At 46.5% G+C, this 57,671-nt stretch carries 55 protein-coding genes, 1 other RNA gene and 1 pseudogene (1 of these 57 running past the window's edge); 42 read left to right on the top strand and 15 right to left on the bottom strand.

The features are described from left to right. The 6 genes from cysI to Q384_RS01125 form a co-directional block, all read left to right on the top strand. Window positions 1–494, top strand: the final stretch of a protein-coding gene (gene cysI / locus Q384_RS01150) for an assimilatory sulfite reductase (NADPH) hemoprotein subunit (protein ID WP_037585423.1). 1,273 nt of this gene lie to the left of the window's left edge; the window shows 494 of its 1,767 coding nt (coding positions 1,274–1,767); the start codon falls outside the window, past its left edge; the stop codon is at window positions 492–494. Between the two features lie 455 nt (window positions 495–949). Beyond that, window positions 950–1,516, top strand: a complete 567-nt coding sequence (gene ssuE, locus Q384_RS01145) for an NADPH-dependent FMN reductase (protein ID WP_037585422.1) — start codon at window positions 950–952, stop codon at window positions 1,514–1,516. Between the two features lie 34 nt (window positions 1,517–1,550). Next, entirely contained in the window at window positions 1,551–2,537 is a 987-nt protein-coding gene (locus tag Q384_RS01140) for an aliphatic sulfonate ABC transporter substrate-binding protein (protein WP_051940229.1), read from the top strand. Window positions 2,538–2,603: 66 nt separating this feature from the next. Continuing rightward, window positions 2,604–3,719, top strand: a complete 1,116-nt coding sequence (gene ssuD / locus Q384_RS01135; protein ID WP_037585420.1) for an FMNH2-dependent alkanesulfonate monooxygenase — start codon at window positions 2,604–2,606, stop codon at window positions 3,717–3,719. A 95-nt stretch (window positions 3,720–3,814) separates the two neighbouring features. Further along, window positions 3,815–4,708, top strand: a complete 894-nt coding sequence (locus Q384_RS01130) for an ABC transporter permease subunit (RefSeq protein WP_084224347.1) — start codon at window positions 3,815–3,817, stop codon at window positions 4,706–4,708. Further along, window positions 4,705–5,454 carry an ATP-binding cassette domain-containing protein gene (locus Q384_RS01125; protein WP_037585419.1) on the top strand — a complete coding sequence of 250 codons (750 nt, stop codon included), beginning with the start codon at window positions 4,705–4,707 and terminating at the stop codon, window positions 5,452–5,454. The genes Q384_RS01130 and Q384_RS01125 overlap by 4 nt, the downstream gene beginning before the upstream one ends. Window positions 5,455–5,699: 245 nt before the next feature. Here the strand turns inward: Q384_RS01125 and Q384_RS01120 are convergent, their stop codons facing one another. The 6 genes from Q384_RS01120 to rph all read right to left on the bottom strand — a co-directional run bounded on the left by Q384_RS01120 (window position 5,700) and on the right by rph (window position 13,731). After that, window positions 5,700–6,338, bottom strand: coding sequence for a hypothetical protein (locus tag Q384_RS01120; protein WP_037585417.1), 639 nt, complete (start codon window positions 6,336–6,338; stop codon window positions 5,700–5,702). 231 nt (window positions 6,339–6,569) lie between these two features. After that, window positions 6,570–7,634, bottom strand: a complete 1,065-nt coding sequence (locus tag Q384_RS01115; RefSeq protein ID WP_037585416.1) for a sulfate ABC transporter substrate-binding protein — start codon at window positions 7,632–7,634, stop codon at window positions 6,570–6,572. A 389-nt stretch (window positions 7,635–8,023) separates the two neighbouring features. Then, window positions 8,024–8,677 carry a formate dehydrogenase subunit gamma gene (locus Q384_RS01110; protein WP_037585415.1) on the bottom strand — a complete coding sequence of 218 codons (654 nt, stop codon included), beginning with the start codon at window positions 8,675–8,677 and terminating at the stop codon, window positions 8,024–8,026. Beyond that, a complete protein-coding gene (gene fdxH / locus Q384_RS01105; protein ID WP_037585414.1) occupies window positions 8,677–9,591 on the bottom strand; it encodes a formate dehydrogenase subunit beta in 915 nt (304 codons plus the stop codon). Before fdxH ends, Q384_RS01110 begins: the two co-directional genes overlap by 1 nt. A 12-nt stretch (window positions 9,592–9,603) precedes the next feature. Further along, entirely contained in the window at window positions 9,604–12,678 is a 3,075-nt protein-coding gene (fdnG, locus tag Q384_RS01100) for a formate dehydrogenase-N subunit alpha (RefSeq protein ID WP_084224346.1), read from the bottom strand. Between the two features lie 321 nt (window positions 12,679–12,999). Further along, window positions 13,000–13,731 carry a ribonuclease PH gene (gene rph / locus Q384_RS01095; protein WP_037585413.1) on the bottom strand — a complete coding sequence of 244 codons (732 nt, stop codon included), beginning with the start codon at window positions 13,729–13,731 and terminating at the stop codon, window positions 13,000–13,002. A gap of 341 nt (window positions 13,732–14,072) precedes the next feature. Here rph and mraZ point away from each other — a divergent pair, with 341 nt between their 5' ends. From mraZ to hfq, 7 genes are all read left to right on the top strand, one after another. Next, window positions 14,073–14,528 (top strand): division/cell wall cluster transcriptional repressor MraZ, encoded by a 456-nt coding sequence (gene mraZ / locus Q384_RS01090; RefSeq protein ID WP_037585412.1) that lies wholly within the window; start codon window positions 14,073–14,075, stop codon window positions 14,526–14,528. After that, on the top strand, window positions 14,525–15,484 hold the full coding sequence (gene rsmH / locus Q384_RS01085) for a 16S rRNA (cytosine(1402)-N(4))-methyltransferase RsmH (protein WP_037585411.1): 960 nt from the start codon (window positions 14,525–14,527) through the stop codon (window positions 15,482–15,484). Before mraZ ends, rsmH begins: the two co-directional genes overlap by 4 nt. Beyond that, window positions 15,477–15,746: a cell division protein FtsL gene (gene ftsL / locus Q384_RS01080; RefSeq protein ID WP_037585410.1), complete on the top strand. Its 270-nt coding sequence runs from the start codon at window positions 15,477–15,479 to the stop codon at window positions 15,744–15,746. Before rsmH ends, ftsL begins: the two co-directional genes overlap by 8 nt. Before the next feature lie 100 nt (window positions 15,747–15,846). Then, window positions 15,847–17,592 carry a peptidoglycan D,D-transpeptidase FtsI family protein gene (locus Q384_RS01075; RefSeq protein WP_037585409.1) on the top strand — a complete coding sequence of 582 codons (1,746 nt, stop codon included), beginning with the start codon at window positions 15,847–15,849 and terminating at the stop codon, window positions 17,590–17,592. Between the two features lie 290 nt (window positions 17,593–17,882). After that, window positions 17,883–19,367, top strand: coding sequence for a UDP-N-acetylmuramoyl-L-alanyl-D-glutamate--2,6-diaminopimelate ligase (locus tag Q384_RS01070; RefSeq protein WP_037585408.1), 1,485 nt, complete (start codon window positions 17,883–17,885; stop codon window positions 19,365–19,367). Between the two features lie 52 nt (window positions 19,368–19,419). After that, on the top strand, window positions 19,420–20,874 hold the full coding sequence (gene der / locus Q384_RS01065) for a ribosome biogenesis GTPase Der (RefSeq protein WP_037585406.1): 1,455 nt from the start codon (window positions 19,420–19,422) through the stop codon (window positions 20,872–20,874). A gap of 85 nt (window positions 20,875–20,959) precedes the next feature. Then, entirely contained in the window at window positions 20,960–21,217 is a 258-nt protein-coding gene (gene hfq, locus Q384_RS01060) for an RNA chaperone Hfq (protein ID WP_037585405.1), read from the top strand. Window positions 21,218–21,390: 173 nt separating this feature from the next. Here the strand turns inward: hfq and rho are convergent, their stop codons facing one another. Further along, window positions 21,391–22,650, bottom strand: a complete 1,260-nt coding sequence (gene rho / locus Q384_RS01055; protein WP_037585404.1) for a transcription termination factor Rho — start codon at window positions 22,648–22,650, stop codon at window positions 21,391–21,393. 304 nt (window positions 22,651–22,954) lie between these two features. Here rho and Q384_RS01050 point away from each other — a divergent pair, with 304 nt between their 5' ends. From Q384_RS01050 to trxA, 5 genes are all read left to right on the top strand, one after another. Then, on the top strand, window positions 22,955–23,170 hold the full coding sequence (locus Q384_RS01050) for a DUF2788 domain-containing protein (RefSeq protein WP_037585403.1): 216 nt from the start codon (window positions 22,955–22,957) through the stop codon (window positions 23,168–23,170). 13 nt (window positions 23,171–23,183) lie between these two features. Further along, on the top strand, window positions 23,184–24,233 hold the full coding sequence (locus Q384_RS01045; RefSeq protein ID WP_037585402.1) for an ABC transporter permease subunit: 1,050 nt from the start codon (window positions 23,184–23,186) through the stop codon (window positions 24,231–24,233). Next, the gene (locus tag Q384_RS01040) at window positions 24,230–25,267 is read left to right on the top strand and encodes an ABC transporter permease (protein ID WP_245608486.1); all 1,038 of its coding nucleotides are present in this window, start codon (window positions 24,230–24,232) and stop codon (window positions 25,265–25,267) included. Before Q384_RS01045 ends, Q384_RS01040 begins: the two co-directional genes overlap by 4 nt. Beyond that, a complete protein-coding gene (locus tag Q384_RS01035) occupies window positions 25,264–26,826 on the top strand; it encodes an ABC transporter ATP-binding protein (RefSeq protein ID WP_037585400.1) in 1,563 nt (520 codons plus the stop codon). The genes Q384_RS01040 and Q384_RS01035 overlap by 4 nt, the downstream gene beginning before the upstream one ends. Window positions 26,827–26,916: 90 nt before the next feature. Continuing rightward, entirely contained in the window at window positions 26,917–27,243 is a 327-nt protein-coding gene (gene trxA / locus Q384_RS01030) for a thioredoxin TrxA (protein ID WP_037585399.1), read from the top strand. Between the two features lie 167 nt (window positions 27,244–27,410). On the opposite strand, the gene Q384_RS01025 is transcribed toward trxA, so the two are convergent. From Q384_RS01025 to rsmI, 3 genes are all read right to left on the bottom strand, one after another. Further along, on the bottom strand, window positions 27,411–28,049 hold the full coding sequence (locus Q384_RS01025; protein ID WP_037585398.1) for a phosphoribosylanthranilate isomerase: 639 nt from the start codon (window positions 28,047–28,049) through the stop codon (window positions 27,411–27,413). Window positions 28,050–28,118: 69 nt separating this feature from the next. Next, window positions 28,119–29,639, bottom strand: a complete 1,521-nt coding sequence (locus Q384_RS01020) for a tryptophan 7-halogenase (protein ID WP_037585396.1) — start codon at window positions 29,637–29,639, stop codon at window positions 28,119–28,121. 18 nt (window positions 29,640–29,657) lie between these two features. Beyond that, on the bottom strand, window positions 29,658–30,539 hold the full coding sequence (gene rsmI, locus Q384_RS01015; protein WP_037585395.1) for a 16S rRNA (cytidine(1402)-2'-O)-methyltransferase: 882 nt from the start codon (window positions 30,537–30,539) through the stop codon (window positions 29,658–29,660). 42 nt (window positions 30,540–30,581) lie between these two features. Here rsmI and Q384_RS01010 point away from each other — a divergent pair, with 42 nt between their 5' ends. The 20 genes from Q384_RS01010 (at window position 30,582) to mutY (ending at window position 49,171) form a co-directional block, all read left to right on the top strand. Next, window positions 30,582–30,926 carry a YraN family protein gene (locus Q384_RS01010; RefSeq protein ID WP_037585394.1) on the top strand — a complete coding sequence of 115 codons (345 nt, stop codon included), beginning with the start codon at window positions 30,582–30,584 and terminating at the stop codon, window positions 30,924–30,926. Window position 30,927: 1 nt separating this feature from the next. Further along, window positions 30,928–31,500 (top strand): SIS domain-containing protein, encoded by a 573-nt coding sequence (locus tag Q384_RS01005; protein ID WP_037585393.1) that lies wholly within the window; start codon window positions 30,928–30,930, stop codon window positions 31,498–31,500. Window positions 31,501–31,608: 108 nt separating this feature from the next. Further along, on the top strand, window positions 31,609–32,316 hold the full coding sequence (locus Q384_RS01000) for a BON domain-containing protein (protein ID WP_245608485.1): 708 nt from the start codon (window positions 31,609–31,611) through the stop codon (window positions 32,314–32,316). Window positions 32,317–32,334: 18 nt separating this feature from the next. Further along, window positions 32,335–33,237, top strand: coding sequence for a 50S ribosomal protein L3 N(5)-glutamine methyltransferase (gene prmB / locus Q384_RS00995; protein WP_037585392.1), 903 nt, complete (start codon window positions 32,335–32,337; stop codon window positions 33,235–33,237). Between the two features lie 185 nt (window positions 33,238–33,422). Next, complete coding sequence (locus Q384_RS00990) at window positions 33,423–34,598, top strand: alpha/beta hydrolase (RefSeq protein ID WP_211251062.1); 1,176 nt, start codon at window positions 33,423–33,425, stop codon at window positions 34,596–34,598. 481 nt (window positions 34,599–35,079) lie between these two features. Next, a complete protein-coding gene (locus Q384_RS00980; RefSeq protein ID WP_084224344.1) occupies window positions 35,080–36,867 on the top strand; it encodes an extracellular solute-binding protein in 1,788 nt (595 codons plus the stop codon). A gap of 383 nt (window positions 36,868–37,250) precedes the next feature. Then, the gene (locus tag Q384_RS00975) at window positions 37,251–38,033 is read left to right on the top strand and encodes a transferrin-binding protein-like solute binding protein (RefSeq protein WP_037585390.1); all 783 of its coding nucleotides are present in this window, start codon (window positions 37,251–37,253) and stop codon (window positions 38,031–38,033) included. A 59-nt stretch (window positions 38,034–38,092) separates the two neighbouring features. Further along, window positions 38,093–38,863: a transferrin-binding protein-like solute binding protein gene (locus Q384_RS00965; RefSeq protein ID WP_084224343.1), complete on the top strand. Its 771-nt coding sequence runs from the start codon at window positions 38,093–38,095 to the stop codon at window positions 38,861–38,863. Between the two features lie 80 nt (window positions 38,864–38,943). Then, entirely contained in the window at window positions 38,944–40,365 is a 1,422-nt protein-coding gene (locus Q384_RS00960; RefSeq protein WP_051940228.1) for a porin family protein, read from the top strand. A 289-nt stretch (window positions 40,366–40,654) separates the two neighbouring features. After that, window positions 40,655–41,392 (top strand): methionine ABC transporter ATP-binding protein, encoded by a 738-nt coding sequence (locus Q384_RS00955; RefSeq protein ID WP_037585446.1) that lies wholly within the window; start codon window positions 40,655–40,657, stop codon window positions 41,390–41,392. A gap of 1 nt (window position 41,393) precedes the next feature. After that, window positions 41,394–42,080, top strand: coding sequence for a methionine ABC transporter permease (locus Q384_RS00950; RefSeq protein ID WP_037585387.1), 687 nt, complete (start codon window positions 41,394–41,396; stop codon window positions 42,078–42,080). A 59-nt stretch (window positions 42,081–42,139) separates the two neighbouring features. Further along, window positions 42,140–43,039, top strand: coding sequence for a MetQ/NlpA family ABC transporter substrate-binding protein (locus Q384_RS00945; RefSeq protein WP_037585386.1), 900 nt, complete (start codon window positions 42,140–42,142; stop codon window positions 43,037–43,039). A 139-nt stretch (window positions 43,040–43,178) separates the two neighbouring features. Beyond that, window positions 43,179–44,171 (top strand): NAD(P)H-dependent glycerol-3-phosphate dehydrogenase, encoded by a 993-nt coding sequence (locus tag Q384_RS00940; protein ID WP_037585384.1) that lies wholly within the window; start codon window positions 43,179–43,181, stop codon window positions 44,169–44,171. A 101-nt stretch (window positions 44,172–44,272) separates the two neighbouring features. Beyond that, window positions 44,273–44,644: a hypothetical protein gene (locus tag Q384_RS00935; protein WP_156956379.1), complete on the top strand. Its 372-nt coding sequence runs from the start codon at window positions 44,273–44,275 to the stop codon at window positions 44,642–44,644. After that, on the top strand, window positions 44,645–44,938 hold the full coding sequence (locus Q384_RS00930; RefSeq protein WP_037585382.1) for a cell division protein ZapA: 294 nt from the start codon (window positions 44,645–44,647) through the stop codon (window positions 44,936–44,938). Between the two features lie 6 nt (window positions 44,939–44,944). Beyond that, window positions 44,945–45,128, top strand: a non-coding RNA gene (ssrS, locus tag Q384_RS12840) — 6S RNA. A 121-nt stretch (window positions 45,129–45,249) separates the two neighbouring features. Next, on the top strand, window positions 45,250–46,179 hold the full coding sequence (locus Q384_RS00925) for a tRNA dihydrouridine synthase (RefSeq protein WP_051940239.1): 930 nt from the start codon (window positions 45,250–45,252) through the stop codon (window positions 46,177–46,179). A 181-nt stretch (window positions 46,180–46,360) separates the two neighbouring features. After that, complete coding sequence (gene mscL, locus Q384_RS00920; protein WP_037585381.1) at window positions 46,361–46,810, top strand: large conductance mechanosensitive channel protein MscL; 450 nt, start codon at window positions 46,361–46,363, stop codon at window positions 46,808–46,810. An 80-nt stretch (window positions 46,811–46,890) separates the two neighbouring features. Then, window positions 46,891–48,069 carry an O-succinylhomoserine sulfhydrylase gene (locus Q384_RS00915; RefSeq protein ID WP_037585380.1) on the top strand — a complete coding sequence of 393 codons (1,179 nt, stop codon included), beginning with the start codon at window positions 46,891–46,893 and terminating at the stop codon, window positions 48,067–48,069. A 25-nt stretch (window positions 48,070–48,094) separates the two neighbouring features. Beyond that, entirely contained in the window at window positions 48,095–49,171 is a 1,077-nt protein-coding gene (gene mutY, locus Q384_RS00910) for an A/G-specific adenine glycosylase (protein WP_037585378.1), read from the top strand. A 115-nt stretch (window positions 49,172–49,286) separates the two neighbouring features. Here mutY and Q384_RS00905 read toward each other — a convergent pair whose 3' ends face one another. Continuing rightward, entirely contained in the window at window positions 49,287–50,963 is a 1,677-nt protein-coding gene (locus Q384_RS00905; protein WP_037585377.1) for a SulP family inorganic anion transporter, read from the bottom strand. A gap of 466 nt (window positions 50,964–51,429) precedes the next feature. Between Q384_RS00905 and ftsY the strand changes: the two are divergent. Then, a pseudogene (gene ftsY, locus Q384_RS00900) lies at window positions 51,430–52,344 on the top strand (signal recognition particle-docking protein FtsY); the annotation flags it as partial. Between the two features lie 174 nt (window positions 52,345–52,518). On the opposite strand, the gene Q384_RS13055 reads toward ftsY, so the two are convergent. Then, window positions 52,519–52,932 (bottom strand): hypothetical protein, encoded by a 414-nt coding sequence (locus tag Q384_RS13055; RefSeq protein WP_156956378.1) that lies wholly within the window; start codon window positions 52,930–52,932, stop codon window positions 52,519–52,521. 186 nt (window positions 52,933–53,118) lie between these two features. On the opposite strand from Q384_RS13055, the gene ftsE reads away from it, so the two are divergent. Together ftsE and ftsX are read left to right on the top strand one after the other, a co-directional pair. Then, window positions 53,119–53,772, top strand: coding sequence for a cell division ATP-binding protein FtsE (gene ftsE / locus Q384_RS00890; protein WP_037585444.1), 654 nt, complete (start codon window positions 53,119–53,121; stop codon window positions 53,770–53,772). Continuing rightward, window positions 53,769–54,686, top strand: a complete 918-nt coding sequence (ftsX, locus tag Q384_RS00885; RefSeq protein ID WP_084224342.1) for a permease-like cell division protein FtsX — start codon at window positions 53,769–53,771, stop codon at window positions 54,684–54,686. Before ftsE ends, ftsX begins: the two co-directional genes overlap by 4 nt. Window positions 54,687–54,768: 82 nt before the next feature. Here ftsX and Q384_RS00880 read toward each other — a convergent pair whose 3' ends face one another. Further along, window positions 54,769–55,545 carry a ferredoxin--NADP reductase gene (locus Q384_RS00880; RefSeq protein WP_037585374.1) on the bottom strand — a complete coding sequence of 259 codons (777 nt, stop codon included), beginning with the start codon at window positions 55,543–55,545 and terminating at the stop codon, window positions 54,769–54,771. A gap of 28 nt (window positions 55,546–55,573) precedes the next feature. Beyond that, window positions 55,574–56,320 (bottom strand): inositol monophosphatase family protein, encoded by a 747-nt coding sequence (locus Q384_RS00875; RefSeq protein WP_051940237.1) that lies wholly within the window; start codon window positions 56,318–56,320, stop codon window positions 55,574–55,576. Between the two features lie 122 nt (window positions 56,321–56,442). On the opposite strand from Q384_RS00875, the gene Q384_RS00870 reads away from it, so the two are divergent. Beyond that, window positions 56,443–57,165: a 16S rRNA (uracil(1498)-N(3))-methyltransferase gene (locus tag Q384_RS00870; RefSeq protein WP_037585441.1), complete on the top strand. Its 723-nt coding sequence runs from the start codon at window positions 56,443–56,445 to the stop codon at window positions 57,163–57,165. 200 nt (window positions 57,166–57,365) lie between these two features. On the opposite strand, the gene Q384_RS00865 is transcribed toward Q384_RS00870, so the two are convergent. Further along, a partial coding sequence (locus tag Q384_RS00865) for an IS1595 family transposase (RefSeq protein WP_037585372.1) occupies window positions 57,366–57,671 on the bottom strand: 306 nt, incomplete at its 5' end.

Raw genomic sequence — 57,671 nt, 5'->3', positions numbered from 1 at the left:
TTGCCCGTGAACACGGTTTGATTGATGACAAGGTAACCGAACAGCGTAAAAACAGCATGGCATGCGTGGCATTCCCCACTTGTCCGTTGGCAATGGCTGAGTCTGAACGTTTTCTGCCGGAATTCATTGATCAAATTGATGCCATGATGGCAAAAAATGGTTTGCAGAACGATAATATTATTTTGCGCATCACCGGTTGTCCCAATGGCTGCGGCCGCGCCATGCTGGCAGAAATCGGTATGGTCGGTAAAGCCATTGGCCGCTATAACCTGTATGTGGGCGGCAATCGCGCCGGTACGCGTATCCCGCGGCTCTTTAAGGAAAACATCACCGCCGACGAAATCTTAACCCAAATTGATGCCTGGATTGCGGCTTGGGCAAGCGAGCGCGAAGCCGCAGAATCTTTTGGTGATTTTGCCGTTCGCAGCGGTATTGTGAAACCCGTAGTGAATGCTGCCGTTGATTTTTGGGACGAAAGCAAAATACCGGCTTGATTACTGTTTTGTCTGCCAATTCACGGCAGTTGTTTTTTGAGCAGGGGGATGTAAAAGGCTGTCTGAAAATATTTTCAGGCAGCCTTTTTGTTTTTGGTAATTTTCACAAACAAGGTGTTTGTGTCGTGTACACGAGCGGTTTTGTTATGGTTGCACAGGCTGTCTGAAAGCATTCAGGCAGCCTGTGTTGTTTGTTTATGGCTGCTGTAAACAGCAGGATTTCAAATCAAGCTGTTTTATCAATCAGTATCAATTCATATTGTTATGATAATAACTTTATTATTTCTATTGAAATGGCAGTCTAATATATTGATATTAAATATTTATTTATATTAATGGTGTTTGAGAAAATTATGGTGGTTTGTTCTATGCAAAGCGCCATTTCTTCTTTCTGATTTGAAATGCGCTTTGATAGACTGCTTTCTCATTCAATTGCTTAGCTGAGGAAAACCATTATGTCTGTTGTGTTATTGACCGGCAGTCCCAGCAGTCCGTCGCGTTCGGCTGCCGTGCTGTTTTTGATTGAAGATTATCTGCGTCGGCAAGGTATTGCCACTATTCGTTATGGCGTGAATGATTTTGCACCGGAAGCGTTGCTGTTGGGTCAGTTTGATTCGACCAGTGTGAAGCAGTTTCAGCGTGATGTGGCAGAGGCAGATGGTTTGGTGGTGGCTACGCCGGTGTACAAAGCATCATTTTCCGGTGTTCTGAAAACGATGTTGGATTTGTTGCCGCAAGAAGCGCTGCAAAATAAGGTGGTTTTGCCCATTGCCAGCGCAGGCAGCATTGCGCATTTGTTGGTATTGGATTATGCGCTCAAGCCTGTGCTTTCGGCGATGAAGGCGCAGGAAATCATTGCCGGAGTATTCGTACAAGATAAACAAGTTGAATACCGTGATGCCGATGCCCGCTTTGATGAGGGCTTACGCGAACGGTTAGAAGCTGCCGCGGCTCAGTTCACTCAAGCGATTCATTGCCGCCTCTTGATTAAACACATTGAGTTGCCTGAATACGTTATTTAAATCAAATACATCATTATTAATTTAAGGGAACATTATGCGCATTAAATCCATTTATTCATTACTTGCAATCACATTGACCGGATTGACGTTGGGTGCTTGCCGCAGTGAAACCGATACGGCGGCTTCCGGCGATGAAGCGGCGGGAAAAGCCAAGGTCAGTGAAGTACGTATCGGTTTGCAGAAATCCGGTTCGCTGGTGTATCTGCGTGATGTCCGCTATTTAGAAGATGTTTGGGCTAAACAGGGTATTCAGGTGAAGTGGGTGGAATTCCCGTCCGGTCCGCCGATGCTGGAAGCACTCAATACCGGCAATCTGGATCTCGGCACTGTCGGGGACAGTCCGCCGATATTTGCACAAGCGGCAGGAGCCAAGCTGATGTATGTGGCAAACGAGCTGCCATCGCCAAAAGCGGAAGCGATTATTGTGCCGGCTAATTCACCGATACGCAGTGTATCTGAGTTAAAAGGCAAAGCGGTGGCGGTAACCAAAGGTTCGAGTGCCAATTACACTTTATTGAAAGCCTTAGAGCGCGACAAATTAACGTTTGACGACATTAAGCCGAAGTATTTGCAGCCGGCTGATGCTCGGGCAGCGTTTGAAACCGGTCAAGTGGCTGCCTGGGCAATTTGGGAGCCGTATTTGTCGAGTGTAAAAATAGAATTGAATGCACGAGTGCTGACCGATGGCGAAGGACTGAAACCCAATACGGGATTTTATTTGGCATCTAAAGATTTTGCTCAAGCCCATCCTGATTTGGTGGAACAGTTTGTGAGTGCGGTGGGTGAGGCAGATAAAGCCATCACTGCCAATCCTGAAAAATACGGCAAAATCATTGAAAACATCACCGGGCTGAAACCTGAAATTGCGCTGAGTTCGGTAACGGCGCGCAATTATGGTGTGTCTTATATCAGTGCCGACACGATACAGGCGCAGCAGCAAGTGGCAGATGCGTTTTACCGGCAAAAATTGATTCCCAAACCAATACAAGTAAAAGACATCGTGTGGAATCCACCGCAATAACACCAAGCATTATCTTTTGAATTTTGTTTAACCCGTTCATTATCTTTTAAAGTAAAGGAAAGCATTATGAGTCTGAATATCTTTTGGTTTTTACCCACGCAAGGTGAAGGCCGCTATCTGGGCAGCGATAAATTTGCACGCACAGTTGATCACGCTTATTTAAGCCAACTGGCTTTGGCAGTAGAAAACTTGGGGTTTGGCGGTGTGTTGATTCCCACCGGGCGCAATTGCGATGATCCGTTTTTGGTGGCCGCATCGTTAATCGGCATCACCCGCAAGCTGCGGTTTTTGGTGGCATTGCGCCCGGGTGTAATTTCTCCCACTGTGGCGGCACGTCAGGCGGCTACTTTGGATCGTTTATCCAATGGACGTGTGTTGTTTAATCTTGTTGCCGGCGGTCGGCCCGAAGAGTTGGCAGCAGAGGGCGTGTATTTGGATCATGAGGAACGGTATGAATCTGCGGCTGAGTTTACCGAGATTTGGCGTCGTTTGCTGAATAATGAAGTGGTTACTTTTCATGGCAAGCACTTGCATGTGGACAACGCTGTTTTGGATAACGCCGCTATTCAGCAGCCGCATCCACCGCTTTATTTTGGCGGATCATCTGATGCGGCGCATCAATTGGCGGCGGAACAGGTGGATCTGTATTTAACTTGGGGCGAACCGCCGGAGCGGGTGAAAGAAAAATTGGATGATGTGCGCCGCCGTGCGGCAGAGCAGGGACGTACTGTGCGTTTTGGTGTTCGCTTGCATGTGATTGTGCGTGAAACCAATGAGGAAGCATGGGCTGCTGCCAATCGGTTAATCAGCCATTTGAGTGATGAAACCATCGCGCAAGCACAAGCCTCATTTGCAAAATCCGATTCTGTTGGTCAGCAACGCATGGCGGCTTTGCATGGCGGCAGCCGTGATCATCTGGAAGTCAGTCCCAATTTATGGGCGGGTGTGGGCTTGGTTCGCGGTGGTGCGGGTACGGCTTTGGTGGGCGATCCGGTTACTGTGGCGAAGCGTATACAGGAGTATGCCGATTTGGGTGCTGATTCATTTGTGCTTTCAGGTTATCCGCATCTGGAAGAAGCTTATCGTGTGGCTGAATTGCTGTTTCCGTTATTAGATGTGGTGCAAACCGATATTCCGCAGCCGCACCGTTTACGCACCAAAAGAGAAACCATAGGCTTGTAATGCGTGTAATGAAAAAGTGAAAACGGCAGCCGAGCCGATGCTGCGGCAATGAGTGCCGCAGTATTATCAATTCAAACAGGAAGTGAGTATGTGATATGAAAACTTCAGAGCAAACCGTACCTGAATGCTGGCAGACTGCGGCGGCATCAACATCGCCGCATCTGCCACCGCGAGAGAGCATTAATACACGGTTGCGTGTGCAGTTTATTGGTTTGTATCAGCACACCGGTGGTTGGTGGTTGCCCTTATTGCTGCTGATTCTATGGCAGTTGATTGCGAGTTTTCACTGGCTGCCTGAAGCCTACTTAAATAATATTTCTTCACCTTGGGCTGTAATACAGGCGGGTTATACCCTCAGTGTCAGCGGTGAGTTACTGCATCACTTGGCGGTGAGTGCCGCTCGCGCTCTGGTCGGTTTATTGATTGGCGGTGCATTGGGTTTGGGTTTAGGGTTGCTCACAGGCACTATTCCGGCTTTGCGTGTGTTGCTCGACAATACGCTGCAAATGCTGCGTAATATTCCGCATCTGGCGTTAATTCCTTTGGTGATTGTGTGGTTTGGTATTGATGAAACCGCCAAAATTTCTTTGGTGGCTTTGGGTACATTTTTCCCGATTTACCTCAATACTTATCACGGCATTTGTAATGTGGATAAAAGTTTGTTGGAAATGGCAAAAAGTTATGGTGTACAAGGTTGGCCGCTGTTCCGGCAAGTTATTTTACCCGGTGCTTTGCCCAGCATTTTGGTTGGTCTGCGCTTTTCTCTGGGCATTATGTGGCTCACACTGATTGTGGCTGAAACCATTTCTGCAGGGTCAGGTATTGGCTACTTAGCCATGCATGCACGTGAGTTTTTTCAGGTGGATATTATTATTTTTGCCATTTTGGTATATGCCTTTCTCGGCTTTTTGGCTGACTTTATTGCACGTCAATTAGAACAACATTGGCTGCGTTGGCATCCTGCCTATCAAAAAAGGAATGTCTTATGACACAAACCGGATTGCCATTGAGTTTGCAGCGGATTGCCAAAAAATTTGGTACGCGAACAGTGATTCATGACTTGGATCTGGATATTGCCGCCGGTGAATTCATTGCGGTGGTTGGGCGCAGCGGTTGCGGTAAAAGCACGCTATTGCGGCTATTGGCTCAGTTGGACGACTTCAGTGATGGTGTGTTGATGTCTGATGAATTGACTGCTGCGGATTTGCAAAGCCGTACTCGGCTGATGTTTCAGGAAGCCCGTTTGCTGCCGTGGAAAACAGTATTGGGAAACGTGGGTTTCGGTTTGAGCGGTCATTGGCGGGAGCGGGCATTGCAGGTGTTGGCAGAGGTGGGCTTAGCTGATCGTGCCCATGATTGGCCGTCGGCATTGTCTGGCGGACAGCGTCAGCGTGTGGCATTGGCACGGGCTTTAATCCATCGTCCTCAATTGTTGTTGCTGGACGAACCGCTGGGTGCGCTGGATGCGCTCACGCGTTTGGAAATGCAGCAATTGATTGTTCGTTTGTGGCAGCAACACCGGTTTACCGTGATTTTGGTAACGCATGATGTTAGTGAAGCGGTATTGACAGCCAATCGCGTCTTGTTGATTGAGGGCGGTAAAATTGATTTAGATGTGCCTATTCGGTTGCCGCACCCGCGTATCAATGTTGTTACTGAAACTGCGCCATTGGAACAGATGATTTTGGATAGGATTTTGCATTTGCCGAGGTACGATGTGGGTTTTTCTATTTAATACATATGACCGAATAAATAAAAAATCCATTATTCCAGCATAGGTTTTAATATTTAATATTGTGTTTTTAAAAAAGTTATTATGATTGCAACCTACTCTGAATAATGAAAAATAAAGTTATTTAGCTATATTTAAGCGAACATTGATTCCTTATGTTGTCGGTTGGGTGATTTGCCCTGCCGGTTTTTTTTGTATGTGCAGGGAAAATATAGCATATATAAAGTATGATGAATTTCATTGGGGCATTAAGCCAGATGACGTTGAGCCAGCCGATGAATTTCCTGCCATTGTTGTGTGGTGCTAGGGTAATTAAAACGCCATTCACATTCTTTTAAATGTAAATAAAAATGTTCTTTGTGTATGGGTTGCAATCTGTTGAGGTGATGTATTGCTGATTGCCAAAACACTGCCAATTTTTCAGTACCGGTACTATCTAGTGGCGGCACTTCAGAGAAATTCAGCGGGTAGTATTGAAAAGATTCTGCATTCCAATTGCGTTGCTTCCCATCAAAAATTGCAGCCACCAAACCGTGTGGTATGATTTTGCCGCGTATTAATGGCACCCAGTGTGTGCCGGAGCGGTGTTGGCACAATGTCAATAATACTTTACCTTGTTTGATGGTTAGGCCAAAACCCACTAAATGGCCGTGAAATGTAGCCAATGCAGGGTGTTGCCGGAGAATTTCTGTTATGTGTGCGTTGCTTTCCAAAAAACCCGGTTCGGCACCATATTGATAAATTAGGTGGCGTAATTTATTGAAATACAGCGCGGCGGTAGCGGCTTGAACTTCAGCCAAAACAGCAGCTGTTTGCGGCGTTGTGTTGGCAACGAAGAGCTTTATTAATCTATTCTGTTTATCCCAATGCAAACGGCTTTTTTGCATATTGCATTCCTCCGGTTATGTCCGTAGTAGATAGAGGTGTAAACCATTAATTTATTGGATTGTGTTGCATGAGATTGCTTAAGATTTTACTGCGCAAGTAATACGAGCAAGAATCAGCAGTTGGTCAATGGATTGTTGTAAAGCGTTATCCGAGTAGATAAAACAAAGATTTCAGGCAGCCTGAAAACAAGATGGGGCAGTCAATGTGTTGGCTGCCCCGAATTGTATCGATTATTTTTTACTGTAGATTTGATCGAAGACACCACCGTCTGCAAAGAAATGCTGTTGTGCTTGCTTCCAACCGCCAAACTCTTTGTCTATGGTGACTAAATTCAGCGGCGGGAACTGGTCTTTGAATTCAGCCTGCACGGCAGGGTTAGTCGGACGATAGAAATTTTTGGCGATGATGCGCTGAGCATCTTCTGTGTACAAATATTTGAGGTATTCGGTAGCTGCTTCACGTGTGCCTTTGGCATCTGCCACTGAATCCACAACGGCTACCGGCGGCTCGCACAAAATAGACAAAGAAGGCGTAAGAATCTCAAATTGGTCGCCGGCTTCTTTAACCGCCAAATAGGCTTCATTTTCCCAAGCCAAAAGCACATCACCCAAGCCGCGCTGAGTAAAAGAAATGGTAGAACCGCGTGCTCCGGTATCCATTACCGATACGCGGTTGTAAATGTCAGCCACAAATTTTTTCGCGGTTTCGTCACTGCCGCCCGGCAAGTGTTTGGCATATGCCCATGCTGCCAAGAAATTCCAGCGTGCACCGCCGGAGGTTTTTGGATTCGGGGTAATAATTTCTACGTTGCCCTTGGTTAAATCGTTCCAGTCTTTGATGTTTTTCGGATTGCCTTTGCGCACCAAAAAGACAATGGTCGAGGTATAGGGTGTGCTGTTGTCCGGCAGTGTTTTTTGCCAGCCAGGGTTAATCAATTGTTTACTGCCGTCGTTTAGCGCATCAATATCGCCTGCCAATGCCAGTGTTACGACATCGGCTTTCAAGCCGTTTTGTACAGCCAATGCTTGTTTGCCGGAGCCGCCGTTGGATTGTTGAATGGTTAAGTCTTGTCCGGTTTTCTGTTTCCAATATTGTTGGAAAATCGGATTGTATTGCTGATAAAGCTCACGCGTGGGGTCGTAGGACACATTCAAAATAGATACTTCGCTTTTTACAGGTTTGCTTGCTGCTTCATCGGAAGCATTAGAAGCATTATTTGATTGGTCAGTATTTTGACCGCAAGATGCCAATGCCAAGATTAAAGGCAAAGCCAGCCACAGTGATTTCGTTTTCATGTTTTGCTCCGGTTGTTAATTTCGGTGAAGCAATGTAACACGGATGATTATGGAAACTAAATACTGTTTTTTTGTTTGTTTATAACGAAAAATGCTGAATGGATTTTGACTTGGATTTTCAGGCAGCCTGAATATTGTGTGGTTTAAAAGGCTGCTTGGAAAGCATTGGGTTGTTTGAAAATCATCTGTGAATGCGGCACTTTAATCCACAGTATAAAGAGCAAAAATATCTGGTTTTTTGCAAATCAGAGTATTCAATATTGATTGATTGGGATAACGGTGCGTACTGTTTTCTTTGATTGATTAAATAAAAAGGACTGAAATCTTGTGCAATACAAAATTCAGTCCTTGTAAATCATTTGATTTAACAGCACAGCTTTAAAAGAGCTTTACGATGTCTCTTTTTCGCCTTGTTCCTGCCGCCGGTGTTTTTCCATCATTTCCCGATACCAGCGTGGGTGGTGTTTTTTTGCCCACTCTTGGCTGACTACACCTTCAACCATAGAAGGAATCGTGCCTTTAACCCAAATGGCGGCATAAACGTGAATGATGATGCCGGAAATTAAAACCACGGCAGCGCAGCAGTGTACTAAAAGCGCGATTCGGATCAGCGGAATTGGGAATAAGGGCGCGAAATAAGGCCGCCATATGATGATGCCGGAGATAAACAATAATGCCACACACGCACTCATCAGCCAGAACATGGCTTTTTGACCGCCGTTGTATTTGCCGATGTCGCCGACTTCATGTCCTTTTAAAATGGTTTTGACCGATTTCAGCCATCTCACGTCTTCTTTATCCAAGAAATTATGCCGCCAATAGCGGAGAAACAGGATAAAAAAGCCGATAAACATCACGATGCCGATAAACGGATGAAAAATCCGCGCCAGCTGTGGTGATCCGAAGATGTTGGTCAGCCAGAAGAAGGATGAGTAAAAAAAGCCTAAGCCTGATATTGCCAGCAGAACAAAGCAGCCCGCCACTACCCAGTGATTAATCCGTTCGGCGCGTTTATAGCGTTGTAACAGAGGTTGTTGTTTCATTATGCTTCCTCCTTGCCCGGTAAAGTATCGCCGTCTTTACCGATAACAGGTGTTTCTTCTTCGTCGGCGCGGTTAGGACCGACAGTGATGTAGTGCAGCCAGCCGATGAATCCAGCTGCGGCAATGCCGATTGTTGCCAGCGGTTTCAGTATGCCTTTCCACAAACGCACGGTGGGGCTGATTGAAGGATTTTCAGGCAGCCCGTGATAAAGCTGCGGTTTATCAGCATGGTGCAAAACATACATAACGTGTGTGCCGCCCACGCCTTGCGGATCGTAGAGCCCTGCGTTGGCAAAGCCTCGTGTGTTCAATTCGGCAACGCGCTCGGCGGCAACCTGTTTCATGGCTTCTTTGCTGCCAAACTGAATTGCACCGGTAGGGCAGGATTTGGCGCAAGCAGGTTCTTGACCAACGGCCACTCGGTCTGAGCACAAAGTGCATTTGTAAGCGCGGTTGTCTTTTTTGGAAATACGCGGGATATTAAACGGGCAGCCGGAAACACAATAGCCGCAGCCGATACAATTTTCTTGATGAAAATCAACAATTCCGTTTTCGTATTGAATAATTGCACCGGGCGATGGGCAGGCTTTCAGGCAGCCGGGATCGCTGCAGTGCATACAGCCGTCTTTGCGGATTAACCATTCCAGTTTGCCGTTTTCTTCGGTTTCGGAAAAACGCATTACTGTCCAGCTGTCGGCGGTTAAATCAATTGGGTTGTCATACACGCCAATGTTTTCACCGACTTTATCACGAATATCGTTCCACTCTGAACAAGCGACTTGGCAGGATTTGCAGCCGATACAGGTAGATACATCAATCAGTTTTGCCACTTCAATGGGCTGCCGCGCCTTGGGCGGCGGGGTCATGCCGCTGGTGGCTGAGCGGCGTTTAATGTCTAATGATTGTAAAGCCATTTTTTCCGCTCCTTACGCTTTTTCGATGTTGCACAAAAAGGTTTTGTATTCAGGTGTTTGTGTGTTGCAATCGCCGACAAACGGGGTGAGTGTATTGATGAGGTATTGCTTTCTGCCGCTCACGTTCACCCAGCCGCCGTGCAAGGGAATGCCCACTTGATGCACGGTTTTGCCGTCAATTTGCAAGGGTTTGACACGCTTGGTTACCACTGCTTTGGCTTGAACTGCGCCGCGTATGGTGCTGATTTTCACCCAATCACCTTTGGCAATGCCTTTTTCTTTTGCCAATTCTTCGCTGATTTCAATGAATTGCTCCGGCTGAGCGATCATCAGCAATTTCACTGATTTCGTCCAAAATTGGAAGTGTTCGGTGAGCCGATAAGTAGTACCAACGTAAGGGAATTGCTCTTTTTTACCCAAACGACTTTTCACGCTGTCGAACAGGCGTACAGCAGGTGAATTCAATACTTTCGGATACATTAAATTTTTGCCGACAGGCGTTTCCATGGGCTCATAGAAAGTGGGGAAAGGACCGTCCACCATTTTTTGAGTGCAGAATAAACGGCCGACACCTTCTTCTGCCATGATAAACGGATTCATACCGCTGCCCGGTGCTTCATCGGCTTTGAAGTCAGCAACGTCTGCGCCTGTCCATTTTTTGCCGTCCCATTTAATCAAGACTCGGTGTGGATTCCAAGGCTTGCCTTGCGGGTCGCAAGAGGCACGGTTGTACAATACCCGCCGATTTGCCGGCCAAGCCCACGCCCAATTTGGGGTGTTGCCCAAGCCGCTGTCGGTGTTATCGCGGCGTGCCATTTGGTTGCCATTTTTTGTCCATGAACCAGCAAAAATCCAACAGGCGCAAGCGGTGCTGCCGTCGTCTTTTAATTGTGAGAATGCGTCCAATTGCTGACCTTTGGCAACAATGACATTGCCTTTGTCGTCTTTGATGTCTGCCAATGCCCAGCCATTGGATTCTTTGCCGGTTTCTTCCGGCTGCGGTGAATGAGGGTTCTTATATTGCCAATCCAAATTCAGAATAGGTTCGGGTGATTTGCCGCCTTCTTTGGCATACAAGTCTTTCAGCCGCAACATTAATTCTGCCATGATTTCCAAATCAGGCAGGGCTTCGCCCGGTGGTTCTGCACCCGCCCAGTGCCATTGCAGCCAGCGTGAAGAATTAACAATTGAACCTGCTTCTTCGGCAAAGCAGGGGGTTGGCAAACGGAATACCGTGGTTTGGATTTGTTTGGGATCAACATCGTGGGCATCGCCATGATTTTGCCAGAAAGTAGCGGTTTCGGTATCCAGCGGATCCATAACCACCAACCATTTCAGTTTGGCAAAGGCTTCTGTTACACGGTTGGAATCGGGAAATGATCCCATGGCATTAAAGCCTTGCACCAATAAGCCATTCATTTGCCCTTGGTACATCATTTCCACCATTTGCAGCACGTCGTACATTTTGTCCCATTTGGGCAGCCAATCGTAGCCCCAGTTGTTTTCCTTGGTTGCTGCATCACCGAAGAACCATTTGAGCAGGCTCACCATGAATTTGGGCGTATTGCTCCAGTAGTTCAATTGGTTTGGGCGCAGGGCTTTCGGCGTTTGTTTTGCCAAATAATCTTCAAAAGTGGGATGCGCTTTTTCGTTGGGCAAAGATAAGTAACCCGGCAGGCTGGTGGACAATAAGCCTAAATCAGACAGACCTTGAATATTGGAGTGTCCGCGTAAGGCGTTTACGCCTCCGCCCGCGACACCAATATTGCCTAAAATCAATTGAATCATTGCCATGGTGCGAATGTTTTGCGCACCGTAAGTGTGTTGTGTCCAACCTAAGGCGTATAAAATTGTACCCGCTTTGTCTTTGGCAGATGTTGCACCCAAGGCTTCACATACTTTTAAGAAGTCTTCAATGGGTGTACCGGTAATTTTGGTCATCATTTCCGGTGTGTATTGGGCGTAATGTTGCTTCATCATTTGCCACACACAGCGCGGATGCTGCAAGGTTTCATCAATTTTGGCGTGCCCGTTGCCGTCGAGTTCATACACCCAAGTGCTGTTGTCGTAGCCGCTTTGTGTGGTTTCACGATCGCTTTGGTAGTCGGCATGGCCGGAGAATAAACCGTCATGAAAACCAAAGCCTTCAGACACAATAAAACTGGCATTGGTGTAGTTTTTAACGTAGTCCCATTGAACTTTATCGTTTGCCAATAACCAATTGATAACTGCGCCTAAAAAGGCAATATCCGTACCTGATCGTATCGGTAAATAATGATCGGCAACGGCAGCGGATCGATTAAAGCGCGGGTCGCACACAATCAATTTTGTACCATTGCGCTTTTTGGCTTCAATCACCCATTTAAAGCCGACAGGGTGTGCTTCGGCGGCGTTGCCGCCCATGATTAAAATGAAATCTGAATTTTGAATATCAACAAAAGTGTTGGTCATCGCCCCGCGCCCGAATGTGGACGCCAAGGCGGATACAGTGGGACCATGACACACCCGTGCTTGGGAGTCTGTGCCCACCAGACCCAAGGATCGCATGAATTTTTGGGTGAGAATACCGGTCTCATTAGAACTGGCGGAGGCACACAATAAACCGACACTTTCCAAGCGATTAATCGGTATTCCGTCGGCGTTTTTCTCTTTTAAATTGGCATCGCGTTCGTCTTTGAGTAAGCGTGCAATGCGGTCGAATGCTTCGTGCCAGCTGATTTGCTTCCATTCATTGCTGCCTGCTTCGCGCACTTCAGGAAACAACACACGGTTTGGGCTATTGACAAAATCAATCAAAGACGCGCCTTTGGGGCATAAACTGCCGCGGCTGACAGGATGATCGGGGTCGCCCTCAATGTGGAAGATTTTGCGTTTGGCGTTTCGCGCACCATCGCCCAGACTGTAAATCAGCGTGCCGCAGCCAACGGAGCAGTAAGTACAATTATTACGCGCTTCAATGGCACGCGTTAATTTATATTGCCGAACTTCCGCCCACGCATTGGCGGGTAAAGCCCCCAGCACTGCCAGCGAAGTCGCACCCGCGCCCGCTGCCGTTACTTTGAAAAACTGGCGTCTGGTCAGATTCATGGTTGTGTCCTGTTTGATATTTTTATTGTGGGTTTTATCATAAGATATTTGATATTGTTATTGATTGTATTGCGGCAGGTTTGTTTTGTGTTTTACCCAGCCGTTGCCGGCGTATTGATTTTCAGGCAGCCACAGATGTAGATGTAGGTTGCGTTAATGAACTGTTGAATATGCCGTAGTTATACCAAATAGTTTAAGCTGATTTGCCTATTCAGTACAATCGCTCACATTACTATTTCAATTGCCTTGATTTGTTTTAACAATTCACCGAAGCTTTTTAATAAACAATCAGGCGGTTTATTCATTGCTGAAGCGTATTTGTTATGTATTCAAAATTTCCTGTTGTTTAATCAGTAATTCTTGAATGCCTTTTTTTGCCAAATCAATCAATTGCTGCAAAGTGTTTAAGTCAAATGGTGCGCCCTCCGCCGTTCCTTGAATTTCAATCAGCTTGCCCGAAGCGGTCATAACAATATTGACATCACAATCACAGCCGGAATCTTCGGGGTAGTCTAAATCAAGTAACGGCATACCGCCGACCACACCCACAGATACGGCGGCAAGTGCTTCGCGAGTGGGATTGGTTGGTATCACTTTTTGTTCAGTCAATCGCATAATTGCCATTTTTAAGGCAATAAATGCACCGGTGATTGCTGCTGTGCGTGTGCCGCCGTCAGCCTGAATAACATCGCAGTCAATCAGAATTTGCCGTTCACCCAATAGTGTCAGGTCGGTTACCGCACGTAAAGAGCGGCCGATTAAGCGTTGGATTTCTTGGGTGCGCCCGCCTTGTTTCCCTGCGGCGGCTTCACGGCGTGTTCGAGTGGCGGTGGCGGCAGGCAACATACCGTATTCTGCCGTTATCCAACCTTGATTTTTGCCGCGTAAAAATGGCGGCACATTCGGGTCAATGCTGGCGGTACAAATCACTTTGGTGTTGCCGAATTCTATGAGGCAAGAACCGTCTGCGTGGGGGAGGAAGTTGGGTGTGATGCGCACTTCACGCATGGCGTTGTTGGCGCGGGTGCTGCGGATAAAAGGGGTGTTGTTCATAGAAATTTTGCTGTAAATAAAAATATATGGTGTGTTCAGTATGCACAATAACAGGTTTTTACCAACCGTGCATCTGCGGCTGCCGATAAGAAAAGACAAGTGTTTGGTTGATTTTTGTGATGCGGTTTTGCGGTACTCAGGCTGCCTGAAAATTCAGGCAGCCTGAGTTTTATCTGCTGCTTAAAAAATTATTACTTACTTAAACTATTTAATTAACATTGACTTAAAACGGTTTGTTCATTTATAGTGGGGCAAAGTGTTATAAAGTGTCGAAAAGTATCGAGAAGTGGGGTATATTTGACACCGTGTGGTTTTGGATTGACGAAACATAAGGCTGAAACATGTTTGGCGGCGCGTATGAATTAAGCATTGACAGCAAGGGGCGTTTGGCAATTCCCGCCAAATTCCGCGATCTGTTGGCGCGCCATTATTCTTCGGTTTTGGTCGCTACTTTGGAGCGGCGCACGCATTTATTGCTGTATCCGGAAACACAATGGAGAACAGTTGAATCGCAGCTTTTGGCATTACCTACAGCAGGCAATAAGGTGTTGCAGGCGTATCAAAATTTATTGCTGCACAATGCCGATACCGTGGAATTAGACAGTGCGGGGCGGGTGTTGTTGTCGCCGAATCTGCGCCGATTGATGGCGTTTGATAAAGAAGTGTATGTGGTTGGGCGTTCCAACCGTTTGGAAGTGTGGGGCAGAGCATGTTGGGAAGAGCAAAACAATGCTGCTTTGGATATGGACGAAGATATGCTTGCCGCTGAATTGAGTAAAACCCAATTACAACTATGAGTGAAGCCAAACAAACATACCAACACATCACCGTATTGCTGCATGAGGCGGTTGCCGCGTTGAATATTTATGCCGACGGCGTTTATGTGGACGGTACATTCGGGCGCGGCGGGCATTCGCGCTTGATTTTGACTCAATTGGGTGCGGCAGGGCGTCTGCTGGTATTCGATAAAGACCCGCAAGCGATTGCGGCGGCAAATGAGTTGGCAGCACAAGATAAACGCGTAACGGTGATACACGATGGTTTTGCGCAGCTGCAATCCGCATTGGCACAACGCAATATCGAAAAAATAGACGGATCATTGTTTGATTTGGGTGTGTCATCACCGCAAATCGATGAGGCTGATCGCGGTTTCAGTTTTCGGTTTGATGCGCCTTTAGATATGCGTATGGATACCACACGCGGCATGTCGGCAAAAGAGTGGTTAAACAGTGCCGATGAAGCAGACATACAAGAAGTGATTAAAAATTACGGTGAGGAACGGTTTAGCCGTCAAATTGCACGGGCGATTGTTGCCGAGCGCAGCGTTACACCATTGACCACCACTGCACAATTAGCACGTTTGGCGGCAAGAAATGTAAAAACCCGCGAACGCGGACAAGATCCGGCAACACGTACTTTCCAAGCCATTCGTATTTTTATTAACCGTGAATTGGAAGAAATCAGCGCGGTGCTGCCGCAAGCCGCAGGCTGCCTGAAAGTAGGCGGACGGTTAGTGGTGATTGCATTTCATTCTTTAGAAGATCGCATTGTCAAACAGTTTATGCGTCAACACAGCACGCCCGCGCCTTTACCACGCTGGGCAGCAGTGAAAGAAGCCGATCGCGAGCAGCCGCCTTTGCGCTTAGTCGGCAAAGCCGTGCGGGCAACATCGGCAGAAATTGAGGGCAATCCGCGTGCCCGTTCCGCAGTACTGCGGACGGCGGAGCGGACAGAGGGGGTGTTTTATGGGTAAATTGAATTTGGCACTGTATGTTTTAACGTTGGTTTCCGGCTTTGCAATGGTTCATATGCGCTCTGATTTGAGTCAGGCCTATGTGCAATTGTTAAAAGAGCAGAGAAAAGAAGTGTTGCTGAACGAAGATTTTAATCGTTTGAAGTTGGCGCAAGCACAATTGTCTGAATCGCATTTGATTCAAGCGAATGCCGCCAAGCAGCAGTTGCATTTGCCCGGGTTGGGTGAAACGCGAATCATTGATGCAGTCTTGGGAAGATAATCCCAATTATCAATTACTTCAAATGGTTGTAAATATGTTGGCAGTCATAATGATTGCTCGTTAAACGGACACGAAGAAAGAAACAACAGGTTTTAATGCCATGTTAATCAAAAACGACTATAAGCCGCAAATGCTGTCTGAAAGGCCAAAACCAGCCATATCGCCGGAAAACCATCGCATTAAATGGGTGCTGCTGTTTTTGGTGTTGCTGTTTACTGCTTTGCTGATACAAGGTTCTTATTTACAAGTTGTTGAGCACCCCAAGCTGGCGGCAGAGAGTAATAATCGGGTGATGCGTACCATTTCGCTGATGGCAGCGCGCGGTGCTATCCATGATCGCAATGGAGAAGATTTGGCGATTAGTGTGCCCGTGGATACCTTGTATGCCAATCCTGAACAAATAACTCAATTGCCTGATGATAAGCGGTTGGCTCAATTGTCGGCATTGATTGGTGTACCGACCGATACTTTGCGTGACCGCTTAAGCCAGAAAAATAAAGCATATGTGAGTCTGAAACGGCAGTTGCCGATTGAAACCCGCCGTCAAATAGAGGCATTGAATATCCCGGGCTTGGCTTTTGAGAAAGAGAGTAAACGGCACTATCTGAGCGGTGAGGTATTTGCTCACGTAATCGGTTTTACCAATATTGACGGGGTGGGGCAAGAGGGCTTGGAATCGGCCTACGAAAATACCCTGCATGGGCAAGATGGTGTGAAAGCAATTTTGCGCGACAACAGAGGCAATGTTGTTGACAGCTTGAACTCGGTTCACAACCGTGCGCCGCAAAACGGCAGTGATTTGTTTTTATCTTTGGACCAGCGCATTCAATCTTTGGCTTATGCTGAATTGAACAAAGCGATGGCGCATTATCAAGCCAAGGCGGGTAGTGTGGTGGTATTAGATGCCAAAACGGGCGAGGTGTTGGCATTGGTAAACGCGCCGACATATAACCCCAATCAGCTAAACAACAGCGATGGCGAAAGCCGCCGAAACCGTGCATTAACCGACCAGTTTGAGCTGGGCAGTGTGATGAAACCGTTTGCCGTTGCCAAAGCCTTGGATTCAGGCAAGGTTTTTCCGCAAACCCGCTTGGATACGCGCCCGTATTTTATTGGCAGCAAACGCATTAGTGATACGCATGATTATGCTTCTTTAGATGTGAGCGGTGTGATTCAAAAATCATCTAATGTCGGCACGAGTAAATTGTCTGCGCTGTTTCGTCCGGAGCAAATGCATCAATTTTACCGAGCGGTTGGTTTTGGTGAATCCATAAAGTCAGATTTTCCGGGAGAAACACGAGGAAAATTGCGTGATTGGCATCAATGGAGGCCGATTGATCAGGCAACCATGTCGTATGGTTACGGCGTACAAGCCAGCTTATTGCAATTGGCGCGGGCTTATACTATTTTTACTAATGACGGCAGATTATTGCCGGTGAGTTTTGTGAAGCTGGACAATATCCCAAAAGGTGAACCGATAACTCAAGAAGAAACCGCGCGGCAGATGCGAAAAATGCTGGCAGCGGTAACCGAACGAGGCGGTACGGGAACACAAGGCGCAATATCCGGCTTTAAAGTAGCGGGTAAAACCGGCACGGCGCGTAAATTAGTCAATGGACAATATGCCGAAAATAAACACATGGCAACATTTGTGGGTTTCGCGCCGGCGGATAATCCGCGTGTTATTGTGGCGGTGAATATTGATGAACCCAGTGCCAATGGTTATTACGCCGGTGTGGTGTCCGGTCCCGTGTTCAAGAATGTGATGGCAGGCAGCTTGAATCTTTTAGGTGTGTTGCCGGATATGCCAGCTGCCAATAAATCGCGCGTATTGGCGCAACGATAATGCTATTTTGTATTTTCACGAAAGTTCTTCAAAAAACAGGTAGAATACACACCTGAATAATGAGTAAACAGAATAATCGGCATTCAATCAGGCGGAATGAAAAATTTTGTCATTCCTGTGTGTTGAGTGCTGATTTGCTGTTGAATGCAAATTGATTTTCAAGTAAGCATGGAAACAGCAAATCAACCCAGCTGAAAAATAATCCGTCAAAACAGACAGGCAGCCGTTAATGCACATCACAATTGGCGTGTTTCAGGCAGCCTGAGAGCCTTTTTGTTTGAGAAAACATTATGTTCCCCCAATCATACCCGCTGCCGAATTTTGAGTTACCTGCCGATATTTACGATCAAATTGTCGGACGGCGTTTACACGCAGACAGCCGACGAATAGAGCGTGGTAATGTTTTTGTGGCATGTCAGGGTGAATATACCGATGGACGCGGCTATATTGCTGATGCTGTTTCGCGCGGGGCAGCCTTTGTGTTCTGGGACAGTGACGGCGGTTTTGTGTGGCAGGCTGAATGGAATGTGCCGAATTTGGGCGTGCCGAATTTGAGTAAACAAGTCGGTTTGCTGGCGGCAGCGTGTTATGGCATACCCGGCAAACAATTGAGCGTATGGGGCATCACCGGCACCAACGGCAAAACCTCAGTCAGCCAGTGGTTGGCTCAGGCTGCCGACTTATTGGGCAAACGCTGTGGCATCATGGGAACGGTGGGCAACGGCTATTGGCAGCATCTGCAAAGCAGTACCCACACAACATTAGATGCGGTTTCCGTGCAGTCGTGGCTGATGCGGTTTGTGTGTGAGGGTGCAAAAGCCGTGGCAATGGAGGTGTCCAGTCATGGCTTGGAACAACATCGTGTCATTGGTGTGCCGTTTAAAACCGCCGTGTTCACCAATCTTACCCGCGATCATTTGGATTACCACGGCGACATGGCCAGTTATGGTGAAAGTAAAGCCAAATTATTCAGCTGGCAGGGTTTGCGTCATGCCGTCATCAATATTGATGATCCATTCGGGCGGCAGCTGGCGGCACATTTGCGCAGCCAATATTCGGAATTAACGGTATTGAGTTACGGATTTGCCGAAGATGCGGATATTTGTATCAGCCATTTTCAGGCAGCCGCCAGCGGTATGAATATTGGTTTGACCACGCCTTGGGGCGAAGGTGAAGTAAAAACGCATCTTTTGGGCAGGTTTAATGCGCAAAACTTAGCCGCTTGCGTGGGTGTGTTGTGTGCTGAAGGTTTTGGGCTGCCTGAAGTGTTGATTGCCTTGGCACAAATTCACCCGGCTACCGGACGCATGGACTGCCTCATGGGTGATAATCAGCCTTTAATTGTGGTGGATTATGCACATACCCCTGATGCGCTCGAAAAGGCTTTATCCACCTTGCAGGAAATCAAACCGAAAGGTGCAAAACTGTGGTGCGTTTTCGGCTGCGGCGGCAATCGCGACCGAGGCAAACGGCCGCTGATGGGTGCGGCAGCAGTATCAAGTGCAGACTGTGTTGTTATCACCAGCGATAATCCGCGCCGCGAAGAACCTCTGCAAATCATTGCCGATATTTTGCCTGCTGTGCCCAATCCTGTTTTGGTAGAAGCTGATCGTCAGCTTGCCATAGAATACGCCGTTGAACACGCCGGCGTATCTGATGTGGTGTTGATTGCCGGCAAAGGGCATGAAACTTATCAAGACATCAATGGTGAAAAACATCATTTTTCTGATTTTGAAGCGGCAGCGGCTGCATTACAAAAGCGAAACACGCATTAAATGAATGATTAAAAGCAGCCTGAAGCAGGCTGCCTGAAAGACACAAAATAATATGAAACCAACCATTGCCTTAGTTGGCCGCCCCAATGTGGGTAAATCCACCTTGTTTAATCGTTTAACCCGCAGCCGTGATGCACTGGTGGCGGATTTGCCAGGGCTGACCCGTGACCGTCATTACGGACATGGACGCGTAGGCAGTAAGCCTTATTTGGCAGTGGATACCGGTGGTTTTGAACCGGTGGTGGACAGCGGCATTTTGTATGAAATGGCAAAACACACCTTGCAAGCCATTGATGAAGCCGATGCGGTGGTGTTTTTGGTGGACGCACGAGCAGGAATCACGCCGCAGGATAAAATCATTGCCAACCGTTTACGTCAAAGCCCGCGTCCGGTGTTTTTGGCAGTTAATAAAGGTGAGGGCGGTAATCAGGCAGTGCTGGCGGCAGAATTTTATGAATTGGCATTGGGCGAACCTTTGGTGATTTCCGGTGCGCACGGTGATGGTGTTTATGATTTAATCGAAATCGTATTGGCGCATTTCCCTGATGCGGCAGAAGAAGAACGCGTTGAAAAGCACCCTGTGTTTGCGGTGATTGGCCGTCCGAATGTGGGCAAATCCACTTTGGTCAATACCATCTTGGGTGAAGAAAGAGTTATTACATTTGATATGGCGGGAACCACCCGCGACAGCATCCACATTGATTTTGAGCGCGGCGGTAAACCGTTTACCATCATCGATACCGCAGGTGTGCGCCGCCGAGGCAAAGTGGACGAAGCCGTTGAAAAATTCTCGGTGATTAAAGCCATGCAAGCGGTGGAAGCCGCCAATGTGGCGGTGTTGGTGCTGGATGCACAGCAAGACATTGCCGATCAAGATGCCACCATTGCGGGTTTTGCCTTGGAAGCTGGGCGGGCATTGGTCGTGGCGGTGAATAAGTGGGATAACATCAGCGAAGAACGTAAAGAGCAAATAAAGCGTGATATTGCCCGAAAGCTGTATTTCTTGGAATTTGCTCGGTTTCATTATGTATCGGCGTTGCATGGACGAGGGATAGACGGCTTATTTGATTCCATTCAGGCAGCTTATGATGCCGCGATGACCAAAATGTCCACACCCAAAATCACGCGGGTGCTGCAAAGTGCGGTGGAGCGGCAGCAACCGCCGCGTGCCGGCTTGGTGCGCCCGAAAATGCGTTATGCCCACCAAGGAGGCATGAATCCGCCGATTATTGTTATTCACGGCAACGCTTTGCAGCATATTTCTGATGCATACACCCGCTATTTAACACAAACATTCCGCAAAGCGTTTAACCTTCAGGGAACGCCGCTACGCATTCAGTATAATGTGGGTGAAAATCCGTATGAAGAAACCGACACCAAACCCAAAAAACCGCTGCGCAGGGTAACTTTGAGCAACCGCATTGCCAAGCGCGAAGAACATAAGCAAGTGAAAAAGCAAGTAAAGCGTAAAAATAAAGCAAGTGCGAAGAAAACAAATGCGCGTTAATGTGCTACGATTGCCGAAACGCAGTTGGGTAAACAGAAATACTCAATACATAACAAAACACGAAAATTAAAAACGGAGTATGAAGATGACCGCTAAAGGACAAATGTTACAAGATCCTTTTTTAAACGCCTTGCGCAAGGAGCATGTGCCTGTTTCTATTTATTTGGTAAACGGCATTAAATTACAAGGGCAGGTGGAGTCTTTCGACCAGTATGTCGTGCTGTTGCGCAATACTTCGGTAACGCAAATGGTGTATAAACACGCGATTTCGACGATTGTGCCGGCACGAGCCGTCAGTTTGCAGCAGGAAAGTAAAGCGATTGCACCTGAAGTAAGCGAATAATAAATATTCATTAATTGCAGCCATTATAAAAAAGCCGGATTATTCAATAATCCGGCTTTTTTCATGTATGATAAATTGATTTTATGGTTTAATAATTTTCAAAAACAGATTGATACATTGCTTTTTTTGCACAAAAGCAAATAGTGGTATGAATGTACTGAGGTTTATTTTTCTTAACGACCACGCATCAAATCAAAAAAATCAGCATTATTTTTAGAATTTTTGAGTTTTTCGCGCAAGAATTCCATGGCTTCGATGTCGTCCATCGGGTGCAGGAATTTTCGCAACAACCACATTTTTTGCAGTTGTTCGTTGGATACCAGCAATTCTTCGCGGCGTGTACCGGAGCGGTTGATATTAATCGCGGGAAACAGGCGTTTTTCTGCCATGCGGCGGTCAAGATGCAATTCCATATTGCCTGTGCCTTTGAATTCCTCGTAGATGACATCATCCATGCGGCTACCGGTTTCCACCAAGGCTGTGGCAATAATGGTCAGCGAGCCGCCTTCTTCGATGTTGCGTGCCGCACCGAAAAAACGTTTCGGGCGGTGCAGGGCGTTGGCATCAACGCCGCCGGTTAATACTTTGCCGGAACTCGGAATCACGGTGTTGTAAGCACGTGCCAAACGGGTAATTGAGTCCAGCAAGATAACCACATCGCGTTTGTGTTCAACCAAACGTTTGGCCTTTTCCATCACCATTTCGGCTACCTGAACATGGCGGGTGGCGGGCTCATCAAAAGTGGACGACACCACTTCGCCGCGAACCGAACGCATCATGTCGGTTACTTCTTCCGGCCGTTCGTCAATCAACAGTACAATCAATTCAGCGGCAGGATAATTGGCGGTGATGGCGTGGGCAATGTTTTGCAACATCACGGTTTTACCGGTTTTGGGCGGCGCAACCAAAAGGGCACGCTGTCCAAACCCAATCGGCGCGATTAAATCAATGGCACGGCTGGTGAGATTTTCATCGGCACGGGTGTCGCGTTCCAGTACAAATTGGCGGTTGGGGAACAGCGGGGTGAGGTTTTCAAACAGAATTTTGTGTTTGCAGACATCAGGGGCATCGCCGTTGATCTTGTCCAGCCGAACCAATGCGAAATAACGCTCATTGTCTTTTGGTACACGCACGCTGCCCTCAATGGTATCGCCTGTATGCAGATTAAAGCGGCGAATCTGGCTGGGGCTGACGTAAATATCATCGGGGCCTGCCAAATAAGAGGTATCCATACTGCGCAGAAAACCAAAGCCGTCGGGCAGAATTTCCAAAGTACCTGAGCAAGTAAAACTTTCGCCTTGCTTCATTTTGATGCGCACAATGGCAAATACTAAATCTTGTTTGCGCAAACGGTTGGCGTTTTCAATGCCCAATTCTTCGGCTAATTCCAGCAATTGGGATACGTGTTGGGTTTGTAATTCAGAAACGTGCATGTTTGATTGAGTCGATATAATGTAGTGTTAGTGAGTAATCACGTATTATTTAACAGTTTTATTTTTCAGGCAGCCTGAAAAACAATAAAAAATGAACGTGATGATTAGGGTGAGTGCGAAGAATAATTCGGGTAAAATCGGGAACGCTTGTGAATGCGTGAAAATATCGGGCTGTTCTTCATTTCAAGAACAAAGCGATTTTTGTATTCTACGTTTGACATGTTTTAATGTCAAGTATATAACACTAGCCGCGTCTGTTATTAAACAAACTTAAACCAAATAACCATGCCAGAAAGCATAAATCATGAATGAAGCTGAATTTTCCACTTGGTCATTGCGCATTTGTTTGACTATTCTAATCGTTTTTATGGGTTTTATCGTTTGGAATTTGGGAAAACAGTCCAATGCGGGTAAAACCGGTATGTTTGTATTATTTTTGGTGCTGGGTTTTGGGGTGTTTGGTTTTGTATTTAAAGAAACATTGGTTGAAATTCTCACCCATCTTAAACAAACTCCCTGATTGTTCAATAACTGTGTTTTCCTATATTATCAAACGTTTGTTGTTGCTGATACCCACTTTATTGGGTATTTTGGCGATTACCTTTGCGGTGATTCAATTGGTGCCGGGCGGTCCTGTGGAACAAATGGCGGCGCAATTGACGCAAAGTCAATTTGGCGGCGAAGTCAGCGTCAGCGGCAGTGCTTGGCAAAAGGGCGCGCGGCTGAGTGCAGAAGATTTGGCGCAGCTCAATCGTATTTACGGCTTCGATAAACCGCCGTTACAACGCTTCGGCGACATGCTTTGGCGGTTTTTGCGTTTTGATTTGGGAGAGAGTTTTTTTCATCATCAAACCGTGCTTGAATTGATACGTGCCAAATTGCCGGTGTCAATGAGTTTGGGTTTGTGGACTTTTTTCCTCACTTATTTAATTTGTATTCCTTTGGGCATTGCCAAAGCCGTCAACGATGGTTCGCGTTTTGATGCCGCCAGCAGTTTGCTGATTCTGGTGGGTTATGCCATTCCGCCGTTTGTTTTGGGTTTGGTATTACTGGTGTTGTTTGGCGGCGGCAGCTTTTGGGCATGGTTTCCGCTGGGCGGTCTGGTGAGCGATGGTTGGTCTGAATTGAGTTTATGGCACAAAATCACCGATTATCTGTGGCATATTGCTTTGCCGATTACCGCAATGACCGCAGGTAATTTGGCAGTGATGACGGTATTGACCAAAAACGTGTTTTTGGAAGAAATTCGCCGCCAATATGTCTATACCGCACGTGCCAAAGGGTTGCCTGAACGGCAAATTTTGTTGCGCCATGTGTTTCGTAATGCACTCATTCCGCTGGTTACCGGTTTTCCAGCTGCTTTTATTGGTGCATTTTTTACAGGCAGCCTGTTGATTGAAACGCTGTTTTCACTTGATGGCTTGGGTTTGCTGTCTTATGAAGCGGTCATTAAGCGTGATTATCCGGTGGTGATGGGTACGCTTTACGTCTTTACGCTGCTGGGTTTGCTGGCAAAATTGTTGTCAGACTTGTCTTATGCTTGGATTGATCCGCGCATTCATTTTGGCGGAACATCATCGTGAGCCGTAGCACCGACGGATTATGGCGGCGGGCAGTCCGCCGTTTTAAAGCACACAAACGTGCGTGGTTCAGCTTGCGTTTGCTGTGTTTATTATTGTTGGCAGCACTTGCCGCGCCGCTGTGGAGCAATGACAAACCGCTGTGGGTACGCTATCAGCAGCAGTTTTATTTTCCTTTGTTACACGATTATCATGAAACTGCTTTTGACGGCGATTTTGAAACACCAGCCGATTATCTTGACCCATATTTACGCCAAAAACTCAGTGAAAACGGCAACCAAATAGTGATGCCGCTTATTCCTTATGCACCGAATACGCTTAATGACTTCGATACCCAGCCTTTCCCTGCCGCGCCGAGTTCACGGCATTGGCTGGGTACAGATGATCGCGGGCGTGATGTATTGGCGCGGCTGATATATGGTTTTCGCGATTCGCTGTTATTCGCACTGGCACTCACCGCAATTGCAACCGCCGTCGGTGTGCTGGCAGGTGCAGTGCAAGGTTATTTCGGCGGTAAAACCGATTTGGCATTGCAGCGTTTTATGGAGGTTTGGGGTGCGTTGCCGGAATTGTATTTGCTGATTATTTTGTCATCGTTTTTTCAGCCTGGTTTATGGTTATTGCTGATATTGTTGTCGCTGTTCAGTTGGATGGGTTTGTCTGATTATGTGCGTGCCGAATTTTTAAAAAATCGTCAGGCAGAATATGTGTTGGCGGCAAAGAGCATGGGTGTATCCAATTGGGCAATTATGCGGCGGCACATACTGCCCAACAGTTTAACGCCGGTGCTGGCATTTTTGCCGTTTCGCATATCCGGTGCGGTGTTGGCACTCACCAGCTTGGACTTTTTGGGTTTGGGTGTATCTTCTTCGCAGGCGAGTTTGGGTGAATTGCTGGCACAAGGCAAAGACAATTTAGATGCTTGGTGGATTGGCTTATCCGCCTTTGCCGTGCTGACCATAATGCTGTTGCTGCTGATTTTTATCGGTGAAGGTTTGCGCCATGCTTTGGATACCCGTAGCGAGGCACAAACATGAATGCACTGTTAAATATCAGTGGTTTGAATGCCTTTTTCGGTAAAAAACAAGTATTGTTTGATATTGATTTGGGTTTGCAAGCAGGAGAAAAACACGCGTTAATCGGTGAGAGCGGCAGCGGTAAAACCGTGCTGGCACAAGGCATCATGCAGTTAAATGAACAGGCTCGGTTTTCAGGCAGCCTGAAGTTTGGCGGCAAAGAATTATTGGGTGCGCTGCCAAGTCAGCTGCGCAAGATACGCGGATGTGAAATCGGCATGGTATTTCAAGAGCCGATGAGCGCGTTAAATCCGGTAATGAAAATCGGACAGCAGATTGCCGAAGTGTTCACCTTGCATTTGGGATTGCCGCCGAAAGAAGCGCACAGCCGTGCCATCGCTTTATTGGCAGACATGGAAATCAAAGACGCCGAACAAAAAGCACAAGCCTATCCGTTTCAGCTTTCAGGCGGGCAGCGCCAACGGGCAATGATTGCGCTGGCATTGGCGGCAGAGCCGAAATTATTGATTGCCGATGAACCCACCACTGCATTAGATGCCGCCGTGCAAGCCCAAATTTTAACCTTGCTGGCACGATTGCAAGCCGAACGCGGCATGGCAGTGCTGTACATCAGCCATGACTTGAATTTGGTGCGCCGCTTTGCCGATAAAGTCAGCGTGATGCAGCACGGGCGTATCGTCGAAACAGGCAATACTCAAGATATTTTCTGTCGGCCACAGCACGAATACACGCGGCTGCTGCTCAACGCCCGCGCCGCCCGTTTTAATGTACCGCTGCCTGAAAATACCGCAGAAGTGTTGGATGCTGACAATATTACGGTATCGGTTCAACAAAAAAGCGGTTGGTTGCGGCGGCGGGAAATTCCCTTATTGCAACCCGTTTCTTTTCGTCTTCGCTACGGCGAAACGCTGGGCATTATCGGCGAGAGCGGCAGCGGTAAAACCACATTGGCCAAAGCGTTGATGCACTTAATTCCTTTTTCAGGCAGCCTGAAAGCACAAGGTACAGTCAGCTTGTTGGGTAAACCGTGGCAAACTGCCATGCGCCGCAACATGCAAATGGTGTTTCAAGACCCGTTCGGCGCACTCAATCCGCGTTTAACCGTATTTGAAATTGTTACAGAAGCCTTGCAGGTACACGAACCGCATTTGTCGTTGCCGCAAAGAAAGCAGCAGGTAATTGATGTGCTGCACACAGTCGGGCTACCTGAAGACATTTTGCCTCGCTACCCGCATGCTTTTTCAGGAGGACAGCGTCAGCGCATCGCCTTAGCACGTGCACTCATCACCCGACCGCAAGTTTTGATTTTGGACGAACCCACCAGTGCGCTGGATGTACAGTGGCAGCAGCAATTATTGGCATTATTGGCAGATTTACAACATCGGCTGGGCTTGAGTTATGTGTTGATAAGCCATGATTTGGCGGTTATCCGTGCCTTATCACATCGTGTGCTGGTGTTGAAAGACGGTGAAGTGATAGAATCCGGTGATTGTGAAGCCGTGTTTGCCTCACCCAATACGGCTTATACTCAAAAACTATTACAATACAGCCTGGCTTGAAACAATGACCGTCAGCCCGTATCTTGTGCAATTGAGAAAAAATAACTTATCGGCTCACTTCGGCAGCCAACACAACTTAAGGAAAACCTCATGAGCGAATTAATTGTACACGCCACCAATGCCACTTTTGAAAAAGAGGTGTTGCAATCTGAATTACCGGTATTGCTGGATTTTTGGGCACCGTGGTGTGGTCCGTGTAAACTGATTGGGCCGATTTTGGACGATTTGTCTGCTGAATACCAAGGCAAAGTGAAAATCGTGAAAATCAATGTTGATGAAAACAACGAAATTGCCGCTCAATTCGGCGTGCGCGGTATTCCCACTCTAATGGTGTTTAAAAACGGTACTAACGTTGCCACCAAAGTGGGTGCTTTGAGCCGCCCGCAATTGCAAAATTTCATCAACGCATCGGTGTAATTGATTTGTAGTTGGTCTGATAAATTGGTGGGTTGTTTCTGTGTTAAAAAACATCAGTCAAGTACAGTGATTTTTCAGTAATTCATTATTTTAAAAACCCTTTTCTTGTTATTTAACTTGAAAAGGGTTTGGTTGTATTTGAAGTTCATAACGGATATTTATCGGCGTTAAAACCGATTTTCAGTATTTTCCTGTGCACGAATTGCCCGCATCAATGCACGGATTTTGATTGCGTCCTTTATTCCTGCGCTGCTTTCTGCGCCGCTGGATATATCTACGGCTGCCGCACCGCTTGCTGCCAATGCTTCTTTGATATTGCCTTCATTTAAACCGCCCGACAATACCCAAGCGCAAGGCAGGTTTTCGGGCAGCATTTGCCAATCAAAACATTGTCCGGTGCCGCCGAATTGTCCGTGCACATAAGCATCAAACAATAAAGCACGTGCATCAGGAAAGTGTTCAGCGGCTGCCTGAATGTCTTCACGGCTTTTCACCCGAATCGCTTTCATGAACGGCCGTGCAAATTGTCGGCAAAACGCGGGCGTTTCATCGCCGTGAAATTGTAAAATATCCAGAGGAACGGTGTTTAACACCTGATTCACTTCTGTTGCATCGGCATTCACAAACAAACCCACCGCACTCACAAACGGCGGCAAAGCGTGCACAATTTTCTGTGCTTGTTCAATTGACACGCATCGGCGGCTGCCTGAAAAAAACACCAAGCCGATGGCGTCAACGCCCGCATCGGCAGCGGTAACTGCATCTTCAACCCGCGTGATTCCGCAAATTTTTACTCTTATTTTCATGTGTTTAATTGAATGTATCCGTTAAAATTGAATATTTCTTCACCATCTGAGGTTGCCTGAAATTGGTTTTCAGACAGATCCCATGATTGGTTCAATTGCTTCTGTTAAACCGAGTTTGGTTAAAAACTGTTGCACGTCAAGTTGTTGATTTTCAGGCAGCCTTGCTTGTTCGCGAATAATGCTTTCATGCGACACCCACCCCAGTGCTTGTGCCGCGAACAGCCAGTCGCTCGGTGCAAATACGCGTTGTCTGCCGCCTTGATTGTAGTCGGTAAAATCAATCAGGCGTGGGCTGCGGTGTTTGAGAATTTCCAGCAAGGCTTGATACCGATCAGACACAGTCATCTGATCGGCGGCTTGCCAAAATGGTGTATCGTTGCGTGTGCCATGATAAAACAATCGTGTAAAGTCAACGGCTTCTTCCCATGCGGCGCGTTGGGCACGATTGAATTCGTTAATGCTGTGCTCGGAAACAATTTTGCCGCCGGCATTGACCACTTGTCCAAAGTGCAGTAGCTGTGCCAGCATTTGCCCGTTGGCAGAATTGACTAAAGGTTCAATAAAGCCGGCGGCATCACCCAGAGCCATCACATTGCCGCGCCACACATCAGCATAATAACCCTGCTCAAAACCCCAAGATTCGGGTGTGCCTATGCTACCTGAAAAAAAATTCACCAATTCTGCTTGAACGGCATTCTCATCGGCATATTGACTGCTGTAAACATAATCACAGCATACGGTATCCATCAATGGTATTTGTCTGAGCCAGCCGGCATTCATGGCGGTATGGCGAGTGAGCAATGCCGGATTAGTGCCGGCAGCGGGATAATAGAGTGAAACCGCCGAATCAGTATTGAAAAATGATTGTACCGATTGCCATTGCCAACCAACGCTGTTACCGACCACCAAACGGCGGCTGCCTGAAGCGTCAATAAGAAAATCGGTGCGGAAATTGCCTCTTTCCGTTAAAACACCGCGCACATTGCCTGCTTTATCCCACACCGTTTCTTTAAACCGAGAAACCGTGTGTGAAATATCTTGTTCAATGGCTGTTTTTTTTAAAAAGTCAATGGCTTGTTTTTTGTTGAAATGAAAAGAAGGCAAAATGCCGGATTGCCCGCTACCGATAATGGCGGCAGCATCTTCGCGTGAAACCGCCTGCATGGCGGCAGTGAAAGCAGCAACCGTATGCGGCAGAGGAACTTGCCGTGCAAACAATGCCGATACTTGATAGGCCAAGCCCTCATGCCAGCGATTAAACGGCTCTTGTGTGCCGTCCACGCGTAAAATAAAAAAAGCATCGTCTTTGGCATCGGCATCGCTGCGCCAGCGCGCATAAGATTGCCCCCAGTGCAAAGTGGCTTGGGTTTCCCGCATAAAAGCAGAGGTGGGAATATCCAGTTCATTGAGCATGGAGACAATATTGAAAATACTGGTTTCACCATGTCCTTGAAGTGAATTTTCTACAGGGGATTCAACGACTTTAATATTTGACTTGGCAAAAAGCCGCTTTAAAAATAAAGCCGCAAACCATGCTTCCAAGCCATCGCCGAGAATCACAATGTTTTTTATTGTGTTGAAGTCCTGCATTGATGTGTTCCATAATTATTATTCTTGTGTGCGCAATTTTTGCTGAATTGCCCAATCGTATAAAGCTTTTTTATTGGTATTATAAATTTCCGCAGTGAGTGCCGCCGCTCGTTTTAATGGTAATTCTTGGCTTAATAAAATCAAAGTTTGACACGCACTTGCCGATAATTCTTGGTTTTTAACCGTTTCGCATGGGTGCAACACCAACACCATTTCACCTTTTTTTTGTTGGCTGTCTGATGACACGGCTGCCTGAATATCGGACACTGTACCGCAAAGAATGGTTTCGTGGCTTTTGGTGAGTTCACGTGCAAACACCAAGCGGCGATTGGGAAAACAATGTGCCATTTCCGACAAGGTTCTTTCAATGCGATGCGGTGTTTCAAACATCACTACCGCATAATCCGCTTCCTGCCAACGGGCAAACCATCGTTGCCGTTCCTGACTTTTCGGCGGCAGGAAACCGGCAAAATAAAAGTCAGATTGCACAACACCCGCCACACTTAACGTCGCCATGACCGCGCTGATTCCCGCCGTCGGCACTACTCGAAAGCCCGCTTCGCGCACCCGTGTAACCAATCTAGCACCTGGATCGCACACTGCCGGCGTGCCCGCATCAGACACCTGCGCCACCACCAGCCCTGCGCTCAATGCTTCAATCACCTTATCCGCCATGCTTTGTTCGTTTTGTTCACGAACACTTAAAAGCCGAGTATTGATGCCGAAAGCGCGCAATAATTGCTGTGTAACCCGAGTGTCTTCCGCACAAATCAAATCTGCACGTCCCAATACTGCCAGTGCGTGTAAAGTGATGTCAGATAAATTACCAATGGGTGTCGCCACCACATACAAGGTTTGCGGTAGAATGCGCGACACGGCTTTTTGATAATGGGTTTGCACCGATTTTCTTTCCTTACTCTGAAATCAATAAACAGGTTATTCATGCGTTTAAATCACCCGCAGGGGGCAGCGGCAGAAGAAATTGCCAAACGTTTTTTACAAGCACAAGGCTGTCGCATTGTGGCACAAAATTGGCACTGTCCTTTTGGTGAAATCGATTTAATTGCCAAACAGGGCAATGATTTGATTTTTGTGGAAGTGCGTTTTCGTAAAAATCAACGTTATGGCGGAGCCGCCGCCAGCATTGATGGCCGCAAAATCGGCAAATTGCAGCGAAGTGCCGAATACTATTTGCAAACCCAGCACATCAATTGTCCTTGCCGAATTGATGCCATATTACTGGAAGGCGAACAGAAACCGCAATGGCTCACCAATATTACGGGATAATATGAATCAAGATTTTAAAGACAATGCCGAACTCATTGCCTCTTGCCAAGACTGGCTGGCAGAACCGCTGGAACACGCTGCACACGCTTTGCTGCAAGCATTAATGAACGACGGCAAAATTTTGCTGGCGGGCAATGGCATGCACACCGCATTGGCCGATGTTTTTGCCGCCTATTTGGTGGCTTCTTTTCGGCAAAAGCGCATGAATTTGGCGGCAATGTCGCTGTGCGGTAATGCCGCGCTCCTCAGCAGGCTGGCTGAAAACGATGAATCCGAATTTGTTTACAGCGCACAAGTACAAGCCTTGGGTAAGCCCAAAGACATCCTGTGCGTGTTGTCTGCCGATGGCAATTGTTCTAATTTACTGACCGCTATTCAGGCAGCCCATGAACGCGATATGTGTGTTTTGGCGATGACCGGCAATAACGGCGGTAAAATTGCCGCTTTGCTGCGTGATGATGATTCACTAATCAATATCCCGCACGACAATCCTGCGCGTATTTTGGAAATCCATTTGGTTTGTATTCACGCCTTGTGCCGCCAAATCGACGGTGTTTTACTTGAAGGATTGTGATGACAGCACCGTTTTGCACACATAAATTTGCACTTGGGTGTCCGATAAATTCAGTGTAAGCTGACGGGTATTGCGACTGAAAACAAACCAAAAAATTAGGAGCCGCTCATGAAAACAAGTTTATTTCAAATGATTGGTAACAGCGCGTTGTATCAACCAGCTGTGGGATTGGGATTGAAACACGCCGAATCTGTTATCAAAAAAATATTCACATTCTTCTTTTTTACTGCCACACTCATCATCTTGAGCGGCTGTGCCGCCGCCGTATTGGGCGGAGCCGCCGCCGTTGGCACTTTATCCGCCGTAGATCGGCGCACTACCGGTGCGCAAGCCGACGATGAGGTTTTGGAATTGCGTATTAAAAATAATGCTTTATCCTATCTTAATGCCCACAAAACCGCCGAAAATGCCGAACCGAAATTATCGGTGGTGAGCTATAACCGCCAAATTCTGCTGTTGGGGCAAGTACCGACTGACGCAGACAAAATACAAGTAGAACGCATCGCTCGCGCCCAACCCGCCGTACAGAAAATATACAGCTATATTGAAGTTGCCGATTCTGACCGAGGCATCGGCAGTGTTACCAATGATGCGTGGATTACCTCCAAAGTACGTACCAACCTGCTCAATGCCCCGCAATTTTCGTCTAATCAAGTTAAAATAGTAACCTACAACGGTGTTACTTACGTCATGGGCATCTTAACGCCTGCTGAACAGCAAAGTGCTACTGATACTGTCAGCACCACCGCCGGTGTACAAAAAGTAATTACCCTGTATCAAACCTTTGAACCGGCTCCCGCCGTGCAGCAACCCTAACCAAGCAAGGAATTTCGCGTGTCTGTTTATCTTTCTGCCGCCGACCAATTACACACTGTGCGCGACTTTCTGCGCTTTGCCGTGAGCCGTTTCAATGAAGCCGAATTGGTTTTCGGACACGGCAGCGACAACGCCTATGATGAAGCCGCTTATTTAATTTTGCATCAATTGCATCTGCCGCTCAATCAGCTGGATCCTTTCTTAGATGCCCGATTGCTGCCTGAAGAAAAAACTTCTGTTTTGGATATTATTGACAAGCGTGCCAACGAGCGCATTCCCGCGCCTTATTTAACGCATCAGGCATGGCAGGGTGATTTTGAATTTTATGTGGACGAACGCGTCTTGATTCCGCGTTCATTTATTTACGAACTCATGGGCAAACCCTTGCATGCGTGGATAGAGCATGAAGAATTGGTTCACCGTGCTTTAGACCTTTGCACCGGCAGCGGTACGTTGGCGATTCAATTGGCGCATTATTACCCTGCCGCGCAAATTGATGCCGTGGACATCAGCCTTGATGCGCTGGAAGTGGCTGCCATTAATATCGAAGCCTATGATTTAAAAGAGCGTATCCATCTGATACACACTGATTTATTCAACGGCGTTGATGAAAGATATGATCTCATCATCGCCAATCCGCCCTATGTTGATGCCGATTCCATGAGCAGGCTGCCTGAAGAATACCGCAAAGAACCTTCAATTGCCTTGGGTAGCGGCAGCGATGGCTTGGACATCGTACGCCGCATTATTCAGGAAGCCGCAGCGCATTTAAATCCGCACGGGGTATTGGTGGTGGAAATTGGTCATAACCGTGATGCTTTGGAACATGCTTTTCCCAAGCTGCCGTTCACTTGGCTGACCACCAGCGGCGGCGATGGTTTTGTGTTTTTGCTTACTTGTGAGCAATTAAAGAATCAATAAGCTGTTTACTGTGTGCAAACAGACTGAGATGTAACACAAGATTATAATAAACTGCGGACACAACACCATAATTCAATTTTAAATATAACAATTAAACCAAAAAAGTAAACCAAATGGTTGTTTGAATGAAAAAAGGTTGCACCACTTAAGTACAGCCTCAAATTTTAACTCGGCATGGTGGGTATATGAAAAATAAGGATCAACCAATAGCCTTACCTTTTCTTGACGAATACAAACAGGTTGAGAAAAGTCGGCGTGCTACAGGAGGATTTATGCGTAGCGGTATCTCAAAACCATGCCTGCTTTTTTTGATCGCAGCATGTCTTTTTATCTCAGCATGTTCCACCTACGGTATCAACAGCAACGCAGACATAATCCAAATTAAGGAACAAGGCAGCTTCGCGGCGGGAGGAACAGTAATCACGACCCCCGGAATTTTTGACCCTAAACAACCGGCAAATCCCCAAGGGCAAACCCTGCATGGCGATCACGCCTATGTATTTTATCAGAAGCCTGTCAATGCTCGTAAATACCCGCTTATGTTCCTGCACGGTGCAGGGCAGTTCTCCAAAACTTGGGAAAGCACTCCTGACGGGCGCGAAGGATTTCAAAACATATTCCTGCGCCGTAATTTCAGCGTATATCTGATTGATCAGCCACGCAGGGGAGATGCCGGTCGCAGCACCGTGGCCGCGAACCTTTCTCCGATTGCCGATGAGCAGATGTGGTTCACGCAATTCCGTGTAGGCGTGTGGCCTGAATTCCATTCTGGTGTGCAGTTCCCGAAAGATGCAAAAACTTTGGATCAGTATTTCCGCCAAATGACACCCAATACCGGTCCATTTGATATGGCTGTAATTTCTGATGCTCTTGTTGCTCTGTATGCAGAAACAGGTCCGGGGATTCTTGTTACCCATTCCCAGGGCGGTGGTCCGGGTTGGGTTACAGCCATGAAAAGCCCGAACATCAAAGCGGTTGTGTCGTATGAACCCGGCAGCAATTTTGCCTTCCCTGAAAATGAAGTTCCGGAGCCAATTCCGAATAAATTCAGTACACTCAGCGCATATGGTGTACCAATGGACGAATTCAGGAAGCTAACCCGCATACCGATCATCATCTATTACGGTGACTATATTCCCGAATCTCCTGACGAAATTCCTGCCAAGGACTATTGGAGAGCTTGCCTGCAAATGGCGAACAAGTGGGCAGAGGTTGTCAATAGCCATGGCGGCGATGTAACGGTGGTTCATCTGCCCAAAGCAGGAGTTCACGGAAATACGCACTTTCCATTCTCTGATCTGAATAATGTGAAAATTGCCGATCTTCTGTCTGCATGGCTGAAAGAAAAACAGTTGGATTAAGAACCCATGTTCAAAAAAATTCTTAATAAAATCATATGATGTCAAAAAACGGTTCAATCATCGCCCATTGGCTATCTGTCAAATCACTCGGGTACATAAAGGATTACCTACTATCTTGGTTTATCTGCTAATTATACGCCATATGATTTTATTAAGAATTTTTTGAATATTGGTTCTTAAACATTATTGAACATAGGTTCTAAGTATCGCGGTAATGCCAACCGACGCGCAACATGCTTAAGGCATGTTTGGGCGTTTGGTTGCTTCGCCGCATAAAACCATCTGAAAAGGTTCATATGGATAAACAATTGTTTTTTGCATATAGATACGATTTTTATTCCGATTTCTGCCGTATATGGGTTGATTATTTTGGATTGTTACGTGATGAAAAAGAAAGCAGTTTGGCTATAATTGGCAAAAACCACAGCGAATACTTTTACTTTTGGATTAAAGCAAACAACATCTTTCAGGCAGCCTGATAATGAAGTTTTGGCAAAAAACAGCGATCATCAGTTTATTGTGCGTATTCATCACACCGGTACACGCGGAATATGCCATGAGTTTGGGGCAGAAACCGCAGTATCCTGCTGATTTTAAAGCATTCGGATACGTTAATCCCAACGCACCCAAAGGCGGCAGCATCAACTTGCCGATGTACGGCAGTTTCGACACACTTAACCCATTTACGCTTAAAGGCGATAAAGAATCCGGTATCGCCGCCCTAACACTGGATACGCTTATGGTGCAGGGGCAAGATGAGCCGTTTGCCATGTATGGTTTGTTAGCAAACGACATCGCGCTGGCGGCAGATGCGCGTTCGGTGGTATTCACCCTTAATCCGCAGGCGCGTTTTCACAATGGCGATGCGGTGTTGGCAAAAGATGTGGTGTCTTCGTTTAATACATTAACCACCGATCCCGCCGCCTCGCCGATGTATCGATTCTATTGGGCTGACGTGGCACAAGTTGTCGCTGTTGATGACCATACCGTGCGTTTTGATTTTAAACGCCAAAACGCTGAACTGCATTTAATTTTGGGCAGTTTGCCGGTGTTTTCGCACAAAAGTTATCCGCAGGGTCTGGCCGCTTCTGCCAATACGCCGCCAATCGGCTCGGGACCCTATCGATTTTTGCGAACCAACGGCAACCGCATGAGCGAATTTCGGCGTGATTCCGGATATTGGGCAAAAAATCTGCCAACACGGCGGGGTATGTATAACTTTGATACCGTGCGCTTCAAATACTATCAAGATGAAACCGCTAAAGTGGAAGGCATGAAAGCAGCGCAATATGATGTGCTACAAGAAAACATTGCCCGCCTGTGGGCGCGTGCCTATAACAATCCTGATTTACAAAAAAAAGGTTTGCGCCGTCAAGAATTCACACAACACAACACCGCCGGTATGCAAGGCTTTGTGCTGAATACCCGCCGTGCGCCGTTGAATGATTTGCGTGTGCGTCAAGCACTCACACTGAGTTTTGATTTTGAAACTGTGAATCGGCAATTGTTTTACGGCAGTTATCACCGCAGTAACAGTTATTTCACCAACAGCGAAATGGCAGCAGCAGGGGTGCCTGAAAGCGATGAATTGGTGGTATTAAATCCGCTGCGCACCCGCTTGCCCAACAGTGTTTTTACCCAAGCTGCGGTTGAACCGCCGCAAACCGATTCAAAATTGGGCATTCGTCCGAATCTTTTAAAAGCCCGCCATTTGCTGGAAGAGGCCGGTTTCCGTTACCAAAACGGGCGTTTGACGGATAGGCAAGGCAAGCCGTTGGTATTGGAGTTTTTGAGTTACAGTAAAATTTATGAGCGTGTTACCGCCAAATGGCAGCGTGACTTAGCCAAAATCGGCATTCAATTAAATGTGCGCGTGGTTGATGCCGCCGTGTATCAGCGGCGCATGAATCAATTTGATTATGATTTAACTGTGGTGGTGTACGCCAACAGCGAAAGCCCCGGCAATGAACAATGGGATTACCACGGTTGCGAAGCCGCCAAAACGCCCGGCAGTAAAAACTGGGCAGGGTTGTGTGATGCGGCTGTGAACGAATTACTCAAACACTTTATTCATTTCGACAATCGCCGCCAACTCGTTGCCGCCGCCCGTGCGCTTGACCGTGTCTTGCGTGATCGCTATTTGGTGATACCCAATTGGTATTCCCAGAATCACCGTTTGGTGTATTGGGATAAATTCGGTAAACCGCAGCGTGTACCGAAGTATTTTCAGGCAAGTGATTGGGTGCTGAGTACGTGGTGGACTGCCTGAAAAAAGAGTTTAACCGACTAAGAAAGCATTTTGAGTACACTGAAATAAACTGTTTTGATTTTGCCTTGTATTGATGGTGGTTTTGTGTCTTTTGAAGTGTGATTCAGTGTAGCAGCAAGCAAGTTTATTTGATAAATAAATGTAAAATGTAAAATGTAAAATGTAAAATGTAAAATGTAAAATGTAAAATGTAAAATGTAAAATGTAAAATGTAAAATAATATGTATATAATGTTGTATTATACTGCCAATCAATACAGATATTGACCAGATTTGTTAAAGTCTATTATTATTGAAAAATATTGTCGTTTGAATTGATGGGTGGGTAATGCTTTAATTTTTTTGATTTGTGTGTTTTTCTGTACTTTATGGAGGGGTTTTTCAATGAACAATACAAAAGCAATGGCAACTTTATTGATGGTTGCATTTGCCTTAACGGCTTGCGGCGGCGGTGGCAGTTCCTCGCCCAATACGTCCTCATCAAACAGCCCAGGTACAGGCGGCGGTTCTAATTCGAGTGGTTCGGATGGTTCAATTGCCGGAAGATTGGACGGTAGTTATGCCAGCTTTAACTCGTCGGGTGGCGGCGCAGAAATAGGTCGTTTGGTGGAATCTTTCGACAATAAAAATAAAGATGTTTTGGTGGTGGACGGTAAACGTATTCAATTGGTTTACCCGGGAATCAGTGCCGGAAAATTTGTGATCGCAAATGATGTGGTTGTCGGCATGAATCTTAGTTATGCGCGGTATGGTGCCTATCTTGGCGGTAAGGATATTTATCTTTACGCACAAGGAACAGGTACTCCCGATAAAAATATGCCCATCAGCGGTACTGCCAAATATGCAGGTATAGCCTATGTCAAGGGTGTAAATTACCAGGAGAGTGGTGTGAAGTACAATACAGCTGATGCAACCGCTAACTTCACGGTGGATTTTGGTAAAAAAGCCATATCCGGTGCTATTGCCAATATAGTTGATATTAATAAAAAACCTGCTAATAACATTGAACTTAGTGGTGTTATCAATGGTCATCAATTTTATGGTCGTTCATTGAGTGGTACCCATATGGAAGGGGATTTTTTCGGTCCCAACGCCGATGAAATAGCAGGTACTTTTGTTAATATGGGTGCAGGTTTCGGCGGCGCGTTTGGTGCTAAAAAGCAATAAGTAATGCTTTAATTTTTTCGATTTGTGTGTTTTTCTGCGCTTTATGGAGGGATTTTTCAATGAACAATACAAAAGCAATGGCAACTTTATTGATAGTTGCATTTGTCTTAACGGCTTGCGGTGGCGGCGGTGGTGGCAGTTCCTCGCCCAATACGTCCTCATCAAACAGCCCGGGTACAGGCGGCGGCTCTAATTCAGGTGATTCAGGTGGCGGTTCGAGTCCCATAAGAATGGCTGGTAGTTATGCCAGTTTTACTTCACCGGGCAGCGGCGGACGCATAGGCACCGGAGTGGAATCTCCCGACAATACCAATAAAGATATTTTGGTGGTGGACGGTAAGCGCATTCAATTGGTTTACCCGGGAATCAGTACCGGAAAATTTGTGATCGCAAATGATGTGGTTGTCGGCATGAATCTTAGTTATGCGCGGTATGGTGCCTATCTTGGTGGCAAGGGCACTTATCTTTACGCACAAGGAGAAGGTACTCCTGATAAAAATATGCCCATCAGCGGTACTGCCAAATATGCAGGTATAGCCTATGTCAAGGGTGTGAATTACGACACAGCTGATGCAACCGCTAACTTCACGGTGGATTTTGGTAAGAAAGCCATATCCGGTACTATTGCCAATATAGTTGATATCAATAAAAAACCTGCTGACAACATTGAACTTAGCGGTGTTATTAATGGCCATCAGTTTTACGGCAATTCATCGAAAGGGACTACTACGGCAGGAGATTTTTTTGGTCCCAACGCCAATGAAATAGCGGGTACTTTTGTTAATACCAATGAAGGTTTCGGCGGTGCGTTTGGTGCTAAAAAGCAATAAGTTCAGAGAAATAATCCTCGCTTTAATCCCTAAGGTCCTTAATGGAACTTAGGGATTTTAGTCTGTAAAGAATGTAGCGTATGAAATTTCCTTATTGTACTTTGTCATTTTTGGTTGTATTTGGTTTTGGCAAGGCATCGGGTGAATCACTGCCAAATACTGCCTTACCACAAAACAATCTTAATATCACCGCGCCGCAACAATCCGAATTGTTTCCTGCTGCTGAAACGGGAGATGATGAGGAAAAAGAGGTGAATATTAGTTTGGAGGAGTTACAAAAAAATCCGCTGTTGTTGCAACATGCCTTGGATTCATCTGTTGCCACTCAAAATATTGCCGCTGTACAAATGTTGCTGCCACCATATCAAGCTCAGGAAAATCATGATGTGCTGTTGGTGTGGTATGCACAAGCACTGTTGGCAAAAGCAGAAAATCGCTACGCAGATGCAATTGCCTATTATCGGAAAATACTTGCTGAAAACCCTGATTTAACGCCAACTCGTTTGGCTTTGGCTGAGGCTTTATTTACCAACGGGCAATTGCAAGCCGCCCAAGATCAGTTTAACAAAATTAAAGCAGCACCTGATTTGCCTTTACTTGGGGCAGATGCAGTTAAGCAATATGAAGAAATTTTAGCCAAACAAACAGAATGGTCAATTAATGCCAGTGTTCGTTATTTGTCTGACAACAACGTCAATAATGCGCCCAAACAGCGTTATTTACCTACTGATTACGGAGTTTGGACATTTCCCAAACCACAGTCTGCGCACGGTATTGGTTATCAGGTAAATGCACAAAAAGATACTCTTGTAAAAGACCATGTGTATTGGCGTATCGGTACTGATGTTTACGGTAAATTTTATTGGGACAACCATGACTATGACGATGTACAGGCTCGCTTTACACTCGGACCAGTGTACAAAAGTGCGCGTCAGGAGTGGGCAGTGCAGCCGTTTTACGGCTACCGCTGGTTTGGCACACTGCCTTATTCACATACTTTGGGGATGCGCGTTCAAGGCACTTATCTAATCAGTGGTCGGTGGCAAGCTTTGGGCGCATTGGAATACGGGCGAGATGTTTATATTGACCGCCCGTTTCTAACCGGTACAAATTTATCGATATCCACGTCTGTTGTGTATCGTCAGTCCGCCAAACAATATTGGTTGGTGGGTTTAGATGTAGGCAGAAACGGCGCGGAGGATTTGAGCGAAGCCTATCGCTATTACGGTGCGCGTTTCGCTTGGGGGAACGAATGGCCGAAATCAATATCTACATCAATTCAATTTGGCTGGTGGAATAAACATTATCAAGAAGAAGATTTTTTTTATATCCGTAGAAATGAAAACTCCTTATTTGCCACAGCTTCTGTTTGGAACCGAGCCTGGCAATGGCATGGGCTGACACCAAAATTAACTTTTCAATATAATAGAGTGTACAGTAATGATGTTTTTTATCAATATGATAAAAAACAACTTTATTTGGATTTCAGTAAAACATTTTGATGTGCGATGTGGCAGGAGTCAGCTTTCAGGCAGCTTGAAAAATCAATTGTTTCGGTTGTTATGCCGATTTGTTCAAATGTTTATGCCTAAAAATTCTAAATACCTTGATGTTTTACGCTTGACCTTGTTTGTATTTTCGGGTGTAATGACTGAAATTTAACCAAACGCCGATTTGATACAGCTTGCGGGCGTAAAACAGCTAAAGCGTGCGGGGTATATTTGCCCCATGCTTTGATTTTTTACAGCCCATTGCATTGACAATGGGCTTTTTATATAGCAGTGATAAATAATGATTGTTTTGGATAATGTTTCTAAACGCTACCAACATCGCGATAAAACATGGTTTACTGCGGTTGAGCCGCTTTGTTTGCGTGTTGAAGCAGGAGAAATTTTTGGCTTGATGGGTTATTCCGGTGCGGGTAAATCCACTTTACTGAGGCTGATTAATTTATTGGAACGCCCCGACAGCGGGCGGGTAACGGTGGACGGGCAAGATCTAACCGCTTTGAATGCTGCCGATTTGCGCCGTTCTCGGCAGAATATTGGTATGGTGTTTCAGCAATTTAACTTATTGGCAAACCGCACGGTGGCAGACAATGTGGCGTTTCCGCTGACGGTGGCTGGCTGGGATAAAGCGGCGCGGGATAAGCGCGTTGCTGAATGTTTGGATATTGTTGGTTTATGTGATCGCGCGAATCATTACCCCGCGCAATTATCGGGCGGACAAAAACAGCGGGTGGGTATTGCCCGTGCGCTTGCACCCAGCCCGAAAGTGATTTTGGCAGACGAGCCAACGAGTGCTTTAGATCCTGCCACCACGCGCAGTGTGCTGGCGTGTTTGGCTGACATCAATCATCGCTTTAACGTAACCATTGTGATTGTTACCCATGAAATGAGCGTGATTCGCCGATTGTGTGATCGCACTGCATTACTGCATCAAGGTAAACTTTTGGAAACAATTGTGGTGAAAGACAACCAAATTCACGCACAATCCGCCATTGGTCAAGAATTGGTGCAGGAGGATTAACATGGCAGCTGCGAATTTTTCTCAAGCCGTAAATAATCTCATTTCAATGAAAAGCGAAATTGTACAAGCCTTGTGGGAAACCTTTGTGATGGTGGGTTTGTCCACATTGCTGGCAACTATTTTCGGCACCGTTTTGGGCGTATATATGTATGTAACTGCCAGTAAGCAGCTTTATCGTAACCAGCGCTTTAACAGCATCGCTGAGGGTGTCGTAAACCTGATCCGTGCTTTTCCGTTTGTGATTTTGATGATCGCCATGATACCGTTCACGCGCATGGTGATTGGCATCGCTATCGGTCCCATTGCAGCATCATTGGTGCTCTCGGTTTCAGGCGTGTTTTTCTTTGCGCGATTGGTAGAGCAAAACTTACGCGAAGTACCGCGCGGCATCATTGAAGCTGCCATCAGCATGGGCGCGTCGCCGTTTACCGTCATCATCAGGGTGTTACTGAATGAAGCACGTTCGGGCATGGTGTCCAGTATCACTGTGTTGTCCATCAGCTTATTGTCTTACAGCGCGGCGGCAGGCATGATCGGCGGCGGCGGTTTGGGCGACTTGGCGATTCGTTACGGCTATTATCGCTATCAAACCGAAGTCATCATTTTCATCGTGGCGGTGTTGGCATTGTTGGTGATTTTGATGCAAAGCCTGGGCAATTTTATTGCCCGTAAGTTGGATAAACGTTGAAGTATTGAGTTTTTTGAATAAAGAGCTATTTTTACACACCTAACAACAGGAGTATTTTTATGCAATTATCTTGGTTTAAACCCCTTTTCGCCACGGCGTTGGCATTGACTTTGACCGCTTGCGGCGGTCAACAACAAGCTACCGATGCTGCTTCTGCTGCTTCAGGCAGCCCAGCTGGAGTACTTGCCAAAACCGAAATCGTGTTTGGTACAACAGCGGGTGATTTCGGTGATATGGTAAAAGAGCAAATTAAACCGGCTTTGGAGCAAAAAGGCTATACCGTTAAACTGATTGAATTCAGCGACTACGTACGCCCGAATTTGGCTCTGGCAGACGGTGAAATCGACATCAATGTTTTCCAGCACAAACCTTATTTGGATAACTTTAAAGCCGAACACAAATTGAATATTACCGAGGCTTTCCAAGTGCCAACCGCACCTTTGGGTTTATACACCGGAAAATTAACCTCCTTGAATGAGGTAAAAGATGGTGTCAGCGTTTCCGCGCCGAATGACCCGTCTAATTTTGCTCGTGCCTTGGTGATGATGAATGAATTGGGCTGGCTGAAATTAAAAGACAATATTGACCCGCTTAGGGCTTCTAAAAATGATATTGCCGAAAATCCGAAAGGCATTAAAATCGTTGAATTGGAAGCCGCGCAATTGCCGCGTTCACGTGCCGATGTGGATTTTGCCGTGATAAACGGTAACTATGCCACGAGTTCCGGTATGAAACTCACCGATGCGCTGTTCCAAGAACCCAGTTACGCTTATGTCAACTGGTCTGCCATTCGCACCGCCGACAAAGACACGCAATGGGTGAAAGACATCACCGAGGCTTATAATTCCGACGACTTTAAAGCCTATGCAAACCAACGTTTTCCGGGCTATAAATATCCGGCTGTTTGGGGTGAGCAAGCGCAAACCGGCGAAGCGGCTAAGGCTTCAGTTGCTCAATAAGATTAAGTTGTTTTAACCGCATTAAAACTTGTTCTCATCATTTATTTATTCGGTGAGAGCAAGTTTTGTTTCATTCTGAAGCGGTTGTTTTCGCGTATCTGGTATAATCAATGCGGATTAATTCAGCAATAATGAACACATGAATATTACTGTTATGGGCGCAGGTGCTTGGGGTACGGCACTGGCGGTTCATTTTTCACAACACGCGCATGCCGTGTCTTTGTGGACACATACCGATGAACATGCCGCACAGTTGCGGCAAGATCGCGCTAATCGTTTGTATTTGCCCGATTTTACTTTCCCTGATTCATTGGTAATCGATACTGAAGTAAAACCTGCCGATTTAATTATTATAGCTACACCAATGTCGGCTTTGCGTGAAAGTGCCGTGCGCTTGCAAGATTGCGGTCTTGCCGATACGCCGATATTGGCAGCCTGTAAAGGTTTTGAGCAAGAAACGGGTTTGCTGCCGCATCAAGTGCTGCAAGAAGTATTGTTGCACAATCGGTGTATTGGTGTTTTATCCGGTCCCAGCTTTGCACAGGAATTGGCGCAGCAGTTACCCTGTGCCATCACCTTGGCATCAAACAATGTTTTTTGGGCAGAGGAAGCCGCTGCTCGGCTAAACAGCCGCGTATTGCGCCTTTATGCCAATGCTGATGTTATTGGTGCGGCAGTGGGCGGCGCAGTGAAAAACGTCATGGCGATTGCCACCGGTATTGCTGATGGATTGGCGTGCGGTATGAATGCCCGAGCGGCTCTGATAACGCGTGGGCTGGCTGAAATCACGCGTTTGGCATTGGCTATGGGTGCGCAAGCCACCACGCTTATGGGTTTGGCGGGCATGGGAGACTTGATTCTTACCTGCACAGGTTCTTTATCGCGTAACCGTAAGGTGGGTTTGTTGCTGGTAGAAGGCAAAGATTTGCCGTCTATTTTGCAGGAATTGGGGCATGTGGCGGAAGGTATTTACACCATTGAAGAAACCGTTCGTCAAGCACGGTTGTTGAATGTGGATATGCCGATAACCACGGTTTTACATCAGCTGCTTCACGAACAAATTGATGTTTCAGCAGTGGCAGAATGCTTAATGGAACGTGAACCGAAAACCGAAAAAGTAGAGCGGTGTTGATGGTTTCGTGTGGTTTCAGTGAAGCGAATTAAAGCAGCGGCATTGACAGTTTTAACAAAATGGGCAACCATTCACCCATTTCTCAGCGAGTTTGCGCATTTATGGATAATCAACTGCAAAAATTAGAAACCAGCCTGCAACGCGTGTTGGCTCAATGCAAATTGCTGGCTGAAGATAAGCGGCGTTTAACAACGGAAGTAGGGCGTTTGCGTGAACAAAATCAGCAACAGCAGCAAGCGTTCCAAGCGGAGCGTACCAGTGTTACTCAAGAAAATGGGTTAAAAATTAAACGCTTGGAAGCCGGTTTTCAGAAAACCATTAACGACCTCAAAACAGAAAACCAGGATTACCAAATGCAGTTGCAACAAATAGCAAAAGATATTGATGCGCTGGCAAAGCGTGTGCCTGTGCGGCAAAATGCGGTGATGCAAAAAGAAACACAAAGTGCGGCCGTTCAGAAAGAGGGGGCGTAAATGGATATTCAGCAAGTTAAAGTAGAAATTTTGGGGCGTCATTTTAATATCGGTACACCGGCAGAAGAATACAACACCTTAATGCAAGCGGTTACGATGCTCAATGAAAAAATCAGTGCGATTCAAAACACAGGACGTATTGTAGAAACCGATAAAATTGTTATTATGGCGGCACTCAATTTAACGCATGATTTATTAAAAATGTCTTTAAAAGATGATTTGGCAATCGGCGATTTTGAGCGTAGAATTGCAGATCTTACCAAAGCCTGCGATGATGCGCTGGCTTTATTGTGAACCGGTTTTCCCCTGCGGTGTTTGTAAGGATATATATTCCTTTGAACCAATAGTTCGCTTTTTTCGATGGCTGTGTTGATAATGGGTGTGCGCGTTTGCGTCAGCAAATGTACCCAAAGTTATCCGAAGTTGTCGGCCTTGTTTGCAAGGTTCAGGCGGATACGATCCAAGCGGCATTTGCGGGGGATTCAATATAAAAAACGGACGGTGTTAACCGTCCGTTTTATTTTTGGTTATGAGATGTGAAACAGCCGTTTTCTTCTTTCAGGCTGCCTGAATCTTTTGTGCCGCCGCGCTTAATTTTAGCTCCCATGCACGGTTTGGCAGATGATGTGATTCGCGATGTATTAACCCGTATCGGCGGTTTTAATGCTTGTGTTACCGAGTTTGTGCGCATCACCCACACCATTCATTCGCACACGGTGTGGCAAAAATACATGCCTGAATTGTACACCCGCAATCACACCGTAGCGGGTACGGCGGTGTATTTGCAGCTTTTGGGCAGCGATGCCGATATGGTGGCAGAGAATGCGTTGAATGCGGTTGCTTTTGGCGCGGATAAAATCGACCTTAATTTTGGCTGTCCCGCACCAACAGTAAACAAACATGCCGGCGGTGCGGCATTGCTGCGCTATCCCAAACAAATTGAACACATTGTTCATACAGTACGCAATAGGCTGCCTGAAAGCATTATTTTGAGTGCCAAAATGCGCTTGGGCTATGACAATACTGACTTGGCTTTGGATTGTGCCCATGCCATTGAATTGGGCGGCGCGCAAATGCTTACCGTTCACGCCCGTACGAAACAACAGGCCTACCAACCGCCCGCTGATTGGCTGTGGATTGCCCGCATTGCTGAAGCAGTGCAAATACCGGTAATCGCCAACGGCGATGTATTTACTTTAAATGATTATATTGAAGTAAAAAAAATCAGCGGTTGCAAAAGTGTGATGATTGGGCGCGGCGTGATCATGCAGCCGGGTTTGGCACGGCAATGCGCCGCATACGAGGCGGGTAAAGTGATTGAACCAATGGCATGGACAGAGGTTTTGGACTGGCTGAAACTGTTCTTGGATTTATGCTGTACAAAAACCGATAAACCGCGTTATGCGGCGGCTCGTTTAAAACAATGGCTGGGCATGTTGAAACTCAATTACTCCGAAGCCGCATTATTATTTGAGCAGCTGCGGTGTTTAACCGATGTTGAAAAAATTGAGTCAGTTTTGATTCAGTCTGATTGAATCGCGTTAAATCAGTAAATTTGATTTACTTTGTATCTTTTTTGGTTGCACGTTATATAAAAATATGATTTATATCATTACATTAAATTTATTTTCTTTTATATATTACTCATTTTGAACGCTGAAGTCTCAGTATATCGGCTATAATTCAATCATTACACACAATAATGAGGAAAAAGTAATGCGTTTAATCAGCGACTTCAAAGCGTTTCTGCTTCGCGGTAATGTCATGGATTTGGCGGTTGGCATGGTGGTGGGGACGGCGTTTTCGGGTATGGTGAAGTCTTTGGTGGACAATGTGATTATGCCGCCGATTGGTTTACTGATTGGCGGTGTGGACTTTTCCAATTTATTTATCACGCTCAAAGAAGGCAGCAAAGCGGCTGCACCCTACGTTTCTTTAAAAGCGGCGCAAGACGCGGGCGCGGTTACGCTGAATATCGGCTTATTTATCAATACTGTAATCAGTTTAATCATTGTTGGTTTTGCTATTTTTATGCTGGTGCGTTTTATCAGCCGCTTTCAGGCAGCCCCTGAAACAGTGCCGACAACAAAATCTTGCCCCGAGTGTTGCACGGATATTCCGATTGCTGCCAAACGCTGCCCGAATTGTACGTCGTTATTAACGTAGTTTCAGGTAGCCTGTTGTTGGGCGTTGAATAAACATACTTGATTTAGCTATTCTGTTTTCCATTTTTGAGATACCCGAATATGACTCAACATTTACACCCTGAAACCATTGCCATTCGCGGCAGTAAAGAACAAACCACTTACGGCGAACACAGTCATGCGCTGTTTTTAAGCAGTAGTTTTATGTTTGACACCGCGCAAAGCGGTGCGGCACGTTTTTTGGGTGAAGAGGCGGGTTATACCTACAGCCGCACAGCCAATCCCACAGTAGCGGCTTTTCAAGATCGTGCAGCCCAATTAGAACAGGGCAAAATGGGCATTGCCACTGCCAGCGGCATGGCGGCAATTACGGCAGTGTTTCTGAGTTTACTCAAGCAAGGCGATCATTTGGTGGTGAGCCGCAGTTTATTTGGGACGACAGTTGGTTTGATTAACAGCTTATTGCCGCGCATTGGCGTGGAAGTAACGTGGGTGAGCCAAACCAACATTGATGAATGGGCGGCGGCATGTTGCGGTAACACCAAAATGCTGTTTGTGGAAACCCCGTCTAATCCTTTGAATGAATTGGCAGATATTGCCGCTTTGGCAAAGATTGCGCATCAGCACAGTGCGGTTTTGGTGGTGGATAATTCATTTTTATCCCCTGCTGTTCAGCAGCCTTTGCGTTTGGGCGCGGATATTTCATTGCAATCTGCTACTAAAGCCATTGACGGACAAGGGCGGGTGATGGGCGGCGTGATATGCGGTGCGGTCAATTTAATGAATGACATTTATTTGCATGTACGCACGGCAGGTGAAACATTGTCTCCGTTTAATGCTTGGGTATTGCTTTCCGGTTTGGAGACTTTGTATGTGCGTATGGAAAAGCAATGTGCCAATGCGTTGGCTCTGGCAGAGTTTTTATGTAAACAGCCGCAAGTAAAACAAGTGTATTACACAGGGCTGCCTGAACACCCGCAAGCAGAGCTGGTTAAAAAACAGCAAAGCGCAGGCGGAATAGTGGTGGCATTTGAGGTGATGGGTGAGCAGGTGGGTGCATGGCAAGTAATTGATAATGTATCTGTTTTTAGTAAAACAGCCAATCTTGGTGATGTGAAATCCACCATTACCCACCCGTGGACAACCACACATGCACGCATGACTCCGGAAGCAAAACGCGCTGCCGGTATTCAGCCTGGTCTGATTCGCTTATCGGTGGGCTTGGAGCATGTTGGTGATTTATGCGCCGATTTGACACAGGCTCTGGCGAAGATTGTGTAAAAACAGCCAATGGTTATGCCTGAAAATGACATCAAATAAAACCGAGAACACCACTTGGTTTGCCGAAAATTTAATCGCTTGGCAACGGCAATACGGGCGGCATGATTTGCCGTGGCAAAGCAGCGATCCATATCGCGTGTGGTTGTCGGAAATCATGTTGCAGCAAACACAGGTATCGACCGTGCGTGATTATTATCCGCGTTTCATTGCGGCGTTTCCAACAGTGCAAGCACTGGCAGATGCCGATGAAGATGCAGTATTGAGTTTGTGGCAGGGATTGGGTTACTACAGCCGCGCACGGCATTTGCATAATGCCGCCAAACAAGTGGTGAATGATTTTGGCGGGGTATTTCCGCAAACGCGGATTCAATTGGAAACTTTACGTGGTGTGGGGCGCAGCACTGCGGCGGCAATTGCGGCGTTTGCATTCAATAAACGTGAAACGATTTTAGACGGCAATGTTAAGCGGGTATTGTGCCGTGTGTTTGCGTTGGACGGCGATTTAAACGACAAAACATTCACTGACCAATTATGGGCATTGGCAGAAAAATTGTTGCCTGAAAACGAAACAGATATGTCGGCTTATACACAAGGGCTAATGGATTTGGGTGCAACTTTGTGTAAACGAAACAAGCCTGAATGCGCTGTTTGCCCGATGATAAACCATTGCTTGGCTTATCGGCATGAACAGCAGGCACAATTGCCGCGAAAGAAAACGGCGACGCCGGTACAGGAAGTGTTTTGGTATTGGTTAATTATTCGGCGCGGTGATGGCGCGGTGTGGCTGGAGAAACGTCCTGCCAAAGGGATTTGGGGCGGTTTGTGGTGTGTGCCGTGTGTTGATGGTTTTCAGGCAGCATTGGATTATGGTGCGCTTTTTGGTGTTGCGGCAGAAGAGTGGCAGGAAATGCCGCCGTTCAAGCATCGCTTAACGCACCGTTTACTGCATATCACACCGTTGCTCGTTGCGGTTGATGCCGTGCCTTCACTGAGTATAAGTGGTCAGTGGCTGACGGCGGCATCATGGACTGATTTGGGTTTGCCCAAACCGCTGGCAGCGTATTTGTCAAAAATCACAGGCAAAAATAATGGGTTGGCTTGAGTTTCCCTGAAAAATTGTCGGTTTTTTATGTTGGCTGAAGCAAACGCGGTAAACCGATTTTAAAGCCGTCAATCTTACCGCGCCGTTTGTAATCAATTCATCACTGCCCAAACATTTAAGTCATTTGCCTCAAATGATTTTCTAAATCATTAATATTTGAAAATACATTGTTTTTACCCAGTTTTCTCAGCCAGCCTGAACGCGTTAACATATCGTGAGGTTGTCGGCGTAAACCGCATACTAAAATATCAATGCCTTTGTCTTGATAAAGTTCCAGCAATTCTTCTAAGGAATCGCCGCCGGAGGTATCAACATAAATCACACCGGAAAAATCCAAAATCAAGGCTTTTTCTGGCGGTTTTATTTGCAAGTCATCAATCAACTTGACTGCACCGAAAAAAATCGCACCGGTTAAGCGGTAAGCGCGGATGCCCGGCTGATTGATGTTTTCAGGCAGCCGCCATTCTTCCGCCGCCGATAAATTAGACACGCGATAAATAAACACAAAGCACGCCAGAAAAATCCCCACTTCCACTGCCACGGTTAAATCCATCACTACAGTGAGTACAAATACCGACAACAACACAATGCGATAAGGCATTCGGAATGATTTTAATCGTGCAAATTCCCGCCACTCTCCCATATTCCATGCCACAAACATTAAAATCGCCGATAAAGCAGGCAGGGGAATATATTGTGCCAAGGGCGCAGCAATCAGCACCACCAGCAATAAACCGACAGAATGTACCATGCCCGCAATCGGGCTGTTACCACCATTTTTGATGTTGGTAACGGTGCGGGCAATCGTACCCGTGGCAGGCATGCCGCCGAAAAACGGCACCACCATATTGGCAAAACCTTGTGCCAAAAGTTCCTGATTGGAATCGTGTTTGTCGCGAATCATGCTGTCGGCAACCCGTGCACACAGCAAGGACTCAATCGCCCCTAATACAGCGAGGGTTACTGCCGGCATAAACAAGCCTTTAATGGCACTCCAGCTGAATATCGGTACGGTTAATTCAGGCAGCCCTTGCGGAATACCGCCGAAACGAGAGCCGATGGTTTCCACATTCATGCCGAACAACTGTACCAAAATGGTTGCCAAAATCAGCGCAACAATTGACCCCGGAATCAATGCCAAAGAGCCAGAAACACGCGGCAATACGCCCGTTTCCGCAGAAAGCGAGACTTTTCGGCTCATGATTTTTTGCCAAGCGACAATCAATCCCAGTGAAAATATTGAAATAAAAATGGCTTGTCCATTCCAAGAGGGCAAGGCATGCCACAAGGTTTCGAGCAGAGCAAAAAACTCAGCCGGCACTTTGCCGTCTATCGTTAAGCCCAAAAAATCTTTGATTTGTGACAAGCCGATCAACACCGCAATGCCGTTGGTAAAACCGATAATCACCGCTATCGGAATAAACTTAATCAGCACGCCCATGCGTAAAAAACCCATCACCCACAGCACAATGCCCGACATAAACGTTGCCAGCAGTAACCCGCCTGTACCGTATTGCTCGACAATGCCGTAAACAATGACAATGAACGCACCTGCCGGACCGCCGATTTGCACCCGTGAACCGCTGAAAAGTGAGATCAAAAAACCCGCAATAATCGCTGTAAATAAACCCGCTTCCGGTTTTAAACCCGAGGCAATCGCAAATGCCATTGCCAGAGGTAAAGCGACCACGCTTACGGTTAAGCCTGCGCCTAAATCTTTAATAAATCGTTGTTTGTTATATCCTTGCAGCAATTCGTAGAGTTTTGGATTAAAACGCGTAGTGAATTTCATGGCGTGTTTGTGAAAAAGTGTGTGAATGTGTTAATCATAGTCCTACCGAGCGGTATCATCAATCGAATAATCAACCTTTCAGGCAGCCTGATATTGTATTCAGCCAAATTAAGCTACAATACAAATCAAATTTTCTGCCATTATCTGCACAGGATACACCATGTTTGGACTGTTCAAAAAAAAGAAACCCGCTGAATCTGAAGTGGATTTAAGCAAAGTCAAATCGCAGCCGTATGACAACTCCGTTTTTCTCGGCGACGAGCCAGAAGAAGAATTACCGCCGCCGTTGAACAACGAACAAAAAGTTGCTGTTGCCAAACACATACACGGTAATCCGATCAGCCAATTGGTGGCAGATACCATTGACGACAACCCGCCTTTACCGCCGTCTTTGCCTGATGAAAATAACAACACAGCTGAAAAAAAAAATAATACCGATAACAATGACAACACAAACGAAACTGTTCGACTCAGTTGGGCTGAGCGGCTCAGGCAAGGCTTGAGTAAATCGCGCAGCCAAATGGCAAAATCATTGGCGGGCATATTCGGCGGCGGCAAAATTGATGAAGATCTTTATGAAGATTTGGAGGCGGTGCTGCTGGGTGCCGATATGGGCGTGGAAGCCACCGGAACCTTGTTGCAAGATGTACGCTGCCGCGTTAGTTTAAAAGGTTTAAAAGATGCGAACGAATTGCGCGGTGCATTAAAAGACGCTTTGTATGAATTGCTCAAACCTTTGGAGCAGCCTTTAAAGCTGCCTGAAAACAGCAAGCCGTTTGTCATCATGATGACGGGCGTAAACGGTGCAGGTAAAACCACCAGTATCGGCAAACTTGCGAAACAGTTTCAAGTGCAAGGCAAAAGTGTATTACTGGCGGCGGGCGATACTTTTCGAGCCGCTGCCCGTGAACAATTGCAGCAATGGGGTGAACGCAATCAAGTTGCAGTTATTTCACAAAGCGGCGGCGATTCTGCCGCTGTGTGTTTCGATGCAGTAGAAGCCGCCAAGGCGCGCGGTATTGATGTGGTGCTGGCAGATACCGCCGGACGCTTGCCGACACAATTGCATTTAATGGAAGAAATTAAAAAAGTGAAACGCGTCTTACAAAAATCCTTGCCCGACGCACCGCACGAAATCATATTGGTGTTAGATGCCACCATCGGGCAAAATGCCGTCAATCAAGTGATTGCTTTCGATGATGCGCTGGGTTTAACCGGCTTAATCGTATCCAAACTGGACGGTACAGCTAAAGGCGGCATACTCGCAGCATTGGCAAGCAAACGTCCGATTCCCGTGCGCTATATTGGCGTTGGTGAAGGCATTGATGATTTGCGTCCGTTCGATGCACGGGCGTTTACGGAAGCGTTGTTGGGAGAGTGAGTTTTCAGGTAAGCCTTATTTGTAAAAGTTTTCGCTAAATTCATGCAAATCATATTGTAGTGAGGTTTTTAATTTAAAGCTCAATGTTCTGGTTCAATAAAAAGGCTTCCTGAAAATACTCAGGAAGCCTTATATATTATTCAGTTTATCTGATTTTCTATCTTTACACTAAGGTTATCTGAACCTATATTCAATTACCTTATCAGATGGTTTCCACTCTATTTGCTTATAAAGTGTAGCGCAATCGCCATATATACCATGCTGCCCTTGATAATTTCTTAAGCCGACTAACTTATCCATATAGAAGAAGCCTATGACGAATCTATCAAGCGGAAATTGATGACCTCTACCAGTTTTACACCATTGGAGTGCTGCTCCATCCATTTGAAATTCTCTGGTTATGGGCTGCCCCATTATTTCAATAACTTGATTCTCTGACATGCCTGGGCGTAAACTCGTGGCTAATTCAATTGGTTGCATTGTCCAATTGATGGCAGGTCGTGTAGCGGCAGGTCGTTTAGACGGTGAGTAACATGATGCTAACATTGCAAACGAAACCGCCAAAAAAATTATTTGAATATATTTCATATTGCACCCCGATTATTGTATTTGTGATTATTGTATTTGTTTAGTTTAGTATGATAAATTATCTTTCAATTTATTATACTCCCACTATCTTTAAGTTGTCATGATTTGCATCAATAAATACTGGCGTATTGTGCCATATTTCAGGACAATATGCTTTTAGGTTCATCAGTTATTCACCACACCACCATGATTCGTTTCGACCAAGTTTCCAAAACCTACCCGGGCGGTTTTTCCGCCTTAAAAAACCTCAGCTTTAATATCAATAAAGGCGAGATGGTTTTTGTTGCAGGGCATTCCGGTGCGGGTAAATCCACCATACTCAAACTCATCAGCGGCATTATTAAACCAACGAGCGGCAAGGTGTGGCTGAATAATCAGGATTTGGGGCATCTGTCGGATAATCAGCTGGGCTTTTTGCGCCAGCACATCGGCATTGTGTTTCAAGACCACAAAATTTTATTTGACCGAACGGTGCTGCAAAATGTGCTGCTGCCTTTGCGCATTATTGGCTACGAAGCAAAACAAGCTGATAAACGGGCGCGCGCCGCTGTTGAAAAAGTGGGTTTGAGCGGGCGCGAAAATGCAAATCCGATTACTTTATCGGGCGGTGAACAGCAACGGCTGTGTATCGCACGGGCAGTGGTGCATCAACCGAGCTTGTTGCTGGCAGACGAACCATCTGCCAATTTGGATCGTGCTTATGCCTTAGACATTATGGAATTATTCAAAACTTTTCACGAAGCCGGCACCACGGTATTGGTGGCGGCACACGACGAAACGCTGATGTCAGATTACGGACACCGCATTATTCGTTTGCAGGAAGGCAGGTTATACGCATGAATCCGTATTTGTCTGTGCATCGTGAAGCTGCTGTTCACGCATTGCGTACTTTATTCAGGCAGCCTGTGGCAGCTTTGCTGATTTTGCTGATGCTGGCGATGGCGATGACTTTGCCGCTGGCTTTATATTTGGGTGTGCAAAGCACACAGCAGTTATTGGGTAAACTCAAGCAATCACCTGAAATTACGCTGTATTTGGCTGTGAATGCGGATACTGATGACATTAAAACCATTGATTCGGCATTGGCGCAGGATTCGCGTATTGCACATTATGCTTTTATCCCCAAGCAAGAGGGTTTGGCGCAATTGCAGCAAAGCATGGGCGATCAGGATTTGGTATCCATGCTTGACAGTAATCCTTTGCCTGATGTGTTTACCATTACTGCTAAAGAGAGTGAATCTGCCGAACAGGTTGCTGCTTTGCAAGATGATTTAAACCAATTGCCTATGATAGATTCTGTGCAAAGCGATGATAAATGGGTAAGCACTTTGCGCCACATCAATCTTTTTATTGATCGTGTGTTTTTGTTTTTGGCAGTTACTTTAAGTTTGGCATTTGCCTTGGTGGCGCACAATACCATACGTTTGCAGATTTTGAGTCATCGCGCCGCCATTGAAATAACCAAATTATTGGGTGCGCCCGCATCGTTTATTCGCCGCCCATTTGTGTATTTGGCGGTTTGGCAAAGCCTGAGTGCCGCAGTAATCAGTTTGGGCTTGTGTTGGTGGCTGGCGCGGCAAACCCAGCCTTTGCTCGCCGCTATTGTGCAACCCTACGGTGTGAATTTGGCTTGGCGTTTTTTCACACTGTCTGAAATGATTTTGGTGGTGGCTGTGGTGTGCGGTTTGGGCATATTCGGTGCGTGGCTGGCAACGCGGCAGCATTTATTGCGGTTTCACGAAGACACGCATTAGTGTTGCTGGGTTGTTAATCACAGATTTGCCGCGCCTATCGGCGGCTTCGCGATAACGGCGCGGGCAGCAATTCAATTTGTTGTTAGAAACCGTTTTCCATCATGATCTGACCGGGCACACGGTTGCGGTGCATGACAAAACCCAAATCCAATAAGGCTTGAAAACAGTCCTTTACCATGGCGGGATTGCCGCACAGCATAAAGCGGCTCTGTTCGGGTGTGAAATTTATGTTTGCTGCTGCTGCCAATTCGCCGCTTTTTAATAATTCAGGTAGCCTGTGGTGCAAGCCGACTACAGTACTGTCGCGGGTAGCAATCGGACAAAAGTGCAATTGATGTGCATATTCACCCACCAATGGGTGCTGCGGCAATTGTGTTATGGCATCGTTAAAAATCAATTCATTGGCAAATGACACTGAGTGTGCCAATACCAAGTGATCAAATCGCTGCCAAAGAGTGGGGTTCTGTAACATCGATAGAAACGGTGCGATACCGGAGCCGGTTGCCAGCATGATTAAATCACTGCCGCCGACAAAGCGTTCAGGCAGCAAAAAGCCGGTGGTGGTTTTGTCGAGCAAAACGGTATCGCCTGCATGTAATTCTGCTAAACGCGCACTCATTGGTCCGTCTTCAATTAAAACGGCAATATATTCCAGATGATTGGCATATTCGGCGGAAACCACTGAATAAGCGCGCCAAAGAAAACCCGCGCCGTCGCGAAAACCCAAACGCGAAAACTGCCCTGCGTGGAAACGGTAATGTTCGGGGCGGGTCAGACAAAAGGTGATGAGTTTTTGGGTGTGTTGTTTAACCCACAACACGGTTTCTTCAGTGAATTTACTGTTTGATGTGTGTGTCATTGACTGACTTTCATTATTATTGAATTATTTATTGATTGGCGCGTATCCATTTTAGCCAACGGTCGAATAAATCCGGCTGTAAAGCGGCAATCACGGAGCGATAAAACACATGTTTACCGCTCCAAAATTCATCGCCTTCCAGTGTAGCAAGCTGCCCGCCGGCTTCTTCGTAAATCAGGGCACCCGCGGCGTAATCCCACAAACGCTGTCCGCCGTGAACGTAAACATCATAGCGACCTGCCGCCAGATAGCACCAATCCAATGTACTGCAGCCCATGCTGCGGCGGCTGTTTACCGGTGATAAGCTATACATGCGTGTGGCGAGCTTGCCTGAGCGCAGGTATTTTACTTCTACGCCGGCAATGGCTTCACTCAATGGTTTGGGTGCGCAACGCAAGGGCAGCGGCTGTCCGTTCAGATATGAGCCACATCCGCGCTGCGCGTAAAATAATTCTTGAGAAATGGGATTATAAATAACACCTAACTGACTGATGCCGTTTTGCATATACGCGACAGACAAAGCAAAGTGGGGCAATCCGTTGATGAAATTAGTGGTGCCGTCAATGGGATCAACTATCCATAAGCCGTCGCTGTGTTTTTCCCACAAATCATGTTGCCGCTCCGTACTCATTTCTTCACCCAGCATCGGGCAATCAATGATGTGCGGTAAACGTTCGGCAAATGCGGCTTGTGCGGCGATGTCGGCTTCTGTTAAAAGTGAACCATCGTGTTTTTTACTTACGCTTACCGCTAAAAAACGCGGCATGACTTCCATTTGTGCCACACGGCGGACTAAACTGATAAGTTGATTGAGTTGTTCCGACACTGTTGCTCCAAACTTGCCATTTCGGGAAAATGTTCGCAATATTACCTATTTTTTATCACAACACAAACACCATGCCCCGTTTTTTTGTCGCTGAAATTAACACCGATGCCGATATTTTTCGTTTACCGGAAAATGCCGCACGGCACGTACAAGTCTTGCGCAGCCAGCCTCAAGACATCATAGAGCTTTTTGACGGCACCGGTTTTGTTTATACCGCTGAAATTGCGTCAATGGGTAAAAAAAATGTTGATGTGCGTCTTTTAACGCGCACCGAACACAACGCCGAATCTCCTTTGCGCATCACTTTATTACAATCCATCTCATCTGCCGAGCGCATGGATTTTACCATTCAAAAAAGCGTGGAGTTGGGTGTATTTGCCATTTGTCCGATTGTAACCGAACGCAGCAGCCAGCGTCTCAGTGGTGAGCGTGCAGATAAAAAAGTGGCTCGGTGGCAGGAAATTGCTCAAGGCGCGTGTGAACAGTGCGGCAGAAGCACTGTGCCGTGTATTTTGCCGATACAAACTTTTCAGGCAGCCTTAAGCAGTCTGCCAGATAAAGGTTTGCGTTTGCTGATGAGCCTGAATCACGCACAGCAATTGCCGCAATTTGATGCACCGCAGACAGTTTTTTTGCTGGTTGGTCCTGAGGGTGGCTTAAGTTATGCTGAAGAAACCATTGCCATAAAATATGGTTTTCAGGCAGCCGGTTTAGGACCTCGCATTTTGCGTACTGAAACGGCGGCACTGGTTGCTATTGCCGGTATGCAAATACTGTGGGGCGATTTGGGTTGATGAGTAATTTATATTTATACTAGGGGCTGTGGATATTTACCTATATAATGTATAATAAACAAATGGATAGATTAAAACTAACCGATACCCAATGGAAAAAAATAGAACCTTTATGTCTTGGAAAAGCAACAGACAGAGGAAGAACAGGGAAAAATAATCGTTTAGGGACAAGACAACCAAACAAGGTAAAAACAAGACAACTAAATTTTCTCGGTTCTAAACCATTTAAGCAAGATTTTATAGATATTTTGCTCTCTATGGTTAAAACGAAACTCAGTTTCTTTAAGATGAATTTCAAATAAGTGCTTATGAATACCTTTAAACTTCGCCAAGCGGTGTTTAGCGAAGCCCCAAAAGCTTTCAATACCGTTTACATGATTGCCCTTACCGTCGGAAAACTCATCATTACCATGATTGACACGAAAATGCTTTTCAAAACCCACATCAACCAAACCGTCGTAACCGCGACTGCCATCTGTATGGAGGACGCTGTTAATATCAGCATG

Origin of the sequence: Stenoxybacter acetivorans DSM 19021, from assembly GCF_000745895.1 — a bacterium.
Classification (GTDB): Bacteria; Pseudomonadota; Gammaproteobacteria; order Burkholderiales; family Neisseriaceae; genus Stenoxybacter; species Stenoxybacter acetivorans.
Note: the sequence above shows the minus strand (reverse complement) of the source record. Positions and strands in the feature narration are given on the sequence as shown.

Excerpts from the sequence above, each read along its gene's own strand:
- Q384_RS01070 (WP_037585408.1), top strand. The coding sequence starts at position 17,883 with ATGTTCCCCCAATCATACCCGCTGCCGAATTTTGAGTTACCTGCCGAT.
- Q384_RS01110 (WP_037585415.1), bottom strand. The coding sequence starts at position 8,677 with ATGAAACAACAACCTCTGTTACAACGCTATAAACGCGCCGAACGGATT.
- ssuE (WP_037585422.1), top strand. The coding sequence starts at position 950 with ATGTCTGTTGTGTTATTGACCGGCAGTCCCAGCAGTCCGTCGCGTTCG.
- Q384_RS01120 (WP_037585417.1), bottom strand. The coding sequence starts at position 6,338 with ATGCAAAAAAGCCGTTTGCATTGGGATAAACAGAATAGATTAATAAAG.
- Q384_RS00940 (WP_037585384.1), top strand. The coding sequence starts at position 43,179 with ATGAATATTACTGTTATGGGCGCAGGTGCTTGGGGTACGGCACTGGCG.
- Q384_RS01025 (WP_037585398.1), bottom strand. The coding sequence starts at position 28,049 with ATGAAAATAAGAGTAAAAATTTGCGGAATCACGCGGGTTGAAGATGCA.
- Q384_RS13055 (WP_156956378.1), bottom strand. The coding sequence starts at position 52,932 with ATGAAATATATTCAAATAATTTTTTTGGCGGTTTCGTTTGCAATGTTA.
- Q384_RS00880 (WP_037585374.1), bottom strand. The coding sequence starts at position 55,545 with ATGACACACACATCAAACAGTAAATTCACTGAAGAAACCGTGTTGTGG.
- Q384_RS00960 (WP_051940228.1), top strand. The coding sequence starts at position 38,944 with ATGAAATTTCCTTATTGTACTTTGTCATTTTTGGTTGTATTTGGTTTT.
- Q384_RS00925 (WP_051940239.1), top strand. The coding sequence starts at position 45,250 with ATGCACGGTTTGGCAGATGATGTGATTCGCGATGTATTAACCCGTATC.
- Q384_RS00975 (WP_037585390.1), top strand. The coding sequence starts at position 37,251 with ATGAACAATACAAAAGCAATGGCAACTTTATTGATGGTTGCATTTGCC.
- Q384_RS00950 (WP_037585387.1), top strand. The coding sequence starts at position 41,394 with ATGGCAGCTGCGAATTTTTCTCAAGCCGTAAATAATCTCATTTCAATG.
- Q384_RS01020 (WP_037585396.1), bottom strand. The coding sequence starts at position 29,639 with ATGCAGGACTTCAACACAATAAAAAACATTGTGATTCTCGGCGATGGC.
- der (WP_037585406.1), top strand. The coding sequence starts at position 19,420 with ATGAAACCAACCATTGCCTTAGTTGGCCGCCCCAATGTGGGTAAATCC.
- rho (WP_037585404.1), bottom strand. The coding sequence starts at position 22,650 with ATGCACGTTTCTGAATTACAAACCCAACACGTATCCCAATTGCTGGAA.
- rph (WP_037585413.1), bottom strand. The coding sequence starts at position 13,731 with ATGAACAACACCCCTTTTATCCGCAGCACCCGCGCCAACAACGCCATG.
- fdxH (WP_037585414.1), bottom strand. The coding sequence starts at position 9,591 with ATGGCTTTACAATCATTAGACATTAAACGCCGCTCAGCCACCAGCGGC.
- Q384_RS01125 (WP_037585419.1), top strand. The coding sequence starts at position 4,705 with ATGACACAAACCGGATTGCCATTGAGTTTGCAGCGGATTGCCAAAAAA.
- Q384_RS01035 (WP_037585400.1), top strand. The coding sequence starts at position 25,264 with ATGAATGCACTGTTAAATATCAGTGGTTTGAATGCCTTTTTCGGTAAA.
- Q384_RS01140 (WP_051940229.1), top strand. The coding sequence starts at position 1,551 with ATGCGCATTAAATCCATTTATTCATTACTTGCAATCACATTGACCGGA.
- Q384_RS00875 (WP_051940237.1), bottom strand. The coding sequence starts at position 56,320 with ATGGAAGTCATGCCGCGTTTTTTAGCGGTAAGCGTAAGTAAAAAACAC.
- mraZ (WP_037585412.1), top strand. The coding sequence starts at position 14,073 with ATGTTTGGCGGCGCGTATGAATTAAGCATTGACAGCAAGGGGCGTTTG.
- Q384_RS00980 (WP_084224344.1), top strand. The coding sequence starts at position 35,080 with ATGAAGTTTTGGCAAAAAACAGCGATCATCAGTTTATTGTGCGTATTC.
- Q384_RS01050 (WP_037585403.1), top strand. The coding sequence starts at position 22,955 with ATGAATGAAGCTGAATTTTCCACTTGGTCATTGCGCATTTGTTTGACT.
- Q384_RS00930 (WP_037585382.1), top strand. The coding sequence starts at position 44,645 with ATGGATATTCAGCAAGTTAAAGTAGAAATTTTGGGGCGTCATTTTAAT.
- Q384_RS01115 (WP_037585416.1), bottom strand. The coding sequence starts at position 7,634 with ATGAAAACGAAATCACTGTGGCTGGCTTTGCCTTTAATCTTGGCATTG.
- Q384_RS01010 (WP_037585394.1), top strand. The coding sequence starts at position 30,582 with ATGCGTTTAAATCACCCGCAGGGGGCAGCGGCAGAAGAAATTGCCAAA.
- Q384_RS01000 (WP_245608485.1), top strand. The coding sequence starts at position 31,609 with ATGAAAACAAGTTTATTTCAAATGATTGGTAACAGCGCGTTGTATCAA.
- Q384_RS00955 (WP_037585446.1), top strand. The coding sequence starts at position 40,655 with ATGATTGTTTTGGATAATGTTTCTAAACGCTACCAACATCGCGATAAA.
- rsmH (WP_037585411.1), top strand. The coding sequence starts at position 14,525 with ATGAGTGAAGCCAAACAAACATACCAACACATCACCGTATTGCTGCAT.
- mscL (WP_037585381.1), top strand. The coding sequence starts at position 46,361 with ATGCGTTTAATCAGCGACTTCAAAGCGTTTCTGCTTCGCGGTAATGTC.
- Q384_RS00870 (WP_037585441.1), top strand. The coding sequence starts at position 56,443 with ATGCCCCGTTTTTTTGTCGCTGAAATTAACACCGATGCCGATATTTTT.
- Q384_RS01075 (WP_037585409.1), top strand. The coding sequence starts at position 15,847 with ATGTTAATCAAAAACGACTATAAGCCGCAAATGCTGTCTGAAAGGCCA.
- Q384_RS00945 (WP_037585386.1), top strand. The coding sequence starts at position 42,140 with ATGCAATTATCTTGGTTTAAACCCCTTTTCGCCACGGCGTTGGCATTG.
- Q384_RS01005 (WP_037585393.1), top strand. The coding sequence starts at position 30,928 with ATGAATCAAGATTTTAAAGACAATGCCGAACTCATTGCCTCTTGCCAA.
- Q384_RS00965 (WP_084224343.1), top strand. The coding sequence starts at position 38,093 with ATGAACAATACAAAAGCAATGGCAACTTTATTGATAGTTGCATTTGTC.
- Q384_RS01130 (WP_084224347.1), top strand. The coding sequence starts at position 3,815 with ATGAAAACTTCAGAGCAAACCGTACCTGAATGCTGGCAGACTGCGGCG.
- trxA (WP_037585399.1), top strand. The coding sequence starts at position 26,917 with ATGAGCGAATTAATTGTACACGCCACCAATGCCACTTTTGAAAAAGAG.
- fdnG (WP_084224346.1), bottom strand. The coding sequence starts at position 12,678 with ATGAATCTGACCAGACGCCAGTTTTTCAAAGTAACGGCAGCGGGCGCG.
- ftsE (WP_037585444.1), top strand. The coding sequence starts at position 53,119 with ATGATTCGTTTCGACCAAGTTTCCAAAACCTACCCGGGCGGTTTTTCC.
- Q384_RS00990 (WP_211251062.1), top strand. The coding sequence starts at position 33,423 with ATGAAAAATAAGGATCAACCAATAGCCTTACCTTTTCTTGACGAATAC.
- Q384_RS00905 (WP_037585377.1), bottom strand. The coding sequence starts at position 50,963 with ATGAAATTCACTACGCGTTTTAATCCAAAACTCTACGAATTGCTGCAA.
- mutY (WP_037585378.1), top strand. The coding sequence starts at position 48,095 with ATGACATCAAATAAAACCGAGAACACCACTTGGTTTGCCGAAAATTTA.
- Q384_RS00915 (WP_037585380.1), top strand. The coding sequence starts at position 46,891 with ATGACTCAACATTTACACCCTGAAACCATTGCCATTCGCGGCAGTAAA.
- ssuD (WP_037585420.1), top strand. The coding sequence starts at position 2,604 with ATGAGTCTGAATATCTTTTGGTTTTTACCCACGCAAGGTGAAGGCCGC.
- Q384_RS00935 (WP_156956379.1), top strand. The coding sequence starts at position 44,273 with ATGGATAATCAACTGCAAAAATTAGAAACCAGCCTGCAACGCGTGTTG.
- hfq (WP_037585405.1), top strand. The coding sequence starts at position 20,960 with ATGACCGCTAAAGGACAAATGTTACAAGATCCTTTTTTAAACGCCTTG.
- ftsL (WP_037585410.1), top strand. The coding sequence starts at position 15,477 with ATGGGTAAATTGAATTTGGCACTGTATGTTTTAACGTTGGTTTCCGGC.
- ftsX (WP_084224342.1), top strand. The coding sequence starts at position 53,769 with ATGAATCCGTATTTGTCTGTGCATCGTGAAGCTGCTGTTCACGCATTG.